The sequence below is a fragment of the Methylobacterium currus genome, assembly GCF_003058325.1.
Classification (GTDB): Bacteria; Pseudomonadota; Alphaproteobacteria; order Rhizobiales; family Beijerinckiaceae; genus Methylobacterium; species Methylobacterium currus.
In genome coordinates this window covers 4,762,672-4,816,940 of sequence record NZ_CP028843.1, presented here as the reverse complement: position 1 = coordinate 4,816,940, position 54,269 = coordinate 4,762,672, and the positions used below count along the sequence as shown (strand labels likewise).

The window sequence follows — 54,269 nt, the reverse complement described above, 5'->3', positions numbered from 1 at the left end:
CCCAGACGTTCGGATGGCCTTCGGTCTTCCTGGTGAACCTGCCGCTCGGCCTGCTGGCGATGGTGCTGTTGGTGCGGCTACCCGGCCGCGAGGGCAGCGGCGAGCGCGGGACATTCGACTGGCCGGGCCTGTTCCTGTTCGCCGGATCGGTGGTGCCGCTCCTGTTGGCGCTGGAGCAACTGCGCAGCGTCGAACCTGCGATGCTGCTCGGGATCGGGATGTCCCTGGTCTGCGTCGTGCTGCTGGGGCGGCAGGAGCGGCGAGCGGCGCAACCGCTGTTTCCGCTGGACTTGCTGCGTCGCCCGGCCATGTGGCGAGCGAACGCCATGGCCGCCTGCTCCGGCGCGTTGCTCGTGAGCGAAGCGACGATCCTGCCGATCCACCTGCGAGCGGTCGACGGCGCATCGGCCGGAGAGATCGGGCTGATGACGCTGCCGCTGACGGCGACAGTCGGGGTGGGGTCGCTCATCACGGGGCGACTGGTCTCGCGTACTGGGCGTGTCGCCATCTTCCCCGCAGTGGGTCAGACCGCAGCGGCGTTAGGCTTGCTGCTCGTGGCGTTCGGGATGGGGCCAGTCGGGGCGGTGCTCGGCCCCTGGGGTCTACCGGCGATGCTGGCGGTCGTGGCGGTGTTCCAGGGCTCGGCCATGCCGGTGGCTCAGATCACGATGCAGTCCCAGGCTCCGCCCGCCACGCTTGGGGCTGCGTCGGCGTCCGTCCAACTGTCGCGCTCGGTCGGCTCGGCCATCGGCGTGACCGTCGCGATGGGGGTGCTGTTTGTGACACTGGGCCGGAACGCTGCAATTGCTGATGTCTTCGCCGACGCCGTTCGACACGGTCCCGCCGCTCTGGCGAGTTTGCCAGAAGCGACGCGCGTTCCAGCGGTGACACACATCCAGAACGCCTTCGCTGCTGCCTTCTCGACCATCGCGCTCTTCGCTATGGCAAATGCCGTGCTGGCCTGGACCCTGCCAGTGCGGCGGCTGTAGGCTTGGTAGGAGCAAGGGCCGTCGCCCTCGCGCTACAGCAAGGTCGGGTTGGTCATCACGGATCTCGTGCCGATAGACGACGCACCGCGCCCGCTGTTCGGTGCGCTTGATCGGGAGAAGTCCAGCAAGCTCATGGCTGCGATGGATGCCTGCAACAGCCGGTTCGGCCGTGGTGCCGGCGCGGGCGGGGCTGGTCGAGACGCGCACGTGGTCGACGAAGTTCGAGATGCGATCGCCGCGATTCACGACGCGGTTGGACGAGGTGCCGACGGTTGGCGCAGCCGTTCAGTGAGATCGCCTGCACCTTGGTGGCTCAACCGCTGCTTTTAGGGAGCAGGCGAACGATCCCGAGTGTCAGTTTTCACCAATGTGCTGAGAGTTGCCAGTCAGAGGTCGCGTGCACTCCCGTCTCAACGACGCCGCCGAGCCTCAGACGCGCCGCTTCCTGGCCAATCGCCGCGTGTCGACCTGGAATGGCGTCGGCGCCGCGGCCAGGATCGGCTTCCAGGTCGCGCTCCAGTCTTCGAGGGGAACAGGATCGGACTTGTGGACAAGATCGAGGAAAGCGAGCCCTACCTCGGTGGTGGCCCGCTTCACCAAGGGGTTCAGCGGCCCGCCGTTCCGAAGGGAGCGGTCAGTGAAGACGCTGTGCGGACCGCCCTGGAACACGACCAGGGCCTTCTGGGGGGTTGGAATAGCTGCGTAGACGTCGATGCGGTCCTGAACGGGGGAATAGCGGCCCGGGATGCGGATCGTGTCCTCCGTCGTGGTGACATGGAGCGTGGGGACGTCAACCGACGCGAGGACCGCCTGTGAGGTCGGTCTCGCCGTAGAAGGGCGGCGCCGAGATCACGATGCTCGCTGTGAAACGCGGGTCCCGGAAGCCCAAGGGCTTCCCGTCGCGGATCACCTGGGCGCCGGTGAGGATCAGGGTCGTGTTCGCCCCGAAGGAGTGCCCGGCCGCGACGATGCGCTTGCGGTCGATGGCGGTATGGAAGGGGCTGTCACGCTGCAGCAGGCGGTCGAGGCCGAAGCTCACGTCCCGCGTCCGTTCGATGGCCTCGCGCTCGTCGGCCGCGCCGCCGAGGCGGTCGAGGAGCATGATGGGGTTGCCCTGCCACAGCGTCTCGTCGCTGCCGACGTGCTGGATGCGCAGGCTGGCGACACCACGTGCCGACCATCCCTCGCCGAGGTAGCTGTAGCCCTTCCGGGAGCCGCCGAGCCCGTGGGAGAAGACGATCAACGGAACCGGACCATTCTGGGTCGCGGCGGCCGGCCAATAGAGCCGAGTTGGCACCACACGGTCGCGGGTCGTGTCGACCCATTCGAAGTCGAGGAACCGGGCTTCATCGGACGCTGGCAGCGCCATGGCCGGCCGGCATTGGACTAGGCTCCCGACACTAGCTGCCAGCACCATGGCGCCGAAGCGGCGGCGGTCGAGGCCACGCGAGGCTGCCCCGGTGGAAGTGCCCGGCTGGGATGGAATGGCGTCGAAGATGGCCATGGATGTCTCGTAAGAGCCCGGCAGTCGGATCGTACCGGCCAAAACCTTGTGGCTTCGGTTTGACGCTGGTCGGCCCGGTCGGATGTGCTCCCTCGCACGATCACGAGCTTATATCACGGCCCGTTGATGAAGATCGTTTCAGGGTCCAAAGCCGCGGCTCGGAGCACCATGGGCGATCAGCGCCGCTTCACGGAACCAGTAGGGACCGATCGGCTACGATCCCGGCGATGTGCAACCTCTACAGCTCCGCCCGCTCCCAGGACGAGATCCGGCGCACCTTCGCGATCGATCGCGACGAGGCCGGCAACCTGCCGCCGCTGCCCGGCATCTTCCCCGACCAGATGGCGCCGGTGGTCCACTCGGTCGACGGCGCGCGGGTGCTGACGATGATGCGCTGGGGCTTCTCGCCGCCGCCGAGGGTTGGCACCCAGCCGGTCACCAACGTGCGCAACGTCGCCTCACCCTACTGGCGGCCCTGGCTCAAGCCTGCGCACCGCTGCCTGGTGCCGGTGACCTCGTTCAGCGAGTACGCCGACACCAAGCCCCGCAAGACGCCGGTGTGGTTCGCCCTCGACGAGAGCCGGCCGCTCTTCGCCTTTGCGGGGATCTGGCGGCCGTGGACGGGCGTGCGCGGGCCGAAGCGGGACGAGCCGGTCGAGGAGGAGCACCGGCTGTTCTCGTTCCTGACGACCGAGGCAAACGGCGTGGTCAGGCCGGTTCACCCGAAGGCGATGCCCGTGCCGCTCACCACCGCGGAGGAGTGGCGTACCTGGCTCGAGGCGCCTGTCGAGGAGGCTCTGCAGCTACAGCGCCCGCTCCCGGAGGAGATGATGGCCGAGGTGGCGCGGGATGGGCGGAAGGACGGGATCTGAGGGCCGCCACCCGCGCGGCCGTAGTCCTCAGCGCGGTGGGGTGCGACTGGCGCAGCATGGGGGAGCAGCTATGGCGCAGAACCTGGCCGATCTCGTCTTCGTTCTGGAGGGAATGGAAGACCGCCTCACCCGGCTCGAGGCTGGTCTGCCGCCTTCATGGCGGCGGGCGACAGCCAGGGCGAGATCACAGCCGATGGCATCACGGTGATGCGGGACGCGATGGACGTCGAGATCGCGGCGCTCCGGACTGTCTGGTGGGAGACCTGGAGCTTTTTCCAGGACCTGGATAGGCAGCCGGCCACCGACGCACCGAAAGAGCCACCTACGAGCTTTCTCGCCATCCTCCTGCACGCCTGCCGCCTGCGGCGCATCCGCCGGGTCATGCGGGAATTCCAGACCGGCGTGAATGCCTATGAGGCGGCCTATGGCGGCCGCCTTTCACCCCGGCCGATCGAGCTTGACGATAGGAGCGTCGACTACCTTCGGGCAGTCGGAGCCTACCCTGGCAGATCGGCTCGGCGCGGGACTTCGAACTCAGGTTTGCTCTCAAGCCTTGATGGCCTCCTTCTGAGTATGTCCCAGCCCATGCTGAGGGCGCGGTTCACCGCCGTGCGTATCCGTGAACGTCGACCGTTCGCCGGACTGCTTGGCCCGATGTACCTGCAGCCGCTGCCAGATGAGGATGGCCAACACGGCGGCGAAGGTTGCGAAAGCCAACCAATAAATCAAATCGCTCATAATTTATCTCGCTTTACATTGCTTCATTATGGCAACGAAGCGAATTTTACATGAGTTTCAACCGCAGAATTTATTTGTTGGATCGCAGGCGGGCAAATTTTGGTGCATTCATTGAGAACGTTGGCAACATGCTGATTGCCGCACTCGCCGCCGTGACCAGCGACCTCGCCCCGCTCCTGCGCCGCATCGTACTCATCAGCGAGCCGGCGCTTGGCGAGCGCCTCTATCTTGACGGCATCCGCCTGGGCCCGGTGAGCGGCGGCGATCAGGCCACGGCCTCCACCATCGTGCGGAACGGCCGGACCTCCATCTTCCAGCCGGTCTCGGCGGTGAGCCACGCGTAGTGCGCCTGCATGTCCATCATCACGCCAACACGCTTGCTGCCACAGGCCGAGCAGCGGAGGCGGAGCGAGATTTCGGGGATCGGCAGATCGGGCGGGAAACGGTCGGTGGAGACGATCGCGTGGTGGCGGCAGTCGTGGCAATGGGCGGCGATCGTGGTCTCGCCCTGCGCGCGGGCGCTGCCGACCGTAGGCGGTGCGATCTCCCGGCCGGTCTCGTCGTAGGCGCGGCGCGGGTTGCGCCTCACCGCCCGATCCTCGCGTCCAGCCGCCGCGCCGCCTGCCTCAGGCCCGCCGCCGCAAATCAGGCGCAGGCCAGCACCAGGGCGGAGGTGAGGTCGAGGTAGGCGACGGTGCTCATCCGACCGGCGCCAGCAGGATCGCCGTCTTGACGGCGTTCCGCTGCTGCGGCGCCGTCACGCCCTTCCGGGCCAGCACCTCGACGCTGTAGGCGTGTGCCAGGACGGCTGCGGCGACATCGATGCTGCCCTTCCCGACCTTGATCACCGCCGGCTTCGACGGATCGGCGAGGTAGGCTGCGATCGCCGCGTCGAGCGGAGCGCCGGTCAGGAGCTTCTGCTTGTAGGCCTCGCCGCCGGTCACTGCTTCGTCTCCCAGATCGGGATCATGCCTGGCATCTTCACCGGCTCGTGCCGGTAGGCTGTGCCCCCCTGCCGATCTGTGCCGAGGTCAAGGCTCACCCCGGCCCCATCGAGCCCGTGACAGATCACGATGGAAGCGAGCTGCCATGGTGGGCATCCTGGAGCGAAGCAGGAGGCTTTGACCATGCCGCGAGCAATACGCTCCGCTCCAACGCAGCCCAGGCAGGAACGCGCCGAGGGCGGCCGCCCGAGCCGCTCGCGTACCAGGAACGCGGCGGCCGCGATCGGCATCAGCCGCTCGAAGGTCTGGGACCTGATCGCCTAAGGCGATATCTTCGCTCGGAAGCTCGGCGGCTCCACGATCATCCTTCGCACCGATCTAGAGCGCTGTGCGATCGGCCTGCAACGGCCAAGTTGGTTAGGGCGTTGGCTGGGTGAAGGAGCCAGCGATGACCTCACCCTTGTCCGTCGATCTGCGTGAGCGTGTGGTGTCCGCTGTCATAGCGGGTGCGTCCTGCCGCCAAGCTGGCGAGCGGTTCGGTGTCAGCGCCGCCAGCGTCAGTCGCTGGCATGCCCGCCATTTCCGGGACGGCCACGTCCGGCCCAAGCCGATGGGCGGCGACCAGCGCTCGCACGTCATCGAGGCTCACGCCTCGCGGATCCTGAGGCTGTGCGAGAAGCGCGGCAACATCGTGCTGTCGGAACTGCGCGACGCCTTGGCCGAGCAGGGCGTCACCTCCAGCACCAGCAGCCTGTCGCGCTTCCTGGCCCGCCATCGCATCACCCGTAAAAAGGGGCGCTCCACGCCGCCGAGCAGGACCGTCCGGACGTAGCGGAGGCCCGCCAGGCGTGGTTCGAGGGCCAACTCGATCTCGATCCGGACCATCTGGTGTTCATCGACGAGACGGCGGCCTCAACCCGGATGGCGCGCCGCTATGGCTGGGCCCCGCGCGGCCAGCGCTGCCGCCTGCCGATGCCGTGCGGGCACTACACGACCACCACTATCACGGCGGCTCTGCGCACGAGCGGCCTGACGGCGACGGCGATCTTCGAGGGGGCCACCAACGGCCGGCGCTTCCTGGACTACGTCACCGACACTCTGGTCCCGGCGCTCCGGCCAGGCGACACGGTGATCCTCGACAACCTCCAGGCCCACAAGGTGGCGGGCGTGCGCGAGGCCATCGCGGCGGCCGGCGCGCGGGTGGTGTACCTGCCGCCCTACAGCCCGGAGTTCAATCCGATCGAGCAGGCCTTCGCCAAGCTCAAGACGTTGCTGCGCACCGCGGCCGCGCGCACGGTAAAAGCGCTGCAGGACGCGATCCAGCAAGCCTTCGCCGCCTTCACCCCGCAGGAGTGCCGCAACTACATCAATGCAGCCGGATACCAGAATGACTGCTACGTTTCAGACTGATCGGGCGACGCTCTAGCAGGCTGCTGAAAAAGGGCTTCGCCTGTCGGCAGAAGCGTGATTCACTCTTCTGGGATCATCGGGAGAGTTTTCAGTGCGTGGTCAGGATCTCCGAAGCAGCTCGCTGTTCTCCTACGTGGATCTCGAGCGCCGCATTCGGCCTGACCATCCCCTGAGAACGATCCGAACTTTGGTCGACGAGGCGCTCACGACGCTCGACGGGCAGTTCTCGGAGATCTACTCGCAGATTGGCCGCCCCTCGATCCCACCCGAGCAACTCCTGCGCGCCATGCTGCTCCAGGCATTCTACTCCGTGCGCTCCGAGCGACAGTTGATGGAGCGCCTCGACTTCGACCTGCTGTTCCGCTGGTTCGTCGGCCTCGGCATCGACGATCCCGTCTGGGATGCCTCCACCTTCTCCAAGAACCGCGATCGGCTGCTGGGCGGCAGCGTGGCCGCCGCCTTCCTGAGCGCCGTGCTGGCGATCCCGCGCGTCAAGCGGCTGCTGTCGCAGGATCATTTCACCGTCGATGGCACCTTGATCCAGGCTTGGGCCTCGATGAAGAGCCTCAAGCCCAAGGACATTGCGCCCTCCGACCCGCCTGATCCCCCGGCAGGCGGGCGCAATCCCGACGTCGACTTTCGCGGCAAGAGCCTGTCCAACGACACTCATCAGAGCAGCACTGACCCCCAGGCGCGGCTCTACCGCAAGGGTCAGGGCAAGGAAGCCAAGCTCTGCTTCATGGGTCATGCGCTCATGGAGAACCGCAATGGGCTGATCGTCGATGGCTGCGTGACCCAGGCGACGGGGCAGGCCGAGCGCGTCGCGGCCCTGGCGATGATCGAGAAACGGGCCAACCGTCCCACCCGCGTCACCCTGGGCGCCGACAAAGGTTACGACGCCGCGGACTTCGTGAACGAACTGCGCGCCATGGCGGTGACGCCGCACGTGGCCTGCAACACGGCGGGACGCCGCTCCGCCATCGACGGACGCACCACACGCCAGCCCGGCTATGCGATCAGCCAGACGATCCGCAAGCGGATCGAGGAAAGCTTCGGCTGGAGCAAGGAGATCGGCCTGATCGGCCGCATCCGGGTCCGCGGGCGGGAGCGGATCGACATGGCCTTCACCTTCACAGCCGCAGCCTTCAACCTCGTGCGGCTGCCAAAACTCCTCGGAGCGTAAGCGACCGCCTGACGACAGAACGGTGCCGCCTCTTGCTCAACGCAGCCGAACCCTGCCCCAGCGCAGCGGTTGAGCCCGGCACGACGAGCCACCGCAACGCCGGTGCAAGGCGAAAACCAGCAAACCAAACGGCGCCAAGCCAGGCATCAAAGCGACAAGCCCCTTTTTCAGCAGCCTGCTAGGAGGCTCAGAACGAGGAGGTCGACACTCAGTCCACCCGCGTCACCGTCTTGACCGCTCCCGGCCCTCTCGCTCGTTCCAGAGCTCCGTCAGGGTCCGGGCCTCCCGCTCGATCACCGTGTAGGCTGCCAATCTCCATCCGGCGTCCCGGTCGAGCACGTCCCAGATGCAGCCGGCGTCGTAGAGGAAGTTGTTGAACTCTTCAACTATATCGAAATCCATTTGGCGTACCCGTCGCTGATGTCTCGTATTAGCCTCGGTTATATTAATTGTCAATAGTAAATATGAGAGCAACTGGAGTATTTATCCAACCGTCCGGCGGTAGACCTCGGCGCTAGTGCATTGACGCATTCAGATGATTCACGTCAGGCGTGAGGCATGCGAGTCTGAGGCATGGCTCAGACTGTCTGCGTGATTCCCAGCGCCGCCGACCTGGCGCACCTGTCCGCCATCGTCGCCGATCGGGCGCAGCCCCTCAAGCACATCCAGCGCGCCCGCATCGTTCTGCTCTCGGCCGAACGCCTCTCCGTCCTCGACGTCGCCCGCCAGGCCGGCGTCAGCCGGCCAGCCGTCTGGCGCTGGCAACAGCGCTACGCCGAAGAAGGCGTCGAGGGACTGCTGCGCGACAAGACCCGTCCGCCTGGCAAGCCGCCCCACTCCACCGACACCGTCGCCGAGGTGCTGGCGCTGACCTGCTCCGAACCGCCCGGTGAGGTCACCCACTGGACCGGCCGCGCCCTGGCGCAGGCCGTCGGGATCTCCTTACGATCGGTCCAGCGCATCTGGGACGCACACCGCCTCCAGCCACATCGGGTCCGCAGCTTCAAGCGCTCGAACGATCCAGCCTTCGCCGAGAAGGTCGAGGACATCGTCGGCCTCTCCATGGATCCGCCGCGCCATGCCGTCGTGCTCTCGCTCGACGAGAAGAGCCAGATCCAGGCCCTGGAACGCACCCGTCCGAGCCGACCCGTCACGCCAGGTCGTCCCGTCACGCCAGGTCGTCCCGTCACGCCAGGTCGTCCCGTCACGCCAGGTCGTCCCGTCACGCCAGGTCGTCCCGTCACGCCAGGTCGTCCCGTCACGCCAGGTCGTCCCGAAACCCAGACCCACGACTACGTCCGTCACGGTACCACGACGCTGTTTGCCGCGCTCGACGTGCTGGAGGGCACCGTGATCGGTCGCTGCATGCAGCGTCATCGCCACGACGAGTTCCTGCGCTTCCTCAACACTATCGAGGCCGCGGTGCCGGCCGGCAAACTGATCCATGTGATCCTGGACAACTACGCCACCCACAAGCACCCGAAAGTGCGAGCCTGGCTGGCCCGGCATCCGCGCTGGATCTTCCACTTCACTCCGACCTCGGCCTCGTGGATGAACGCGGTCGAGGGCTTCTTCTCGGCCTTGACCCGGCGCAGGCTGAAACGTGGCAGCTTCAGCGGGATCGTCGACCTTCAGGCTGCGATCAACCGCTACATCACCGAGCACAACGACAGGCCAAAGCCCTTCGTCTGGACCAAGCCGGCCGCCGCCATCCTCAATGCCGTCAACGGCAACGCTGCACCATCCGAATGAGTCAGTGCACTAGGTAGCCCATCAGGCAGCAGAAGGTGGCCCGGGAGGATGACCCTTGCATGGCTGGGGGTCTACCAGCCGATAGGCACCTCGCGAGCGACCAGCGAGCACCAAAACGGAGGGCGAAGCCCGACCCTCTCCGCCTCTAGTCCGCCTTCCGAGGGCCGGCGCGACCGTGCTACAAACCGTGACACAAAGGGCGGCTACTCCCTTGCTGCGCCTAGAGAAAAGTCGGCTAGGGCCTGTTGTCGCTTGAACTCTCTGCGAGGATGAGCGTTTCCCCGCTTTGAGCGAGGAGACACGATGCTGACGGACGCTCAGTGGGCCGAACTGGAACCGCTGGTGGAAGCCTGCCGGCCCAAAGGCAAGACGCCGCCCCAAGAGCTGCGCCGCACGATCTCAGCCATCCTCTGGCGGCATCACAACGGCGCCTCTTGGAGGGCCATTCCAGCCGAGTTGGGTCCCTGGTGGCAGGCCGCCCAGATCTTCATCCGCTGGGCGCGCGCCGGCGTCTGGGAGCGGCTGCTCGACCTCGTGCAGAGCCGCGGCGTCGCGCTGGGCATGGTGTTTCTCGACGGCACGAACATTCGAGCCCACCAGAAGGCGGCGGGCGCGGCCAAAAGGGGGGATCTGGAGCCGAGCGAGACCATCGTGAAGCTCTTGGCCGCTCGCGTGGCGGCTATGGCACCAAGGCCTGCGTGATCGCCGATGGACGGGGCCGCCCCGTCGGTTTCCGCCTCGCGCCCGGTCAGGCGCATGAACTGCCCCACGCCCTTCCGCTGCTCGATCAACTGCCCGGGGTGCCGAAGTGGGTGGTGGCCGACCGTGGCTTCTCCAGCCACGGCTTTCGCGAGGCGATCTGGACCGCCGGGGCCCGGCCCGCGATCCCGACCAAGAGCAACGAGGCCCCGCTCGCCTGTCCTGACTGGATCTACACCAATCGCAACATCGTCGAGCGACTGTGGGCGCGCCTCAAGGAATGGCGGGCCGTTGCCACACGCTACGAGAAGACTGCCGTCAGCTTCATGGGCGTCCTCTGCCTCGCCGCTACGCTCCTCTGGATCAAGTGACGACAGGCCCTAGGCTTGATCCTCGTCATCGACAATTACGATTCCTTCGTCTTCAACGTGGTGCGCACCTTCGAGGAGCTGGGCGCCACGGTGCGGGTGGCGCGCAACGACGCCCTCGACGTCGCGGGCATCCGGGCGGCGAACCCGGAGGGAGTGGTGATCTCACCGGGGCCGTGCAGCCCGGCGGAGGCCGGGGTGTCGCTGGCGGCGATCCGCGCGCTGTCGGGGGAGGTGCCTCTCCTCGGGGTCTGCCTCGGCCATCAATGCATCGGCGCGGCCTTCGGCGGCCGGGTCGCGCGGGCCCGGCGACCGCTCCACGGCCACGCGACGGCGATCACCCATGACGGGCAGGGGCTCTTTTCCGGCCTGCCGGCTCCGCTCACGGTCGGGCGCTACCACTCGCTGATCGTGGAACCGGCGCCCGGCATGGCCGAGCACCTGAGCGTCGACGCCGTCTCGCCCGAGGGCGAGGTGATGGCGCTCTCCCACCGCCGGCACCCGACCTACGGCGTGCAGTTCCATCCGGAATCGGTGCTGACCGAGCATGGCCACGCCCTGTTCGGCAATTTCTTGGAACTCGCCCGGCGCTGGCGCGAGGCGGGAGGTGCGCGCCATGCTGTGGCGTGACGGGCGCCTGCACGAGGGCACGGTCGCGCCCTTCGACCTCGCCGATCGCGGCCTGCTCCTCGGCGACGGGGTGTTCGACACCGCCATGGCGCTGCGCGGCACGGTGGTGGCGGAGGAGGCGCATCTGGCGCGGCTCGCCGAGGCTGCCGCTGCCCTCGGCTTCCGCTTCGACGAGGAGGAAGCCCGCACGGCGATGCGGGCGGTGGCGGCCACTCTCGAGCGGGCGGCGATCCGCACCACCGTCACCCGCGGGTCCGGGCCGCGGGGCCTGCGCCCGCCGGTCGAGCCCCGCCCGGTCCTGTGGGCGAGCGCCGCACCGTTGCGCTCAGGGCTCGTCTTCTCGGACCTGTCCCTCGGCTGGAGCGTGATCCGCCGCAACGAGACCTCGCCGGGCGCGCGCCACAAGACGCTGGGCTATCTCGACGCGGTGCTCGCCGCCGAGGCGGCCGCGCGGGCGGGGGATGACGAGGCCCTCTTCCTCAACACGGCCGGGCGGGTGGCCTGCGCCGGGACCGGCAACCTGTTCGCGGTGTTCGGGCGGGTGCTCGTCACGCCGTCCTTGAGCGAAGGCGTGCTGGCGGGCATCGTGCGCGCCAGGCTGCTCGCCTTAGGCCCCGGCCTCGGCCTCGGCCTCACGCCCACCGAGCGCCCGGTCGCGCCGGAGGCGCTGGCCGAGGCGGACGCGGTGTTCCTCACCAATTCCCTGCGGCTGATCGCGCCGGTGCAGCGGATCGCGGAGCGTGACTTTGCCAGCGCCGGGCATCCGGTCGTGCGGGCGTTGCAGGCGGCGCTGTCGGCGGAGATCGCGCAGGCCTGCGGAGTGGCGCCGGAGGGGTGAGGCGGGACGCGCGCCTGAACCCTCCCCCACGGAACCCGGGCTTGCCCGAGTTCCGCATCCCTGTGCCCAGTCGGACGAGCCCGACTTGGGACGGGGGAGGGTGGCCCTCGCGTGAGCAGGGGTCGGGAGAGGGGACGCCGCTGCCGGAGAGGTCGCGCGTTCGATGAAGGGCGCCACATCCTGGAAGCGCCGCGCTGCCCCTCTCCCGGCCCATTCCGTGGGCCACCCTCCCCCGCAGAGGGGGGGAGGGTCGGCGTCGGCGCTTCAGCCTTCCGCCGGCTTCGCCTCGGCCTTCGGGCCGCCCTTGGCCACGCCCACCAGGGCCGGGCGCAGGACGCGGTCGCCGATGACGTAGCCCGACTGCACCACCTGCACGACCGTGCCGGAGGTCACGTCGGGGTTGGGCACCTCGAACATCGCCTGGTGCAGGTTGGGGTCGAAGCGCTGACCCTGCGGCTCGACCCGCTTCACGCCATGGCGCTCCAAGGTCTTGAGCAAGTCGCGCTCGGTCAGCTCGATCCCGTCGACGAGGGCCTTGAGCGAGCCCTCGGCCGTCGCGCGGGCATCGGCCGGCACGCTCTCGAGGGCGCGGCGGATGTTGTCGGCGGCGTTGAGCATGTCGCGGGCGAAGTTCGTCACCGCGTAGGTGCGGGCATCCGCCACCTCGCGCTCGGTGCGCCGGCGCAGGTTCTCCATGTCGGCCAGCGTACGCAGCAGCTTGTCCTTGAGGTCGAGCTTCTCGGCCTCGAGCGCGGCGAGCGCGTCGGCTTTCTGGGCGGCCTCCGGCGCGGAGGCGGGAGCGCCCTCGGCAGCTTCGGGCGCATGCCCCCGAGGCTCCTGGGCCCGCGCGGCGTTCTCCGTGTCGTTCGGCGTCATTGTCATTCCGAAAAAGGGGTCTGGGAGTGACCCCGATATCAGGTGGACGGTCCGCGAAATCAAGCTTCGCCAGCGACCGGGGCTGCGGCGCTGGGATCGTCCTTAAGGGCTTGCCTGCCCGCGCCGCGCCGGCCCCGGTCGCCGCGGGGCAGGTCGGCCTCGAACACCGCCATCACGGCCCGCCGGATGGTGGCCTGGCGGTCGGGCTGGGTCACCTTGGTGCCGGTGAGGTCGGTGACGTAGAACACGTCCACCGCCCGCTCGCCGAAGGTCGCGACATGGGCCGAGGTGATGTTGAGGTTGAGCCGGCCGAGCGCCGAGGTGAGATCGAACAGCAGGCCAGGCCGGTCGAGGCCGGAGATTTCCAGCACCGTCTCGCGGGCCGAGAGCGCGTTGTCGATCGACAGGTCGGGGGCGACCTGGAAAGTGCGCGGGCGGTCCTTCAGCGGATGCTTGTCGGCGACGAGGTCGGCGATGCGGATCTCGCCCTTCAGCGCCCGCTCGATCGCGGTGGCGATGCGGCCGGCCCGGCGCAGCTCGTCCTCGTCGCGCTCGAAGGCCCGCGACAGGGTGATGGTGTCGAGCACGAAGCCGTCGGCGGTGGTGAAGATCTGCGCGTCGACGATGTTGCCGCCGGACGCCGCGCAGGCGCCGGTGAGGATCGCGAGCAGGCGCGGATGGTCCGGCGAGTAGACGCAGAGCTCGGTGACGCCGCGCGACAGGTCGGTCTCGAAGATGGTGGCGACGGTGTTGCCGGCCTCGGCCGCCGCCCGGATGAAGCGGGCGTTCTTGAGCTGGCGCCCGGCATCGACCTTGAGCCAGTAATGCGGGTAGTGCCGGCCCGCATAGGCGTCGAACTCCTCGGCCGTCCAGTCGGTCAGCTGCTCGCGCAGGCGCATCTGGATCAGCCGCACCCGGTCGGTGCGCGGGATCTCCGAGCGCCCGCCCGACAGGACCATCTCGGTCTCGTAGTAGAGGGTGCGCAGGAGCGTCGCCTTCCAGGCGGTCCACGTGCCGGGACCGACCGCCTTGATGTCGGCGATGGTGATGACGAGGAGGAGCTTCAGCCGCTCCAGGCTCTGCACCACGCCCGCGAAGGTCTCGATGGTCTTCGGGTCCGAGAGGTCGCGGCTCTGCGCCGTCATCGACATCAGGAGGTGGTGCTCGACCAGCCAGGCGACGGTGCTGGTCTCGGCCGCATCCAGCCCGAAGCGCGGCCCGAGCTTGCGCGCTACCGCCGCGCCGGCGATCGAGTGGTCCTCCTTCCGGCCCTTGGCGATGTCGTGCAGGAACATCGCCACGTAGAGCGCGCGCCGGTTCTGGATCGTGCCGACGATGCGGTGGGCGAGCGGATGCTCGTCCTCCAGCTCCCCGGCCTCGATCTTGGCCAGCACGCCCAAGGACCGGATCAGGTGCTCGTCCACCGTGAAGTGGTGGTACATGTTGAACTGCATCATCGCGACGATGCGGCCGAAATCCGGCACGAAGCGCCCGAGCACCCCGGTCTCGTTCATGTGCCGCAGCACCGTCTCGGGGGCGTTCTGCGAGGTCAGGAGCTCGATGAACAGGCGGTTGGCCTCCGGATCGACCCGCACCATCGGGCCGATCAGGCTCAGGGACCGCGTCGCGAGCCGGCTGGCATCGGGATGGATCGCGAGGTCGTGCCGGTCGGAGAGCCAGAACAGCCGGATCAGGTTGACCGGGTCCCGCTCGAAGGCGGCGTCGTCGCGCACGTCGAGCCGGCCGGTATGGATGCGGAAATCGTCCGCCTCCAGGTCGGGCGCCCGGAAATGCTGCTTGAAGCGGCGCAGCCAGCGGTCGAGGACCGGCGGGCGCTTGGCGTGGCGCGCCTCCATCTCGGCGCAGACGATGGCGGTGAGGTCGCCGACATCCTTGGCGATCAGGAAGTACGACTTCATGAACCGCTCGACCGCGGCAAGGCCGCCGCGGGCGCCGTAATCCAGCCGCTCGGCGATGCGCGGCTGCAGCCCGAAGGACAGCCGCTCCTCGGCCCGCCCGGTGACGAAGTGCATGTGGCAGCGCACCCGCCACAGGAACTCGTCGCAGCGCTGAAACAGCCGGAACTCGTCCGGCGTGAACAGGCCGGCCTCGACCAGGTCCTCGGCCTCCTTCACCCGGAACGTGTACTTGGCGATCCAGAACAGGGTGTTGAGGTCGCGAAGCCCCCCCTTGCCGTCCTTGACGTTGGGCTCGACGAGGTAGCGCGAGGCGCCGCTCTTCTGCACCCGTGCGTCGCGCTCCTTGAGCTTGGCCTCGACGAACTCGGCCGCGGTGCCCTGCACCACCTCGCGGTCGAAGCGGGTCTCGAGTTCCTCGAACAGGGCGCGATCGCCGAACAGGAAGCGCGATTCGAGGAGCGCGGTGCGGATCGTCATGTCGGCGCGGCCCTCGCGCAGGCAATCGGCGACCGAGCGGGTGGCGTGGCCGACCTTCAGCTTGAGGTCCCACAGCACGTAGAGCATCGCCTCGACGACGCTCTCGCTCCAGGCGGTCTGCTTGTAGGGCAGGAGGAACAGGAGATCGATGTCGGAGCCCGGCGCCAGCAGGCCGCGGCCATAGCCGCCGGTCGCCACCACGGCGATCTGCTCGGCCGCGGTCGGGTTGTCGGCCCGGTAGAGCCGCTTGACCACCGCGTCGTAGATCGCCCGGATCACCGCATCCATCTGGGCGCAGATCAGCCCGGCGCAGGCATGGCCGTCGCGGTCGGCCAGCAGCCGCCGCTCGGCCTCGGCGCGGCCGGCCTCGATGATGCGGCGCAGTTCCGGCACCAGCCGCTCGCGCAGGCGCGTCGGGTCGCTGAGGGACTGGTCGATGCCGGCGAGCATGTGCTTGAGGGCGGCATCGGTGTCGGACGGGTCGATGACGGTGGGTTCGGGCATGGCAGCCGAGCTTGAAGAAGGGGAGCGCGGCCGGGTCCCGTCGCGTTCCCGCCTGTTTCGCACCATGGCCGACAGAAAGCCAACGCTTCCGCGCGTCACGCAGGCTCGTGTTCGATCCGAAAGGCTAATCCGCTTCACCGGCCGAATCGTTTGACACTCCGAACGGCGCGCCCTAGCTTTCCGGCCGGCGGCCCGACGAGCGATGGGCCGGCCAACCGGGGAGAGTCGATGCGCATCCACCGCCGCGCGCTGATCGCAGCCGCTCTTGGTGTCGCCCTCGGGGCTGACGGCCTCGCTTCCGCCCGCCCGGCCCTGGCGCAGTCGGCCAAGGAGGTGCGCCTCGACTGGGCGACCTACAATCCGGTGAGCCTCGTCCTGAAGGACAAGGGCCTCCTCGAGAAGGCGCTGGCACCTGAGGGAATCACGGTGCGCTGGGTCCAGTCGCTGGGGTCGAACAAGGCGCTCGAATTCCTCAATGCCGGCTCGATCGACTTCGGCTCGACCGCCGGCGCCGCGGCCCTGCTGGCGCGGATCAACGGCAACCCGATCAAGGCCGTCTACGCCTTCTCGCGGCCGGAATGGACCGCCCTGGTGACCCGGCCGAAGACCGGCATTCAGGCGGTGAAGGACCTGAAGGGCCGCCGCGTCGCCGTCACCCGCGGCACCGACCCGCACATCTTCCTGATCCGGGCGCTCCGCAACGCCGGCCTGACCGAGCGCGACGTGAAGCTGGTGCTGCTCCAGCACCCGGACGGGCGCACGGCGCTCGACCGCGGCGACGTCGATGCCTGGGCCGGTCTCGACCCGATCATGGCCGCGGCCGAGATCGAGAACGGCGACGTGCTCTTCCACCGCGACCCCGCCGCCAATACCTGGGGCGTGCTCAACGTCCGCGAGGATTTCGCCAAGCAGAACCCGGGCCTGACCCGCGCGGTGCTGGCGGCCTACGAGGAGGCCCGCAAGCTCGCCCTCGCCGATCCGCAGGAGCTGAAGCGCATCCTGGTGGCGGCGACGAAGCTGCCTGAGCCGGTGGTGGCGCGCCAGCTCGAGCGCACCGACCTGTCGCAGCCGGTCATCGGCAAGCTCCAGGCCGAGACGATCCTGGATGCCGGCACCGCACTCCTCGATGCCGGGGTGATCCCGGCCGGGACCGATGTCGGCGCCGCGGTCGAGGCCCTGATCGATCCGCGCTTCGGTCCGGCGGCGCCGTGAGACCCGCGGAGGCGACCCCGCTTCCCCTCGGCGCCGCGCCCAAAGTCCCGTCCAAGACCGTCGCCACGGCGCTGCGCCTGCCCGGCGGGCGGGTGCTCGCCGGGCTCGTCCTGCCGCTCTTTCTCGCCCTCGCCTGGGAGGCGGCGGTGCGGGCAGGGTTGGCGCAGGGACGGCTGGTGCCGCCGCCGAGCCGGGTGCTGGCCACCCTCTGGGGCCTCGCGGAGAGCGGCGAATTGTGGACCCACGTGCTCGCCAGCCTGACCCGCGTCGCGGCGGGGTTCGGCTTCGGGGCGCTGGCCGGGATCGTGGTCGGGGCGGTCACCGGCACGCTGCCGCTCGCCCGGCAGCTGGTCGACCCGAGCCTGCAGGCCCTGCGGGCGATTCCTTCGATCGCCTGGGTGCCGCTGTTCATCCTGTGGTTCGGCATCTTCGAGGCCTCGAAGATCACCCTGATCGCGGTCGGCGTGTTCTTCCCGGTCTATCTCGGGGTGGCGGGCGCCATCGCGGGCGTCGACCGCAAGCTGATCGAGGTCGGCCGGGTCTTTCGGCTCTCGCGCCTCGCGCTCGCCCGGCGCATCCTGCTGCCGGCGGTGCTGCCCGCGACCCTGGTGGCCCTGCGCACGGGCCTCGGCCTCGGCTTCATGTTCGTGGCGGCGGCCGAGCTGCTCGGCGCCTCGGAAGGCCTCGGCTACCTCCTCCTCGACGGCCAGCAGCTCGGCAAGCCGGACCAGATCGTCGCGGCGATCCTGGCCTTCGCGGGCTTGGGCAAAGTGTGCGATGCGCTGCTCGTCGGCCTGACCGCGCCGCTCGCGCGCTGGCAGGACACGGCGCGGGACACTCTCTGAGATGCTGGCTCTGACATGCTGATCCTGGACGGGCTGTCGAAGACCTACGCCGACGGCACGCGGGCGCTTGCCGACATCTCGCTCACCGTGCGGGCCGGCGAGATCGTGGCGCTGATCGGCGGGTCGGGCTGCGGCAAGACCACGCTGCTGCGCCTGGTCGCCGGGCTCGACCGGGCGAGCGCCGGGGGCATCAGCCTCGACGGCGAGGCGATCGCGGCGCCGCATCCGGGCGTCGGCATCGTCTTTCAGGAGCCGCGGCTCCTGCCCTGGCTCACCGTCGCCGACAACGTGGCGTTCGGGCTCGCCGACCTGCCACGGCCGGAGCGCCGGGCCCGGGTGGCGCATGCCCTGGATCGCGTCGGCCTCGCCGAGCAGGCCGGGCGCTGGCCCCGCGACCTGTCGGGCGGCCAGCAGCAGCGGGTGGCGATCGCCCGTGCCTTCGTGGCGGCCCCGAAGGTGCTGCTCCTCGACGAGCCGTTCTCGGCCCTCGACGCCCTGACCCGGGCCGGCCTGCACCGCCATCTCCTCTCCTTATGGGAGGAGAGCCGGCCGACCGTGCTCCTCGTCACTCACGACGTCGCCGAGGCGGTGGCGCTCGCCGACCGGGCCGTGGTGCTCCGCCCCAAGCCCGGCCGGATCGACGACGCGATCCCGCTGCCCCTGAGCCGCCCGCGTCTTCCCTCGGCGCCGGGCAGCGAGGCCGCCGCACGCACCATCCTGGCGAGCCTCGACCGCTCGCTGCGTCCGGAGGGCGAGCCCGATCGCCAGAAACCCGACGCCTCCGCCCTGTGGTGGTGAGCGCCCCGTGTAAGGTCCTGCCTGCGAGCCCTGGCGGGGCGGCGGCGCGGGATGCTAAGCCGTTTTCCCATAAACAGGGAGGACCCCCATGGACGCCACCGCGTTGCGCTCGCTCCAGGCCCCGATCAAGGACCGCTATCGCAGCGATCCGGACGCGGCCGTGATCACCCTGAAGGCGCAGGGCTCGCTCGACGACGGCGGCATCGCCTGCAAGGTCGAGACCGGCCGGGCGCTGGCCGTGGCGGGCCTCCATCCGGCGAGCGGCGGATCGGGCGCCGAGCTCTGCTCCGGCGACATGCTGCTCGAGGCGCTGGTCGCCTGTGCCGGCGTGACCCTGAAGGCGGTGGCGACCGCCCTGGAGATCCCTCTGCGCAAGGGCCTGGTCAAGGCCGAGGGCGACCTCGACTTCCGCGGCACCCTCGGCGTCGACAAGGGTGCGCCGGTGGGTTTCCGATCCATTCGCCTCAGCTTCGAGGTCGATACCGACGCGCCGCAGGAGAAGCTGGACCAGCTGCTGAAGCTCACCGAGCGCTACTGCGTGGTATTCCAGACCATCAACCAGAAGCCGCAGCTGGAGGCGACAATTTCACAATATTAATTTAGCCTTGATCATATATCATGAAAATGGAGAGATCGATGCGAATTCTCATTTTATTTTCCATGTGGGCGCCCGATGACTCAGAAAATAGCAGAAAATGGCTTGAATACTATAAATATATATTGCGTAATAATTTTAAAGAAGATGATAAATTTATATCTATAAATGGATGCAAAGATTTGATCGATGCCAGCAATCTCAATGACATCGAAAATCTGATCGGCTCATCTCGCGTGGCAGATGATATGGTGATCGATTCTGATGCAAGCGGCTATCAACATGCCTTGCGGCATTGCAATAACATAATCGCTCAATACGATGCTGTTTGTCTCTTTCACACCAAAGGGATAAGCTATAATTTCGAGGACAGCGCAGGTTTACGCATTGAACTCTCCGAGAACATTTTCGACCGGGAGAGAGTTACGAGCGAACTGGTGCGCCATGACAAATCGATCGTTGCGCTCAAAGGTTACATGGCACCAAGTAGCGGAGCTATCCGCCATTTCATAGATCTCGCAGCAGATGCGAACATTCATCACTCGTGCATTCACTATGCCGCAACACTGACGCTCTATGCGGTATCATCAGCGGCTCTGTGCGATTTAATGGCTTGCCTGCCGGATAGAATCATGAGCCAGAATCTAAAATCCATCGGCGAGAATCGGTATTTTTTTGAAGCCATGTTTCCAAGCTTATTGACTGCCATAGGGGCAAGACCCGTATTTCTGTGCGGAGAGCAGTTTGAGGAAAGCGCGAACTGCAACGTGAGTTATGACGCATTATCGGCGCACAACTCAGCTATAGTTTCGCGAGAGTTTTTTAGATGTCGAGAGCAGGGTTCGCTCTACCAGCACCGCCCATTTCCATATGTGACCGGCACTCAAGAACAAGTCGCCAAAATAAACATCATTTTTGACATCGAATAAATGGCATTCGCGAAAGTACATTGCATGTTCATTATGTTGATCAAAGGACATTTTATTTGTTAGCGGGCGTCGAATTTTTATTATAGCGTCGGCGCGCCGTCTCTTTGATATCAAAATTCAGCTAAAAATTGCTTCTTGTCGTTGATCCGTATAGATATCGCGATGCTAGTATACCAAATGAAGGACATGAAGTTGTGGGCTCTACTCGCCTGATACTGTGAGAGGCGCTCGGCTCCCTGTGCTCCGACACATGGCGATACTTATGAATCTTATCCGCAGCGCTGCGCTTGACATCCTGCGGTTGACGGAGGATACGCACGGTGAATGCACGAAAGCCCGAGAATGAAGGCGCTATTCTCATCAAGCGAGACATTCGGCCAATGACCACCTCAAATTCCGACAAAATTTTGAAGAGTCTCGCCGATGTTGTCAGATCAAAAATTAATCTGAGCAATAAAAAACTACCGATTCAAGATAAATATAAAAAAGAATTAGATCTCATCCGATCGTCAGAATATTTTGACCCAGATTGGTATCTCGTTACATATCCGGATGTTGCCAACGAAGGCTTAGACCCAGCTCTGCATTATTTGCTCCATGGCGGCTTGGAAGGACGCGATCCCAGTCCGCATTTTAGTTCGGCTGCTTATCTATCACGTCATAAAAGCGAATTAGCTGGAAATGTCAACCCGCTCGTGCATTTCATGGAGACCGGGGGGCAATTGCCGCCTGCATCCGAAGCCGTAGAAATAAACAGCACTGATGTGGAATATATCAGGAAATCAAAATATTTTGACGAAATTTGGTATAAAAATTCTTATGGAAATAAAATCAAGAGCAGCATAGACGCAGCTACACACTATTATTTATATGGCTCAAGTGAAAAACTAGATCCAAGCCCACAGTTTAGCACGGAATCGTATTTAGATGCATACGAAACTGTCGCCAGAAGCGGCATGAATGCCCTTGTACATTATGAAAAATATGGAAAAGCTTCGGACCTGCGGGTCGAACCTGCTCGGGATAAATCGGCATCTGCGCAGGTCGAGCGCTTCTATCGCGAGACGCGTGGTTTGCAGGTCTTTGAGGTTGCTCATACTGAGCCCTCCGTCAATCTCGTGACCGATAGCATCAGCAGCGGAAGCTTGTTCGGCGGCGTCGGCACTGCCCTGATCTTTGGCGCATTATTTGCTCAGAAGCTTAACAGACGATTGCGAATCGTCACTCGCCATCAAACACCTGATCGCGTTGCGGTTCGCGCTTTACTTAAACTGCATGGCGTCAAGACCGATATTGATATAAGCTTTGTCTATGTCCCAGTTCATGATCATTTCGCATTTTTGTCGTCGTCGATCAGCGATATTTACATTACAACTTCGTGGTGGACAACTCGATCAACACTCTACGCGGTTAATCCGAAAAACATCATCTATATTCTACAAGAAGACGAACGAATGTTTTATTCTTTTAGCATGAATAGATTGCTTGCTTCGGAAATCATGAAAAACAAGAATATTAATATTGTCGTCAATTCTCAGTTGATGTATCGACACCTTCTGCGCGACGGTGTCATCGATGAAGGGGGGAACGTGCAATATTTCGAACCCGCCTTTCCGGATAAATTGTATTTCTTTGAAAAGAAGGCTGCTGGCAGCAAGCTAAATCTTGGTTTTTATGCACGCCCTCACAACGATCGAAATTTATATATCAGAGGGCTCGAAGCACTCGACGAGGCGTGCGCCAGTGGCGTAATCGATGCGAGTCAATTCAACGTCATATTTTTTGGCAAGGATCTCGCGCCGCTTTCCCTAGGCGGCAAGATCTGGCCTCGCTTAGTGCAGAATGTCGCTTGGCAGGAATACGGCACGCTCGTCCGGTCTTTCGATCTCTGCCTGAGTCTTATGTATACACCGCATCCGAGCTATCCCCCTCTGGACGTCGCGGCGAGCGGGGGAGTCGTGGTCACGAACCACTTCGGCTTGAAAGACGGTCCCTCCCTGGCAAGGTACTCCGCAAATATTTTGACAAGCGACCTCGACACGCGCTCGCTCGTCGAGGCCCTACGGCGCGGCGCCGAACTTGCCGGACATCGTGAGAAGCGTCTCGCAAATTACGATAACAACAATATTGAACGAGTTTGGCACCAAACCCTAGATGCGGTGGTCGGCAAACTTGCCCAGAGGGTTCAGTAATGTTTATTCGCATTCCGCAAGATGCCGATACGTCGCACTCGACGATGGCACGAAGCTTCTCCGAGAGGTTTTCAAAACTTCAATCGGGAAAGACCCGAGTGGCTTTTTATTACGACTACCCGGATCGAAGCACGTTTCGGTACCGCGTCGAAAATATTATCAAGGCCCTCGATCTCCATTGCGAAGACATATCGTCTGCGCACTTTCATTTCGAAGAGATTGAGCATCTGAATCAAGTCGTCGACAAATGCGACGTTCTGGTCCTTGCCCGCGCTCGCTACACGTCGCTCCTCGAAATCGCCATCAGACGGGCGCAGCGCGCCGGCAAGCCCGTACTCTTTGATGTCGACGACTTAGTTTTTGATCCTATTTATATTCCAATGATCATGGATACAAGCAATGTTGATATGAAGTCTGCAAACACCTGGGATTACTGGTTTTCTTACGTGGGGCGAGTCGGCCACACCCTAAAGTTATGTGATCGCGCGACCGTGACCAACGATTATCTTGCCGACAAAGTGCGCGCATTTTGCGGCAAAGATGTCCATGTGATCCCCAATACCGTGAGCGACGAAGAGATGGCTCACGCTCATGCCATCATCCAGTCGAAGCGCGCGAACAAATATGCAAGAAATAAATTCATAAATATAGGATATTTTTCAGGACCCCCTTCTCACGACAAAGATTTTCGAATTGCGTCCGATGCACTTCTCACGCATATGAGAAAAAATCTTAACGTAAATCTTACTCTCGTAGGCTATCTCACGTTGGACGAGGAATTTAGTAATCTTGCTGGTCGCGTGCGTCGGCTCGGAATGCAAACCGAGATCGATCTCCTCACACAGATCGCAGGATGTGAGATTAATATTGCCCCGCTGCAAATTAACAATTTCACCAACTGCAAATCGGAGCTGAAGTTTTTCGAAGCTGCGATCGTCGGAACATTTTCCCTCTTGTCGCCCTCATTTACCTTCAAGAAGGCGGCAAAGGAGTCGCAGGGTGCGCACCTCGTTCCCGAGGCCGATTGGTATGATGCGATCGGTAACACCATCGAATTGATCTCGTCGAATCCGAGTAGATACGTCGATATGATTGAGGCGAGCTGCAAATATTCTGAGAAAAATTTTAGCTCGCGCGTCTTGTACCAGGCCGCTCGCGGCGCCTATCTCGCCTGACGCTCGCAGCACCGTGTCGGCATCGACAAGCCTATCGTGGGAATGAACGTTGGGGGTCGGGTTGGACCCGACCGCCAACGACGTCAGGGACACCTCAGAAGAGGGCCGGCGCGCCGTCACAGCCATGCCGAACGGTGCCGTCGACCGGAAATCGCGCGAGGGAACCGCAGCAAGATCGGACCTGCAAAACGTGGTGAGAGGGCGTCCGCGCGAGAGCAGAGCACGGCGCACCCCGGTATCGAGGCGGAACCTCACGATCCCTGTGCGGGGGGCGAGCCTCACTCCCCCCGCGCCAGGAACTGGCGGAACCGCTCCGATTGCGGTGCGGAGAAGACCTGATCCGAGGGCCCGTCCTCCAGGATCCGGCCCTCGTGCAGGAAGACCACCCGGTGGGCGACCTCGCGGGCGAAGGCCATCTCGTGGGTGACGACCAGCATGGTGCGGCCTTCCTCGGCGAGCGCCCGCATCACCCGCAGCACCTCGGCGACGCGCTCGGGGTCCAGGGCGGAGGTCGGCTCGTCGAAGAGCAGCACCCGCGGATGCATGGCGAGCGCCCGGGCGATGGCGGCGCGCTGCTGCTGGCCGCCGGAGAGATGGGCCGGGTAGTGGTCGCGCTTGTCGGCGATGCCGACCTTCGCGAGCAGCCCCTCGGCCTCGGCGACGCATTCCGCCTTTTTCCTGCCCAGTACGTGGACCGGCGCCTCGATCACGTTCTCCAGCACCGTGCGGTGGGACCAGAGGTTGAAGCTCTGGAACACCATTCCGACCCGGGCGCGGATGCGGTCGACCTGGCCGGCATCGGCCGGCACCCGGCCGCCGCGGCGGGCCCGCCAGGCCACCGCCTCGTCGCCGACCACGACCTCGCCCGCTTCCGGGACCTCCAGGAGGTTGATGCAGCGGAGCAGCGTCGACTTGCCGGAGCCGGAGGAGCCGAGGATCGCCACCACCTCGCCCTCGCGGGCCGAGAGCGAGACGCCGCGCAGGACTTCGAGGCGGCCGAAATGCTTGTGCAGGTCGCGGACCGCGACGGCCTCGGGGCGGGTGGGCGAGGGGGCCAGCATGGCGAGATCCCGTGTCAGGCGGGGCGGATCACCGGGCGCGGGCGCAGGTCCGGCGACAGCCGGGCCTCGGCAAGCCGCAGGACGCCGATGATCACGAAGGTGAGGGCGAGGTAGAACGCGCCGGCGCAGACGAAGACCTCCAGCGCCCGGAAGCTCTGGGCGATCAGCTTCTGGGCGAGGCCGGTGATCTCCATGAGGGTGATGGTGGAGGCGAGCGAGGTCGCCTTGACCACCGAGATCACCTCGTTGCCGTAGGCCGGCAGGGCTTGGCGGGTGGCGAGCGGCAGGGTGATGCGGCGAAACAGGAGCAGCCGCGGCATGCCGCAGGCCCGTCCCGCCACCAGGGCGCCATGCGGCACCGAGAGGACCGCACCCCGGAAGATCTCCGCCGTATAGGCGCCGGTATTGAGGGCGAGCGCCAGCAACGCGCACCAGTACGGCTCGCGGAAGAACGTCCACAGGCCCCAGGCCTGCAAGGCCGGCCGGAACTGGCCGAGGCCGTAATAGATCAGGAAGATCTGCACCAGGAGCGGCGTGCCGCGAAACACGAAGATGTAGAGGCGGGCGAGCCAGTCCGCCGGGACGACGCCGGAGAGCCGGCCCCAGGCCGCGAGCGCCGCCAGCACGCCGCCCAGCGCCACCGAGCCGGCGGTGAGGCTCAGGGTGAGCGGCAGGCCGCCGAGCAGCGTCCGGATCGTGGTGCCGAGGAAATCGAGATCGATCATGGTCTTGCCTCGCTCATCGGGTGCCCCGGCGGGCATGGGCCTCGGCCCTGGCGAAGCCCCAGGTCGAGAGCGAGGTGATGGCGAGGTAGAGGGCGCCAGCGGCGAGATAGAAGGTGAAGGGCTGGCGGGTCGAGCCGGCGCCGACCTGGGCCTGGCGTAGCAGCTCGACGAGGCCCGTGACCGAGACCAGCGCCGAATCCTTGAGCAGGATCTGCCAGACATTGCCGAGGCCGGGCAGGGCGTCGCGGGCGACGAGCGGCGCCACGACCCGGCGCAGGATCAGCCCGCGATGCATGCCCACGGCGCGGGCGGCCTCGATCTGCCCGCGGTCGAGGGCGAGATAGGCGCCACGGAACACCTCGGCCTGATAGGCGCCCGAAATGATCCCGAGCGCCGCGACGCCGACCCCGAAGGCTGGCACCCCGACGAAGCCGGTGACGCCGAACAAACCCGCGACCTGGCCGAGGGCCGCGCTGCCGCCGAAATACAGGAGGTAGATCACGAGTAGGTCCGGCACGCCGCGCAGGAGCGTGGTGTAGCCGTCGGCCAGGACCCGCAGCGGCAGGAGACCGGAGAGCTTGGCGCCCGCCGCCAGGCCGCCGAGCACGGCCCCGAGCAGGAATCCGCACAGGGCGAGCGCGAGGGTGGTGCCGGCGGCCAGCAGCAGCGCGCCGCCCCAGCCGCCGGGCCCGAAGCCGAGAAGGGTGAAGGCGCTCACGCGTCTCTCTTTTCCGTTCTCTTGCCGTTCATCTGTTCGTGCCGTGTCCGTCAGCCCTGTGGGGTCAGGTCGGCCTTGAACCACTTGAGCGAGAGCTTCTTCAGGGTGCCGTCGGCGATCACCGCGTCGATGCCCTCGTCGAGCCGCGCCTTCAGCTTCGCCTCGCCCTTGCGCAGGCCCATCGCCACGCCGCGGCCGAGGATGCCGCCGCGGAAGCGGGGCCCTGCCAGCATCACCGTGTCGGCGAATTCCGGCTTCTCGGCGGTCGCCCGCAGGGGGGCGTCATTGGCGAAGATCGCGTCGATGCGGCCGGCCGCGAGGTCGAGGTCGTGCTGCTCGGTGGTCTTGTACTCGCGCACCTCGATCGTGCCCTTCAGGTACTTGTCCATGAAGGCGGCGTGGATGGTCGAGACCTGGACGCCGACGGTCTTGCCCTTGAGAAGCGGCTTGATCGTGTCGAGGGCCTTCTGCGCCTCGGCCTCGTCCATCAGGCTGAACTTCTGGCCACCCAGCGGGAGCTTCGCCAGCGGCCCGTTGCGGTCGACCGCGAAGCCCGAGGAATCGCCGCTATAGGGCTTGGTGAAGTCCACCACCTTCAGGCGCGCATCGGTGATGGTCATGCCCGACATGATCGCGTCGAACTTCTTGGCGTTGAGCCCCGGCACCACGCCGTCCCAGTCCTGGGCGACGAACTCGCATGTGAGCTTGGCGCGGGCGCAGATCTCGCGGCCGAGCTCGATCTCGTAGCCGTCGAGGGTGCCGTCGGGCTTGGTGAAGTTGTAGGGCGCGTAGGCGCCCTCGGTGGCGATCCTCACCGTCGCCGGCACCGTGTCGTCGGCCCGGGCCGCCCCGGCGGAGCCGAACGCGAGGGAGAGGACGAGGGCGAGAGCAGACCTGATTCTCATTGTGGCGTCGTTCCCGGACCTTTGAGGCGTTCCACGCTCAGCTAACCCGCAAGGCATACCCGAAGGCAAGCGCCAGCAGGCGGTGATGATGCGAGCGGCATGCCACCGGCGGTTTGCACTCACAGACAAGCGCTGCTATGGCGCCCCCGCGGGCGATGGTGCCGAGGCAGCGGGCGAGGAGCCCGCCGGGAGACGAGCGATGGCCCCGAGGGCAGAGGCGCGACGACGGATCGGCTGACCGATCCGCCCTTGAGATTTGACGCCCGCCCCCGAAGCGCCCGCCCCGAGTGTGCCCGTGACCACGCTTCCCCTCGTCATCCGGCCCGAGACCCCGCGCGACAACGACGCCATCGAGCGCCTGCACGAGCGCGCCTTCGGCCCCGGCCGCTACGCCCGCACCGCCTTCCGGCTGCGCGAAGGCGTGCCGCACCTCGCCGACCTCTCGTTCACGGCGCTGGTCGGCACGCTGCTGGTCGGCTCGGTGCGGGTCTCGCCGGCCCGGGCGGGATCGAGCCCGCTCCTGGTGCTCGGGCCGCTGACCGTCGATCCGGCCTTCGGCAGCCGCGGCATCGGCGGCGCCCTGATGCGTGCCTCCCTCGACGCTGCCCGGACCGGCGGCCACGGCCTCGTCATCCTGGTCGGCGACGCGCCGTACTATGCCCGGTTCGGCTTCCGGGTGCTGCCGCTGCGCCAGCTCACCCTGCCGGGCCCGGTCGATCCGGGGCGGTTCTTAGGCCTGGAACTGCGCGAGGGAGCCCTGGCGGAGGCCGGGGGAAACGTCGTCGGCGGCGGGCGCTGAGGCGCCTCAGCCGGGATCGGCCTCGCCCGGATAGGCCTCGAGCGGGATCGTGCCGCCCCGGCGCGCCACCTCCCGCGCATCGTCCTCGGGCAGGGCGCCCTCGAAGATGTCCAGGCGCTTCCAGGCCGGGAAGGGCTGGTGCCCGGCCGGGTCGGGCAGGTGCGGCGAGAGCGTCGCACCGGCGCTCCGGTGGACGTAGCGGCCGCAATTCACGAAGATCCGGTCGGCCGTGACCCGCACGACGTGATCCGCCCCCGGATAGAGGGCGAGCAGTCCCGCGTCGTCGACGAGGGCCGCGGTGCCGTGTACCCGCAGCCGGTGCGGATGCTCGAAATCGATGAAGAGCAGGCCGATGCGGGGATTCTCCGCCAGATTGCCGAGCGTCAGGAACATGCCGTTCCCGTCGTAGCTCGGAACGATCAGCTCGTTCGGGCCGGTGATCCGGACGAAGCCGGGGGCGCCGCCCTTGTAGGACACGGTGGGCTGGCCGCTCCCGTCCACCGTGCTGAGGAAGACCATCGTCGCCCTCTCGATGAAGTCGCGCTCGGGCGGCTCGAAGCAGGGATGCGCGTGCGCCTCCAGCCGGTCGGCGAGGGCGCGCGTGCCGTGCCCGTCCTGCAGGCGCCGATGGCTCGCGCTGAAGAAGACGCTCATGGTTCCTCCCGATGCCGGTCGCGGCCTCGGCCCACGGCGAGGCGGGCCTCGTTCTGCCGACCGTTGGCGTCGTCCTAGCACGGCGGCGGGGGAGGGCCGCATCCGGCCTTATGGCGAACGGCGCCAGGGAGGCTTGGCTGGGGTGAGCGGGGGCGTGGCTCCAGCCACCACCGCCATGGGAAGAAGTGCGGCATCCCCTCTTCCGGCGATCCCGGGCTTGCCCGGGATCGCTGCAAGGTTTGGGAGAGGGGACCTGGGCTTAATCTTTCGACATCAATCCTTCATCACCTGGCCGTCCGGCCCGACCTTCACTTCCTGCTCCTTGTCGGCGAGCGCCACCTTGATCTCGTAGGCGACGGCCGAGCCCTCGCGCTCCACCTCGGCCTCGTAGGCCTTGCCGCCGCCGGCCTGCTTCTCGGCGATCGCCAGGGCGTCCTTCAGCGAGACCTTGGCGTTGTTGAAGTCGGCGACCTTCAGGCGGGTGAAGTAGCGCTCGATCGGCTGGTTCTCGCTCTTGTAGAGCGCGCCGGTCTCGGCGTTGATGCCGTGCTCGACCAGCTTGCCGTCCGGATAGACGACCTTGATCGCCCAATGGGTCGGGTTCTTGCCGTCGGCCTTCTCGAAATCGGCGTCGATGGCGCGGCCGTTGCCGTCCTTCTGCTCGGCCGTGGCGATGGCCTGCGCCAGGCTGATCTTGGCGAGCTTGGCGGCCTGCCACTCCTTCATGTCCTTCATGTCGCTCGTCGAGGTCGCGGCCGGCGCGGTGGCCGGCGCCGTGCCCGGAGCGGTCGGCGCCGTCGGCGCGGTGGTCTGGGCGAGGGCGAGGCCGGTGGTGAGGGCGAGGGCACCGGCGGTGGCGAGGAAGCGCGTCAGCATCGTGGTCTCCGAAGAGCTGTCGTTGAGGTGACCGGAAACGCCGCTCGGCCGAGTTGGTTGCCCGCTGGGCAACCTGCTTCGCGGCGAGGCAGCGCACCCGACCCGGAACACCGATACTCCCAGCCAGCCGGTCCGGCTTCGCGGCCCGCCCGTTGCGGTGGTCCTTGACCTCTCCGGAGATCACCCGTGCCGCCTCGCCGCGCCCTCGCGGCGCTCGCTCCCCTGATCCCGCCGCCCCCACCCTGGCGCAGGGCGGGCCTTTCGGCGGGTCCGCCCCCAGGCCACCGTGCAGTCGATCGAGGGGATGAGCGAGGTCTCGGGCGCCACCGGGGCGGCACGCCGATGATCCGATGGCCGGTCCGGTCGCGCCCTGGTCGACTTGACAGACTTGCGCGCACCGGCACCGCCCGGAGCCCGTGCGATCTCAGGGGATGCTACGATGGACCGCGACGAAGCCCTCGCCCATCTGAAGGCGATCGAGCCGGATTTGCGTGCGCTCGGCGTCGGCGGCCTTTCCCTCTACGGCTCCGTCGCCCGCGACGAGGCGCAGCCGGATTCGGACCTCGACATCCTGGTCGAGCCCGGCAGCGATGCCGTCTACGATCTGCGCAACTCAATGCGCGCCTACGAGAGGCTGGCGGCGGCCTTCCCGGGCCTCGCGATCGGCTATTCCACGCGCGCCGGGCTCTCGGCGCATATTCGCGCGCGGGTGGAGCGCGAAGCGGTTCAGATGTTCTGATGGCCGCCAGTCGGAACCCGCGGCTTCGCGTGGAGCATGTCCGCGCCGCAATTCGTGCGCTCACCACGGCGACCGCCGGCGTGAGCCGTGATGCTTTCCTGGAATCCGACATCCTGCGGCGCACCGCCGAACATGCGATGCTGATCATCTCCGAAGCCGTCAAGGACGTTCCGGTCGAGTTGACGGATCGTTATCCGGGACCGCCTTGGTCGGACATCCGCGGGATCGGCAATGTTTTGCGGCACGAATATTACGCCGTCGCCCCCCTCGTCCTATGAGATAGTCTGACGGTGCACCTGCCGATCCTGGCACCCATGATCGACAGGATGATCGCCGATATCCCCGGCCAGGAGTGATGGTCCGCCCATCACTCCTGCTTTCACCTCACTGCGCCGCCAACGACACCCGGAACACCGTCCGCCCGGTCTCGTCGCGGACGTTCATGGCGAGGATCGCGCCGGCGCTCCGGGCCGGGTCGAGGGCGCAGGAGCGCAGGGCCTGGACGGCCTCCGCATGGGCAGCGCCGGCATCCATGAGGACGACGCCGATCGTATCGCGGGCATCCCAGGTTCCGGCATCGAGGTCGAAGAAGTAGCGGTGCACGGCGTATCCTCCCTGCTCGCCCCGGTCTTGCCGGGCCCGGCGACAAGTGGCCTTAACGCAGGCTAAGCCTTGTGAAGCAAAGTCCGGGCCGCCCCAGGGCGGCCCGCGATGCCCGCCGATTCGGCGCGGCTCTTGCGTCAGCCTACCCCGTCAGCGGGAAGGGGCTCAAGCCGTGCGTTACACTGTAGGTTGCCATCTCGCCTACGAGGTCGAGGCCGAGACCGTGTTCATCTTCAACCTCGAGATCGCGCAGCTCACGCGGCACCGCGACCTGCGGGAGACGTTCCGCCTGACGCCGGATCTGCCCGTCCGCCGGCACGTCGCGCCGGAGACCGGCAACCGCTACGTCGCCGTCACCGTGCCGCCCGGCCGGTTCAGCCTCGACTACGCGGCGGAGGTGACCCTCGATCCCCACCGGGCCGATCCCGCCGGCATCCAGGAGACGCCGGTGAAGGACCTGCCCCTCGACATCCTGCCCTACCTGCTGCCGAGTCGCTTCGTCTCCTCCGACCGGCTCACCCCCTTCGCGCAGGCCGAGTTCGGCGACTCAGCCCCCGGTTTCGAGCGGGTGACCCGGATCTGCAACTGGATCCACGACCACATCGCCTATGTCCGCGGCGCCAGCGACGAGGAGACCACCGCCGACGAGACGCTCCTGAAGCGGGCAGGGGTGTGCCGCGATTTCGCGCATCTCGGCGCCGCCTTCTGCCGGGCGCTGGGTATCCCGGCCCGCTTCGTCAGCTGCTACGCCTACGGGCTGGTGCCGTGCGACTTCCACGCCGTGTTCGAGGCCTATCTCGACGGCCGCTGGTGGCTGTTCGACGCCACCCGGCAGGCCCATCTCGACGGACTGGTGCGGATCGGCGTCGGGCGCGACGCTGCCGAGATCGCCTTCTCGACCCCGTTCGGCGAAATGACACCCACCGGCATGCAGATCCGCATCGACCGGGCCGACGGCGCGCCGGAACCGGGCGAGCGCACGGCCGCGGCGATCGCGACGGCGGAAGATCCTGACGCGGCGGACGGGCTGGGTTAGGCTTCCCTCTGGAGGCCCCGCATGAGCTACCGTCACGTCGTCGGATCCCGGACCTTCGTCTTCGCCGACCTCGCCGAGCTGATGGCGAAGGCGAGCCCGCCCCGCTCCGGCGACCGGCTCGCCGGCCTCGCGGCGGGAAGCGCCGAGGAATGCGTGGCGGCGCGCTGGTGCCTCGCCGAGGTGCCGCTCGCCGACATCCTGGCCCGGCCGCTGATCCCGTACGAATCCGACGACGTCACCCGGCTGATCCTCGACGGCCACGACGCGGCGTCCTTCGCGCGCGTCAGGCACCTGACCGTCGGCGATTTCCGCGAGTTCCTGCTCACCGCCTCGTCCGGGACCCTGGCGGCGGTCGCCCCCGGCGTGACGCCGGAGATCGCCGCCGCGGTGTCGAAGATCATGCGCAACCAGGACCTGATCCTGATCGCCCGCAAGGCCCGGGTGGTCACGCGCCTGCGAAACACGATCGGGCTGCCCGGCACGCTCGCGGTGCGGCTCCAGCCCAATCACCCGAGCGACGATCCCGCCGGCATCACCGCCTCGATCCTCGACGGCCTGGCCTATGGCTGCGGCGACGCCTGCATCGGCATCAACCCGGCCTCGGATTCGGTGCAGGGGCTGACCGGCCTGCTGCATCTCCTCGCCGAGATGATCGACCGCTTCGCAATCCCGACCCAAGCCTGCGTCCTCACCCACGTCACCACGACGCTGGAGGCGATGAACCGCGGCGTGCCGGTCGACCTCGTGTTCCAGTCGATCGCCGGGACCGAGGCCGCCAACGCCTCGTTCGGCGTCACCCTGCCGCTCCTGCGCGAGGCGCATGAGGCGGCCCTGGCGTTGAAGCGCGGGCCCCTCGGCGACAACGTGATGTATTTCGAGACCGGACAGGGCTCGGCCCTCTCGGCGGATGCCCATCACGGCATCGACCAGCAGACCCTGGAGGCCCGGGCCTACGCGGTGGCCCGCGCCTTCCGGCCGCTCCTCGTCAACACGGTGGTGGGCTTCATCGGCCCGGAATACCTCTACGACGGCAAGGAGATCATCCGGGCCGGGCTGGAAGACCATTTCTGCGGCAAGCTGATGGGCGTGCCGCTCGGAGTCGATGTCTGCTACACCAACCACGCCGAGGCCGACCAGGACGACATGGATACGCTGCTGACGCTGCTGGGTGCTGCCGGCGTGACCTATGTCATGGGGGTTCCGGGGGCCGACGACGTGATGCTGAACTATCAGTCGACCTCGTTCCACGACCAGCTCTACCTGCGCGAGGTGATGGGCCTGAAGCGGGCCCCGGAATTCGCGGAGTGGCTCGCCCGCATGGGGCTGACCGACGCCGACGGGGCGCTGCTGCCGGGCGGGGGCGCCCCGCTCCTGGCGGGGCTGGCCGCGTGAGCCGGGACGACGATCCCGCCGCGTCCTGGCGCCGCCTCGCCGCCCTGACGCCGGCCCGCATCGCGCTCGGCCGGGCCGGGGCCGGCCTGCCGACCCGCGAGGTTTTGCGCTTCGGCCTCGCCCACGCCCAGGCCCGCGACGCAGTCCATACCCCTCTCGACGCCGACGCCGTGCGGGCCGATATCGCGGCGCTCGGCTTCGAAACCCTGAAAGCTGCCTCCGCGGCGCCGGACCGGGCGACCTACCTGCGCCGGCCCGATCTCGGCCGCCGGCTCGACGAGGCCTCCGCTGTCGCGCTCGCGGCCGCCGCCGGCGACCCGGTCGACCTCGCCCTGATCGTGGCGGACGGCCTCTCGGCCCGCGCCGTCCACGAGGGCGCGGTGCCGCTGCTGACGGCGCTCAAGCCGGCGCTCGCCGGGTCCGGCTGGCGCCTCGCGCCGGTGGTGGTGGCGACGCAAGCGCGGGTGGCCCTCGGCGACGCGGTCGGGGCCCTGCTCAAGGCCCGCGCCGTCGCGGTGCTGATCGGCGAGCGGCCCGGCCTGTCCTCGCCCGACAGCCTCGGGATCTACCTCACCTTCGATCCGCGCCCGGGGCGGACGGATGCCGAGCGCAACTGCCTGTCGAACGTGCGCGCGGCGGGTCTCAAGCCGGATTTCGCGGCGTTCAAGCTGCACTGGCTGATCGACCAGGCGCTGAGCCGGCGGCTCACCGGCGTGGCGCTGAAGGACGAGAGCGACCGGCAGCTGGCAGGGCCGGAGGGGCGGGGGGTGCTGGAGCCGTAGGACCGGCCGTCACGGGCCGCGCGAGCGATCGTCCTCGCCATCTCCCTGCACTGATCGCGCCCAAGGCGCCCCGCTTTACCGGAAACAGACACGCTCCTCCTCGGCCTCACCCCCCGGAGACGGGCACTTGTGCGTCCAATTCGCCGAGGCCTTGCGGACATGAGCGGAAAACCGCCAAAACTGGCGCGAGGCCGGGTCATGGGCCCGCGACGAGTGGAGAGCAGAGATGAAGCGCGCGTCCCTGGCGGTGGTTCTCGGTGCCGCGACCGCCCTGGCGGCAAGCCTGCCGGCCGGCGCCAAGACGCTGGTCTACTGCTCCGAGGGCAGCCCGGAGAATTTCTATCCCGCCGTCAACACCACCGGCACCTCGTTCGACGCCAGCGCCCAGATCTACTCCAACCTCGTCAATTTCGAGCGCGGCACCACCAACGTGCGGCCCGACCTCGCCGAGACGTGGGATATCTCCGAGGACGGCAAGACCTACACCTTCCACCTGCGAAAAGGCGTGAAGTGGCATTCGAACAAGACCTTCAAGCCGACGCGCGACTTCAACGCCGATGACGTGATGTTCTCGTTCGAGCGGCAGTGGAAGGAGAGCCACCCGTTCTTCCGAGTGACCAGCGCCAACCATACCTACTTCAACGACATGGGGCTGCCGAAGCTGCTCGCGTCGATCGAGAAGGTGGACGACGCGACGGTCCGCTTCACCCTGACCCAGCCCGAGGCGCCGTTCCTCTCCGACCTCGCGATGTCCTTCGCGGCGATCCAGTCCAAGGAATACGCCGACGCGATGATGAAGGCCGGCACGCCGGACAAGCTCGACCAGGAGCCGATCGGCACCGGACCGTTCTACCTGCTGCAATATCAGAAGGACGCGATCATCCGCTACCGCGCCTTCCCACAATACTATGCCGGCAAGGCCGCCCTCGACGACCTCGTCTTCGCGATCACGCCGGATTCCGCAGTGCGCTGGGCCAAGCTCCAGAAGGGCGAGTGCCACGTCATGCCGTATCCGAACCCGGCCGACGTCGACGCGATGCGCAAGGATCCGAACGTCCAGGTGCTGGAGCAGCCCGGTCTCAACATCGGGTATCTCGCCTACAACACCAAGAAGAAGCCGTTCGACGACGTGCGCGTGCGCAAGGCGATGAACATGGCCATCAACAAGAAGGCCATCATCGACGCGGTCTATCTCTCGACCGGCATCGCCGCCAAGAACCCGATCCCGCCGACGCTGTGGTCCTACAACGACGCGATCAAGGACGATCCGTACGATCCGGAGGGCGCCAAGAAGCTGCTGGCCGAGGCCGGCCTCGGCAACGGCTTCGCGACCGACCTGTGGGCGATGCCGGTGCAGCGGCCCTACAACCCGAATGCCCACCGCATCGCCGAGTTGATGCAGGCCGACCTCGCGAAGGTCGGGGTGAAGGCCGAGATCAAGACCTACGAGTGGGGCGAGTACCGCAAGCGCGTCCAGGACGGGGAGCACCAGACCGCGATGCTGGGCTGGACCGGCGACAACGGCGATCCGGACAACTTCCTGCACACCCTGCTCGGCTGCGCCGCGGCGCAGCCCGGCGGCGGCAACACCGCCAAGTGGTGCGATAAGACCTACGACGACCTCGTCAACAAGGCGAAGACCATCAGCGACAAGGCCGAGCGCACCAAGCTCTACGAGCAGGCTCAAGGAGTGTTCAAGGAGCAGGCGCCCTGGTTCACCATCGCGCACGCGGTGCAGCTCAAGCCCGTGCGCAAGGAGGTGGTGGACTTCAAGCTCTCGCCGCTCGGCCGCCACACCTTCTACGGCGTCAGCCTCAAGTAAGGGCGCGTTCGTGCTCCGCTTCCTCCTGACCCGCGCGTCCCTGGTGATCCCGACCTTTCTCGGGATCACCCTGGTGGCGTTCTTCCTGATCCGCCTGGTGCCCGGCGACCCGATCGAGACGATGGCGGGGGAGCGGGGCATCGACCCGGCGCGGCACGCGGCCCTTCGGGCCGAGTACGGCTTCGACAAGCCCTTGCTGGTGCAGTACGGCATCTACCTCGAACGCCTCGCCCACGGCGATCTCGGCCGCTCGATCAGCACCAAGGAACCGGTCATCGCGGAATTCGCGAGCCTGTTCCCGGCCACCGTCGAGCTCGGGGTATGCGCGATCCTGTTCGCGCTGCTGATCGGCCTGCCGGCCGGCATCCTGGCGGCGCTCAAGCGCAACTCGGTCTTCGACCACGGGGTGATGGGGCTCTCGCTCACCGGCTACTCGATGCCGATCTTCTGGTGGGGCCTGCTGCTGATCCTGCTGTTCTCGGTCCAGCTCGGCTGGACGCCGGTCTCCGGCCGCATCGACGTGCAGTACTTCGTCGAGCCGGTGACCGGCTTCCTGTTGATCGACACTCTCTTGTCCGACGAATCCGGCGCCTTCGCCTCGGCCCTGGGCCACCTGGTCCTGCCGGCGGTGGTGCTCGGCACGGTGCCGCTCGCGGTCATCGCCCGCATGACCCGCTCGGCGATGCTCGAAGTGCTCGGCGAGGATTACATGCGCACCGCCCGCGCCAAGGGGCTGCCGGGCTGGCGCATCGTCGGGCTGCATGCCCTGCGCAACGCCCTGATCCCGGTCGTCACGGTGATCGGCCTCCAGGTCGGCGTGCTGTTCACCGGCGCGATCCTGACCGAGACGATCTTTTCCTGGCCCGGCATCGGCAAGTGGCTGATCGAGGCGATCGGCCGGCGCGACTATCCCGTCCTCCAGGGCGGCATCCTCCTGATCGGCGCGGTGGTGATGGCGGTCAACCTCATCGTCGACCTCGCCTACGGCCTCGTGAACCCTCGCATCCGGCACGCCCGATGAGCGCCGAACAGCCATGAGCGCCGAACAGCCATGAGCGCCGAACAGCCATGAGCGCCGAACTCTTGGACACTCCCGCCGCCGCCGCCTCTCCCGCCGGCCCGCCGCACCCGCTCGCCGAGTTCTGGACGAGCTTTCGCGCCAATACAGGCGCGGTGATCGGACTCGCGCTGATCGTGCTGGTGCTGCTGATGGCGGTCTTCGCCGACGTCATCGCCCCGCACCCGCCGAACCTGACCAACAACGCCGCCTTCCTCAGGCCGCCGTTCTGGCAGGAGGGCGGCTCGCTCACCTATCCGCTCGGCACCGACGCGATCGGCCGCGACATCCTCTCGCGCCTGATCCACGGCGCCCGGCTGTCGCTGTCGATCGGCCTCGCGGTGGTGGCGGTGTCGATCCTCGTCGGCACGATGCTGGGGCTGGTCGCGGGCTTCGTCGGCGGCGCCACCGGCATCGTCATCATGCGGGTGATGGACATCATCCTGACCCTGCCGTCGCTGCTGCTCGCCATCGTCATCGTGGCGATCCTCGGCCCCGGGCTGATGAACGCGATGCTGGCGGTCGCCGTGGTGGTGCTGCCGCATTACGTCCGCATCGCCCGCGCGGCGGTGATCGGCGAGAAGTCGAAGGACTACGTCACCGCGGCGCGGGTCGGCGGGGCAGGGCCGCTGCGCCTGATGCTCGGCGAGGTGCTGCCGAACTGCGCCGCGCCTCTGATCGTCCAGGCCTCGCTCGGCGTCTCGACCGCGATCCTCGACGCGGCGGCCCTCGGCTTCCTGGGCCTCGGCGCCCAGCCGCCCTCGCCGGAATGGGGCACGATGCTGGCCGATGCCCGCGAGTTCGTGCTCCGGGCCTGGTGGGTGGTGACCTTCCCGGGGCTCATCATCCTGGTCACGGTCCTGGCCTTCAACCTCGTCGGGGACGGCCTGCGCGACGCCCTCGACCCCAAGCTGAAGCGGTGAGGCGACCCGTGCCGCTCCTCGAGATCAACAACCTCTCCGTCGAGTTCCCGTCCGCCGGCGGCACGCTCCGGGCCGTCGACGGCGTCAGCCTGACCCTGGAGGAGGGGGAGGTGCTCGGCGTCGTCGGCGAGTCGGGGTCGGGCAAGAGCGTGACCATGATGGCGCTGATGGGCCTCGTCGCCTATCCGGGCCGGGTCCGGGCCGACCGCCTCGCCTTCGCGGGCCGCGACCTCCTCACCATGCCGACCCGCGAGCGCCGCCGCCTGACCGGCCGCGACGTGGCGATGATTTTTCAGGAGCCGACCACCAGCCTCAATCCCTGCTTCACGGTCGGCTTCCAGATCACCGAGTCCTTGCGCCAGCATCTCGGCCTCGACCGCAAGGCGGCGAGGAGGCGGGCGATCGAGCTCCTGGAGCAGGTCGGCATCCCGGCGGCCGAGAGCCGGCTCTCGGCCTATCCGCACCAGCTCTCGGGCGGCATGAACCAGCGGGTGATGATCGCCATGGCGATCGCCTGCAACCCGCGCCTCCTCATCGCCGACGAGCCGACGACCGCCCTCGACGTCACCATCCAGGCCCAGATCCTCGACCTCCTGGTGTCGCTCCAGCGCGAGCGCGGCATGGCTCTGGTGCTCATCACCCACAACATGGGCGTCGTCGCCGAGACCGCCGACCGGATGATGGTGATGTATGCCGGCCAGGTGATGGAGGAGCAGCGCGCCGACGCCCTGTTCGCCGCGCCCCAGCACCCCTACACCGCGGCCCTGCTGGCGGCCCTGCCGGAGCGCAGCGAGGGCGGACGGCTCGCCACCATCCCGGGCGTGGTGCCGGGCCTCTACGACCGCCCGCGCGGCTGCCTGTTCGCGCCGCGCTGCGCCTACGCCACCGCGCAGTCCCGTGAGCAGCGGCCCGCCTTGCGGCCCTGGCGGGACGGCTTCGTGCGCTGCCACTACCCCTTGGGCGATCCCTCCCGCGACGCCCGCATCCGCCAGGACCACCCTGTCGGCGCAAGCGCCGATGCCGGCGCAAGCGCCGATGCCGGCGCAAGCGCCGATGCGACCGCCCCCGTGGAGGCGAGGCCGTGAGCGCCCCCGTCGTCGTCGCCGAGAACCTCCGCCAGACCTACGAGATCCGCCGCGGCCTCTTCCGCGCGCCGGCCCGGCTCCAGGCCGTCGGCGGCATCTCGTTCGCCATCGAGCCCGGCCGGACGCTCGCCGTGGTCGGCGAATCCGGCTGCGGCAAGTCGACCCTCGCCCGCATGGTGACGCTGATCGAGCCGCCGAGCGACGGCGACCTGATCCTCGACGGGATCGACGCCGTCGACCCGCCGGCCTCCGAGCGCCGCCGCCTGCGCCGCACCGTGCAGCTGGTGTTCCAGAATCCTTACGGCTCGCTCAACCCGCGCAAGCGCATCGGGGCGATCCTGGAGCAGCCGCTCGCCATCAATACCGACCTGCCGGGCCATGAGCGGCGCGAGCGGGTGCGGGCGATGATGGCCAAGGTCGGCCTGCGCCCGGAGCACGACGCGCGCTACCCCCACATGTTCTCCGGCGGCCAGCGCCAGCGCATCGCCATCGCCCGCGCCCTGATGCTGTCGCCCAAGCTCGTGGTCGCCGACGAGCCGGTCTCGGCCCTCGACGTGTCGATCCAGGCCCAGGTGCTCAACCTCCTCGCCGACCTGCAACAGGAGCTCGGCCTCGCCTACCTGTTCATCTCCCACGATCTCGGCGTCGTCCGCCACATCGCCCACGACGTGCTGGTGATGTATCTCGGCCTCGCGATGGAGCAGGGGCCGAAGGACGCGATCTATGCTCGCCCCCTTCATCCCTACACCCAGGCCCTGATGGCGGCGACGCCGGGCGTCGGCCCGCGCAAGCACGAGCGGATCGTGCTGCGGGGCGAATTGCCCTCGCCGCTCGATCCCCCGCAAGGCTGCGTGTTCTCGACCCGCTGCCCCCACGCCACCGACCGCTGCCGCGCGGAGCGTCCGCAGCCGCGGCCCTTGGCGGGCCGGGCGGTGGCCTGCCACTACGCCGAGGATTTTCTGGAAGGGGCGCCGGGCCAGGGGCGCGAGGTCCCGGCAGGGTAGGGCAGACCGACCGGCCTCGACCGGCGCGCTGTCGTCAGCGCGGCCCCGATGATCCGGGAGCCGCCGTGCCCGTGGGCTCCGCTTCGGCCACCGCCTGCGCGAGGGCCGTCCCGGCCAGGGCGGCAATGCCGCGAAGGCGGTCCGGGCCGTGGCCTTGGCGGGCCAGGGTGGACAGGCCGATCATGACCGTGACGACGTAGTCGGTCAGCCGCTCGGCGCGCTCCGGATGGGTCGTGGCGACGAAGCGGCGGATCCTGTCCTCGGCGGCTTGCGTCAGGGCGCGGGCGGCGTCGCGCGCGTCGCGGTCGTTGCAGCGCGTTCCCTCGATGGCGAGGCAGCCGGGAGCCTCGGGGTCGGCGGCGTAGCGAGTGGCCGCATCCTCCAGCACGGCGGCGAGCGCCTCCGCCACGGGGCGCCCGGGACGAAGGATCTCGGCCAGGGGGACGCCCTCGGTCGCGGTGTAGTGGCCGAGGGTCCGCGCGTAGAGCCCGGCCTTGCTGCCGAAGGCGGCATAGAAGCTCGGCGGGTTGATGCCCAGCACCTCCGTGAGATCGGCGACGCCGACGGCGTCGTAGCCGCGCTCGTGGAAGAGGCGCCGGGCGGTGGCGACCGCCTGCTCGGGGTCGAAGCGACGGGGCCGGCCGCGGGGCCGCGATGATTTTGTACTCATGACTACAAAAAATCTTGACGGTCTGGATTCCCAGTTTATGTAGTGCTTACTACGATAATCCTCAAGGAGAGCGAGATGGCCGGTTTCCAGGGCAAGTCCGTGCTCGTGCTCGGCGGCAGCCGGGGTATCGGGGCCGCGATCGTGCGGCGTTTCGCGGCCGAGGGCGCGACGGTGACCTTCACCTATGCGGGATCGCGCGAGGCCGCGGAGCGGCTGGCGCACGAGACGGGCAGCACGGCCTTCCAGACGGACAGCGCCGACCGGGACGCGGTGATCGCGCGGGTGCGCGACAGCGGACCCCTGGACGTGCTGGTGGTGAATGCCGGCTTCGCGCTTTTCGGCGACGCGCTAGAGCAGGATCCGGACGCGGTGGACCGGCTGTTCCGGGTCAACGTCCACGCCCCCTATCACGCCTCCGTCGAGGCCGCGCGGCGGATGCCGCCGGGCGGGCGGATCATCGTGATCGGCTCGGTGAACGGCGACCGGATGCCGGTTCCCGGCATGGCCTCCTACGCCCTGAGCAAGTCGGCCCTGCAGGGTCTCGCCCGCGGCCTGGCGCGGGATTTCGGGCCGCGCGGGATCACCATCAACGTCGTGCAGCCCGGACCGATCGACACGGACGCCAACCCGGAGAGCGGGCCGATGCGGGACCTGATGCACAGCTTCATGGCCATCAAGCGCCACGGACGGTCCGAGGAGGTCGCCGGCCTGGTAGCCTGGCTGGCGGGACCCGAGGCGAGCTTCGTCACCGGGGCGATGCACACGATCGACGGCGGCTTCGGCGCCTGAACGGGCCGCCGCACCGGCTCGACGACCCGGTCCGCCAGGACACCCGATCGGAGCGCAACCCGCCCATCGCCGGGGACGGCGCTCACGGCCTGTTTAACCCCGGAGGGCTTCGCCGTGCCGCAGAGCGCCCTACCATAGAGGGGAGCAGGAGGCCGACGACCGGATCCGTGACAGAGCACGCTGCGACGGCACAGCCGAGAGCCCTGACCCTCGCCCGCGCGCTCGCCTTCCGCGCCAGCCTGCGGGCCGCGCGCCTGCGCCACTGGCTCGCCGGCCGGCTGCCGCCCCGGGCCCGCGGCCGCCTGGCCGAGAACGTGCGTGCGGCCGAGCTCGCCGGCCTCGCCTTCGCGTTCCGGGCCCGGGCCGTCGCCATCGTGGTGGTGTCGCTGTGGCTCCTCGTGCTGGTGCCCTGGCCGCGCGACCTCTACTACCTCTTCGTCGCCGGCCTGTTCTTCCTGCTCGGCTACGTTCCGTACCGGTTGCGGCACCACGCCCGGGCGGGGTGGATCAAGCTCGCCTTCACGGTGCTCGACGTCACGCTGATGACGGCAGCGATCATCGTGCCGCCGCCGGCCGGGCTCGGGGTCGACTGGCCGATCCAGACCCGGCTGCGCACCCCGGAATTCCTCTACGTGCTCCTCCTCCTCGGCGAGGCGGCGTTGACCTACTGGCCGGTCGCGGTGCTGTGGACCGGGACCTGGATCGCGGCGATCTGGTCGCTCGGCGTCTGGCTGGTCTATGGCCGCGCCGACACCGTGCGCTTCGCCGACGTCGCCCGCGACGGGCGCCTGAGCGCGGAGGCCGCCCTCCGGGTCTTCCTCGATCCGACCTATGTCGGCCTGACCCCGCTCTGGACGCAAGGGATCGTCACCGGCCTCTTCACCCTGCTGCTCGCCATCGCGGTGTGGCGGGGCCGGGGCACGATGCTGGCGCAGGTGCGGTCCGAGGTGGTGCGGGCCGATCTTGCCCGCTACGTCTCGCCCGACGTGGCCGACGCGCTCGCCGCCCGGGCCCATGCGGGGTTCGGGGCGCCGCAGACGCGGGTGGTGGCGGTTTTGTTCGCCGACGTCGTCGGCTTCACCGGCCTGAGCGAGGGCCTGGGGCCCGAGCGCGCCTTCGCGCTCCTGCGCGCCTTTCGCGAGCGCAGCTGCAAGGTGGTGTTCCGCCACGCCGGCACCCTCGACAAGTTCCTGGGCGACGGCTTCATGGCGACCTTCGGCGGCCTCGACGGGCGCGGCGACGGCGCCGCCCGGGCGGTGGCCTGCGCCCTCGCTCTCCAGGACGAGATCGACGCCTGGAACGCCAAGCGGCAGGCCCGCGGCGCGGCGCCGGTGCGGGTCGCGGTCGGCGTGCATTGCGGGCCGGTGGTGATCGGCAATATCGGCACCGACCAGCGGGTCGAGTTCACGGTGATCGGCGACGTCGTCAACGTCGCGAGCCGGCTGCAGGCCGCCACCCGCGAGATCGGCGGCCGCATCATCGTCTCCGAGGGCTGCCTGTCGGCCGCCGGGCCGGAGGCGGCGGGCCGCTTCGCCCGCGCGCTCCCCCTGACCCTGCGCGGCCGCCTCCAGCCGATCACGGTCCATATCGCCGAGTGACGATCCGCGGAGCGACTATCCGCGCTGCAGGATCTCGATGCGCACGCCGTCCGGCCCCTCGAAGAAGGCGATCCGCAGCCCCGGCTTCACGTCGGTGATCCCTGAGACCAGCGGGATGCCGCGGGCGGCGAGGTCCGCCACCGTCGCCTCGATGTCCTCGACCCGCAGGCCGATATGCTCGATGCCGCGATGCGGCGGCACCGCGGCCGGCCCGGTGCCCTCCGGCGCCTGCTCGATGAACATCCGCATCCCGCCGAGATCGAGGACGATGCGGCTCGGCGTCTCGCCACCCTCGCGCCCGGTCTCCCGCGCCTCCAGCACGTCGACATAGAACCGAGCCGCCGCCACCGCGTCCCGGCTGCGCAGGTGGAGGTGGTCGTACACGTAGCTCATGCGGATCTCCCACCGGAGCGTCCCGTCGCGCTCCGTCGTCACGGCGCAGGTTACGTCGCCCGCTCCCCCGGCGATAGGCGCCGCGCCCCGCGCGCAGCGAGCCCGACGGCCGCGGTTGACGCACCGCCGCGGCGCGCCCTAGAGAAGAGGCGCCCGGATCCCGCGCCTTCGCGGCCGGTTCGGAAGGGTGGCCGAGTGGTTTAAGGCAGCGGTCTTGAAAACCGCCGTGGGGGCAACTCCACCGTGGGTTCGAATCCCACCCCTTCCGCCAAGCCATTTTGACATTTTCTCAATTAAATCAAACACTTATCGCGATTGCTTGACGGATGCCCTTGCGGCAGGGCACGATTTCGTCCAACGCAACGTCCAACATCGCCGCCCGCCGATGCCCGAGTTTCTGACGCGACGCCAGGGCTTCTGGCACTTCGTCCGGCGCGTCCCGGAGACGTTCGCCGCCCTCGACCGGCGCGGCATCGTCAAGCGCACGACCCACATCCGGATCGCCGACGACCCGCGGGGCGTGCGCGCCGCTCGCGCCGCGGCGCAGATGAACGGCGAGCTGGAGGCGTACTGGCAGGGCCTGGCCGGTGGCCAGAGCGCAGAGGCGAAGGCCCGCTACGAGGCTGCCCGCAAGCGCGCCCGGCAGCTCGGCTTCAGCTACATGCCGGCCGCGGAGGTGGCAGCGCAGCCGCTCGCCGAGATCCTGGCGCGAATCGAGGCCCTGATCGTGACGCCGGCGTGGGCGAGCGCGTGCCGGAGCGCCCGCACCGACTTCTCGAGCGCCTTCGGCGAGCGGTCCAGGGTGGCGGCGAGGCTGGCGTAGTGTGGGGCTCGCCGGAGCGCGCGAGCGCGCGCAGGACGCGGCGTAGGGCCGGGGTGAGGCACGGGACTGCCGGGCTCATCGCCCGTCCCCCCGGGCGGGAGCCTCCGCGTTCCGCGCGGCCTCGGCCGCCTCGGCGCGGATGCGCTCGCAGGCCGCGTCGACCGCCTCGTGGCCGACCGGGCCGCGGGTGGCGCGCGCCTCGGCCAAGCGACGGTTGCGTTCCGCGACGCGTCACTTGTGCCGGTCCGAGAACCATTCGAGGGGCGGACGCCGCGACGACCGGCCGGCGGCCTTGGCGGCCTCGTACTGGTCGTAGGCTCCCGTGCTCGCAGGATCGATACCGGACATCACGCGGCCCCACGGATCAGCAGGCCGGCCAACGTCCCGAGGAGGAGGCCGAGGACGGTGGCGAGGATCAGCACGACGGCGTGGGCGATGCCCTCGTGGAGGGTCGGACGGCGAGCCGCCGTGGCCGGGGAGAGCGTCGCGGGGGCGCCTTCGTCGGTGGGCTGCGGAAACTCGGCGAGCCGCGCCCGCAGAGCGGGCAGCCAGTTCGGGCCGTCCAGGCGGAGACCGGGGGGATTCGGCATGGGGCCATCCGTGAGGGAACGGCGACAACCTAAAACTTCGGCTGTTGGTTGTCAAAAACCGTCGAGCCATCCGTGCCAATGGTTGTTGCCCCACAGCTTCCATCCGGATGCCCCACTTGACGCAAATGGAACGGATAGAGAACATTTCCACCGCGGGTTCAGTACGGGGAGCAGCCGGTGGTGACGGTGCAGAGCGGACGCCATACCTATTACGTGGTGCAGTCGTTCTCTCTGGCCGATGGGGGCTACGTCATGGACAAGCCGATCGAAGCGCGGTCCGAGGAGGCAGCCCTCGCAGCCGCCCGTCGGCTGGCCGTGACCAAAGCCGTGACCCTCGCGTTCTCGCGTGCCGGCGATCCCGCGACCGGCGAGTTTGACGGCGCGGTTCTGATTTTCAGCAACGGGGAATTGCCTGAGGAGCTTGCCGGGGCGCTCGGCGTCTGAGCCCGGAGCTTGATCGGCTTGGCACCGCGAGCAGCTGCTTTTCACCCCATCCGGACCTTCGAGTTGCGTTCACTGAAGGTCCGGATGGGGTGGGGAGCAGATGTTTGCTGCCTCCGCTCCAAATGTCCGGACCTGGTGCCGAGACGGTCCCCGCGGCCACTCAGTCCCATACCTCGACGATCAAGACCTTCGCGATGTTGCTGGTGCGGGCGCACGTGGGGCCAGCCTGAGCACCAGCGCGCCGGCTGCCATGCAGAGCAGCGAGCCGACGAGCACGCCGATCTTGGTCTCCGCCTCCAGCTCGGGGCTGCTGGCGAACGCCAGAAGACCGATGAACAGGCTCATCGTGAACCCCACCCCGCAGAGCAGTGCCACGCCGTAGACCTGCAGCCAGGTCGCGCGGGCCGGTCGCTGCGCCCAGCCGAGCCTGACCAGCGCCAGCACGAACCCGAACACGCCAAGCTGCTTGCCGACGAACAGGCCGAGCGCGACCCCGAGCGTGACCGGATCGAGCAGCATGCCCGGCTTGAAGCCAGCCAGCGACACGCCCGCGTTGGCGAACCCAAAGACCGGCAGGATCAGGAAGGCCGACCACGGGTGGATGGCATGTTCCAGGATGTGCAACGGCGAGGTCGGATCGTCCGGCTTGCCGACGCTGAGGCGCAGCGGGATCGTCAGCGCCAGCAGCACGCCGGCGATCGTCGCATGCACGCCGGACTTGAGCACGAATACCCACAGCACGACGCCGAGCAGCAGGTAGGGCCACAGGCGCGCGACGCCGGCCTTGTTCAGGCCGTAGAGCGCGGCGAGCGTCAGGCCCGCGCCGCCGAGCATCGGTAGCGACAGGTCGGCCGTGTAGAACGCGGCGATGATGAGGACCGCGCCCAGGTCGTCGATGATTGCCAGTGCGGTCAGGAAGACCTTGAGCGAGACTGGCACGCGCGAGCCGAGCAGCGCGAGCACCCCGAGCGCGAAGGCGATATCGGTGGCGGCCGGGATCGCCCAGCCGCGTAGGGTTTCCGGCGAGTGCCAGTTGACTGCCACGTAGACCAGCGCGGGCATCAACATGCCGCCGAGGGCGGCCACGCCCGGCAGGATGCGGTCGGGCCAAGTGCGCAGCCGACCGTCCAGCATCTCGCGCTTGATCTCCAGACCGACCAGCAGGAAGAATACCGCCATCAGGGCGTCGTTGATCCAGTGCAGCACCGAAAGCGGGCCGAGATAGGCCTTCAGGACCGAGAAGTAGGTCTCCGCCCAATGCGAGTTCGCGACCACCAGCGCCAGCGCGGCGCTCGCCATCAGCACCAAGCCGCCGCTGGCCTCGTTGTGCAGCATGTTGCGCAGGGCCGAGAGCGGCCGGCGAACCGGCAGGGGTGCCTGGGTATTCATGTCGTCGCTTTGCCGGAATGCGATGGATGCTGGAGCACGATCCGCTCGTTCTCCGGGAGGGCTGGTTCTGGCGCGGCGGTCGAGATGAGACGGACCTGTCACGACGACTGCGCCGAGGTTGGGCCCGTCGCCATGTCGTCGGTGGTGCCGATCAGGCTACCGGCCAGCATCAGGCAGACCACGCCCAGGATGGCGACGACCGTAACCGCCAATACGAGATCAGAGGTGCGGAGATCCGCCCGAGCACGGCGGTGGGCTGCCGGCAGCCGGAAACGGCGCTGATTGACGGGGCGAGGCATGGGCACAGTTCTCCCCCACTGGCGGCCCGACCAGCGGTAGAGATCCTGCAAGCCTCAGGATGAGGCCGCACACCTTGGCGCCCGTATCCCATTGATGGCGGGAGCGTGCAAGCAGGCGCCCAAGCGCCGGATGCGCTATGGGGCACCTCCACCTGCCCGACCGGACCCATGATCCCCCTGAAAGCCCGACTGCAGGCCCTCTACGAGGGCGACACCGACCAAGCGCACCGCTTCCGCTACACCCTGCTCGCGTTCGACATCGCGACGGTTGCCTTCGTGATCGCGACCTCGTTCCTGCCGCTCTCGCCGTGGATCGTCGCTCTGGACGTGGCTCTCGGCCTGGGCGTGCTGGCCGACTTCCTCGGCCGGCTGATGATCAGCCGGGCGCCCGCGCGCGAGTTCCTGCGCTTGAGCACCTGGACGGATGTGGTGGCGATCGTCTCGTTCCTGGCACCGATGTTCGTGCAGGGCGTCGGCTTCTTGCGCATCCTGCGCACGCTCCGCCTCCTGCGGACCTACCAGCTGCTTGAACGCCTGCGCCACGACAGTCCGTTCTTCCGGCGCAACGAGGAGGCGATCCTCGCCGCCACCAACTTGGTGGTGTTCGTGTTCGTGATGACCGGCGTGGTCTACGTCACGCAGGTCGGCAGCAACCCGGCGATCGGCAGCCCGGTCGATGCGCTCTACTTCACAGTCACGTCGCTGACGACCACCGGCTACGGCGATATCACCCTGCCGGGAACGTCCGGGCGACTGATTTCGGTGTTCGTGATGATCTGCGGCGTAACGCTGTTCTTCCGCCTCGCCCAGGTGGTGTTCCGGCCCTACAAGGTGCGCTTTCCTTGCCCAACCTGCGGCCTGCAGCGGCACGAGCCCGATGCCGTGCACTGCAAGGCTTGCGGCACCACACTGAACATCCCTGACGAAGGCGCATACTGAGGCCGCTGTGCCGGGTTGGATCGTGCTCGGCCAGCAGTTCGACCGGTGCAGATTGAGGCGGCGCTTCAGCGGTTTGGGCCCTGTAGGCTGCTGTTCGTCCAATTTCGGTCATTGCAAGAGGCGCGCCCGAACGTCCGAGAGGGGTCGGAAGCGGCGGTTCAGCGCTGGCCGACCCGATGTGGGCTCATGGCGGAATCCGGCCGCTCGGCATCCACCCGCCGAACCGCCGCTCCCAACGCGCATCGGTCGTTTGGCAGGCCAAGCTGATCCGGCCATGACGTCGGCCTACTTCCGAAAATCCTTCGACACGATGCGGTGGCAGGTCGGCCACGCGTCGCGGGACAGCTCGAAGGTCCGTGCCGGGTTGAACTGCTGAACGCGCCACGCCTCCGCACTGGACCCGATGAGCCGCTTGACCATCGCCCGCGGCTCGTCCCCGGCGCCGGAATAGAACACGCAGGGCGTCGCGGACAGGCCGGGCAGGCGCGGGTTGACCATCAGGGTGTCGCCGGGCTCGAACTCCGGCGACATCGATTCGCCGACGAGGTAGATCGCGTAGCCGTCCTTGACGCCCTGCAGGGCGGGCGGGCGCCTCACCGTCCCGATCGGGTCGCGCTCGATGATGAGCGAACCTTCCCCACCTTCCGCCGAGGCGAAGAGCGGCACGTCGCCGACGAGCCCCGCCGCAGCCGCCCAGTAGGCGGGGTCCCTCGCGAAATCCGGAACCGGCATCGGCGCCTGCCTCACGGCCTGCGCCGGCCGGCCGTCCTGCGCGCCTTCCGGAAAGAGCGTCGGGTCGAGACCGAGCACCTCGATGAGCCGGGCGAGATGCGCCGTGCTCTCGACCTGCTTGAGCTCGATCTTGGCGATCGTCGCCTGGGAGGTGCCGACCTCCTTCGCCAGCCGCGCTTGGCTGAGCTTCTTGGCGAGCCGCCCCTCGCGGATGATGTCCTGCCAGTCCATAGGGCGGCAGTCTAAAACCTCGGTTGTGAGCGCGCGCGTATATTCTGGTTTTTGACAACCAACAACCAAGGCGGTTATGTCCACGGTCATGACCGTGCGATCCCTCATTCAGGCCGCGATCACGCTGGCCGGCTCGGAAGCGAAGCTGGGCGACGCCTGCGGCGTCTCCCAGAGCGCGATCTGGAAAGCGAAGAAGGCCGGGCGCGTGTCCGGCGAGCTGGCCGTCCGGATCGACTGGGCGACCGACGGCGCGATCCCGAGGCACCGGCTGCGGCCGGATCTCTGGGAGGCGCCGACCCGCGGCGCAGTCGAATCCCATGGGCACGGGGTGGCCGCATGACGCCCCGCCGCGTCACGGCGCCGTCGCGTCCGGTCCTCCGGGCCGTCCTGCGCGACCGGCGCCTCGCCGCCGTTCTCCTATGCCTGCTCGCCTGGGGCGTCGGCACGGCCGCTGCTGGTCGAAGCGCGCCTCGCAGCCGCCTCCTCACGCGAGATCTGAGGCCGGCTGAAGCCGGTCCTCTCCCCGTGTTCCGGGTCCGGCATCCGCGCGGTGCCGATCCCGGATCACGCCCGGCCGGACCCTTGCGCCCCCATCCGCCCGGCCGGGCGCACCCTCAACCCAACCGGAGGCAGCCATGAGGACGTCCCGTCGCAAGATCCGCTACCGCCTCCGCGCCGACGGCCGCTGCGAGGTCTGCCTGGCCGACGGGTGGGTGACGCTCCTGCGGGTGGCGCGATGAGCGACGGCGGCCTGTCCTCGCTCGCCGCCCGGCTCCGCGCGGCGGCCGCCCATGCCGGCGTGGTCGCTCGCGGCACCGAGATCCTGGCGGCGCGGATGCAGGTCGGCCTGCCGGCGGGCACGCCATGCATGGGCCTCGACGAGGCGGTGCAGCACCATGCCAAGCAGGCCCAGGTCCTGGCGGATGCCCACGCCTTCGTCCTCCGCTGTGCGGCCCAGCCTGCTCTGCTCGAAACCCTCGCCGCGCTGGAGCGCGGCGAGACGGTGACACTGGAAAGCGCTGCCGGACGTCGGCCTGTCAGGGCCGCCGCCGGCGCTCCTTCCCACGCGACCGTCCAGCCGCCCAAGCCCTGGTCGCGCGTCCTCGACTCCATGCGTCCGGGACACCGCAAGTCCTCCGGCCCTGCTGCTCACGCCTCTGCGCTCTCCCCGGCGAGTGCAGAGGACCACAGGAGCAGCCCAAGGTGTCGGGATTCTCACCCAAGCTCTCGGGAGACCGTCCCGAGCGTCACGAAGGTAGCATGACTGCTCAGGCAGAGGCGCGCCAGCTCGTCGAGCTGATCGCCGGGCCGGTCCGGCTCGGCGAGAACGTGAAGGCCGCGCTCGCGCGGGTCGCACGGCTCACCACCCTGATGCGCGGGCTGTACGGCTCCGTACCCGCAACCCACGCCGCCGGTGCGCCCTTCACCCGGCTCGACGAGGCCGTGTTCCGCTACGCCCTGCCGGCTCCTTACGTGGGTGTGCCGCTCAGCCTCAAGTTGCAGTCGTTCAACGTGTTCGGCGGGGCGGTCCAGGACCTCGCCACCTGCGTGGCCTACCCCTACACGCCCGTCGGCTCGGGCCGGATGGGTCCGGTGTCCGAGGCCCTGGCGGCCGGAAACCCGGTCGATCTCGGCCTCGCCTCGCAGGTCGCAGCACAAGCCGACGATTTCGGCCTCGCCTCCGATCCCTATCCGACCGTCATCGATCTCGGGCTCGCCTCCTCATGAGCATCCGTCTGCAGTTCCTGCGCGAGGCGTGGGCGTTCCTGCGCACTTTCACCGGCCGCCCCGGCGAGGTCGCGGTCGACACGACCAACAACCGCCTCGTCGTGCATGACGGCACCACCCCGGGCGGCTTCCCCACCGTGACCGCGGCGGACCTCAAGACGCTCCAGCCCGTGACCCTCCTCGGCCTCGGCACCACCGCCGACGCGCAGAACCCCTTCGCCGCCAAGCTCAACACGGTGCTCTGGACCGCCCTGACGGCGGGCGAAGGCGGGACCGGGGACCTCCGGTACACCCTCAACAAGGAGGCCTCCGACAACACCCTGTCGCTGCTGTTCCAGTCCGGCTATTCCGGCCGGGCGGAGCTGGGCCTGACCGGCGACGATGACCTGCGGGTGAAGGTCTCGGCCGACGGGAGCGCCTGGCGCGAGGCCCTGCGGGTCGACCGCGCCACCGGCGGCCTCGACCTCACGGCGGCTGAGGCCACCATGGCAGTCGCCGCCACGGTCGACCTCGGGGCGCTGCCCGCCCTCAAGGTGGCGCTCACCGGCGCCGGCACCGTCACCAGCTTCGGCACCAGCCCGAACCGGGTGCGGCTCCTGCGCTTCACCGGCGCCGCGACGCTCACCCACAACCCCGCCAGCCTGATCCTGCCGGGGGGCGCGACCCTCGTCACCGCCGCCGGTGATACCGCGCTCGCGACCTCCGACGCCGCCGGCACCTGGACGGTGCGGGACTACGTCCGCGTCTCCGGCAAGCCGGTGACCGGCCCGGCCGCCGCCGACATCACCGACGCCAGCGCGACCGGCCGCAGCGTCCTCACCGGTACGGCGGCGCAGGGCGCGACCGCCTTGGGGCTCGGGACGGGCAACAGCCCGACCCTGGCCGGCGTGATCCTGTCCTCGTCCTCCAGCGCCGACACGGTCCAGATAGCCCGGCTGCTGAGCCCGGCGGCGGCATCGGGCACCTCGTACACGACACTCCGCATCGAGAAGGGCCCGAACTACGGCGGCGAGATCGCCGGCTACCTGACGCAAGGCATCGGCGGCGGCATGAGGCTGTCCGTTCTCAACGGCGCCGGAAACACGGTCGAGGCGCTGCGGTTCGACAGCGCAGGAGCGGCGACGTTCGGCGGCGCACTGAACGGAGGGTCCGCGACCTTCTCCGGCGTGGCGATCGCAGGTTCTGCCGGCACGCAGCGCACGCTCGCGTGGTGGACGGGGGCAAGCCTGCGCTGGGCGCTCCTCGCGACGAATACGGCCGAGACGGGCGGCAACGCCGGATCGGATCTGTTCCTGGCCCGCTACTCGGATGCCGGCGCTTACCTCGACAGCCCGATCGTCGTCAGCCGGGCGACGGGCAGAATGGGACTGGCGTCACTGGCGGTCGCCGGCTCTGTGGCCGTGAGCGGCCCGCTGTCCCTCGGCGTCTACACGGTGGCCACCCTGCCGGCCGGCACCGCAGGCACGATGCTGTACGTCTCCAACGGTCGGAAGGTCGGCGAGGCTGCGGGTGCCGGCACGGGCGTGCTCGCCTGCTACTCCAACGGCGCCTGGCGGCGCCTCTCCGATGAAACCCCTGTGGCGGCATGAGGGTGCGATGAGCGATCCCTATCTGTACGAGTTCCTGTATCGCGGACGTCCGGCGGGGTCAGCCGAGGCGCCGGCCTGGCACGTGGTGCTCGGCCAGTCCGTGACGCCGCCGGGGGCGAGCGAGCCCCAGTTTGTTTCCAGTGGAGCGCTGACCCCAGCTCAGGCTGAAGCCGCGGGCTTCCCGCTGTCGACGGTGCTGACGGGGATCGACGCGGCAGCGCTCGCGGGGCGGGACGCGGCCCTGGCCGAGGCAGCGGCGGCCCGTCAGGAGCGCGACGCCCTGGCGGCCGAGCTGGCGGCGCTCCAGGGCCGGGCCGTTCCGGCCCCGCCCCTGGTCGTCTCCGACCCCCTTGTCGTCTCCGACCGGCAGTTCTTCCAGGCCCTGGCGCAGGCCGGGGCGATCACGCCCGACGAGGCACTGGCGGCGGTAATGACCGGCCGGCTTCCGGCGCGGATCGAGGCGGCGGTGGCGGGCCTGCCGGAGGCGGAGCGCTTCGCCGCCCGGATGCTGCTCTCGGGCGCGACGACGTTCGAGCGCGAGCACCCGATGGTGGCGCGGCTCGGCGCCGCGCTCGGCTACGGCGCGGCGGCGCTGGACGCGCTGTGGCGCCAGGCGGCCGCCCTGTGACGGCCGCCCTCTGCAGACAAAAGCCGACTTCGGCCTGACCCGCGCCCGGGCCGACCGGCCGGCGCCGCCGCACCACCCTGCACAATCCGGAGAGACCCATGGCCGCGACCACGTTCGAGCGGGCGCTTTCGCTCGTCCTGACGCATGAGGGCGGGTGGTCTGACGACCCGGCCGACCCGGGCGGCGCCACCAACCTCGGGGTGACGATCGGCACGTTGAGCCTGTGGCTCGGCCGGCCGGCGACGCGGGCGGAGGTACGGGCGCTGACGCCGGCGAGCGTGGCGCCGCTCTACCGTCGCCGGTTCTGGGATGCGATCCAGGGCGATGCGCTGCCGGCGGGGCTCGACTACGCGCTGTTCGACTTCGCGGTGAACAGCGGGCCGAAGCGGGCCGTGATCGGGCTGCAACGGGCGCTCGGGCTCGCCGATGACGGGCGGCTCGGCCCGGTGACGCTGGCGGCGCTCGAGGGACGGGACGGGCCGGGGCTGATCGACGCCGTGTGCGACGGGCGGCTGACGTTCCTGCGGGCGCTCTCGACCTGGCCGCGCTTCGGCCGCGGCTGGGGCCGGCGGGTCGAGGAAGTGCGCGCCGCGGCCCTCGGCTTCCAGACCGCCCCGGACGGAGCCACCGCGCCGTCCGTGTGCCCCACCTGCGGCAAGCGTATCGCGGCCTGACCCCCTTCATACCCCCGGCTTACCGGCTTTCATAGGAAGATCGCCATGAACCACAGGGCAATCGGGTGAATGCGGGAGGTGACAAGGACCGGAAGCTCTGAATCGGTCGTCCGCCACGACGTGGTTTAGGAGGCGGGCGATGGACGAGGCGAGCGAGCCGGTAGCGGCGGTGTTCGAGGCGACGGTGTTTCTCGATCATTTCGCGGACCTGCCCGATCCGCGCCAGCCCGGCAAAGTCGCCTATCGCCTGGACGAGGTTCTGCTGCTGGCGTTGCTGGCCATCCTGGCGGGGGCTGAAGGCTTCACCGATATCGCCCGGTTCGGTCACACGAAACTCGACCTTCTGCGCCGATTTCTGCCGTTCCGGAACGGCACGCCGAGCCACGATCATCTCGGTGACATCTTCGCGGCGCTCGATCCCGTCGCATTTCGACGCTGCTTTGCGGCCTGGGCCGCGACGCTGACGCAAACGCCGCTCGACGTGATCGCGATCGACGGCAAGACCTCGCGGCGCTCGGGCCGGGCCGGTGCGCGAGATGCCCTTCACGTCGTCTCCGCCTTCGCCGCACGCCAGCGGTTGGTGCTGGCCCAGACCAAGGTGAGCGGAAAGTCCAACGAGATCGCGGTAATCCCGGCCCTGCTCGACCTCCTGTCGATCGAGGGGGCGATCGTCACCATCGATGCGATGGGCTGCCAGCGTGCCATCGCCCACAAGATCCTCGACAAGAAGGCCGACTATGTCCTGGCGCTCAAGGGCAACCAGGGCACGCTGCACGAGGACGTCACGCTCTTCGTCGAGGAACAGAAAGCTCGGGACTTTGCCGATTGCACCGTCAGCACGCACGAGACCGTCGAGGGCGATCACGGGCGGATCGAGACCCGGCGCGTGACTGTCATCCATCAGGTCGCCTGGCTCCAGGCGCGCCACGCCTGGCCGGGGTTGAAGAGCCTCATCGTCGTCGACAGCACCCGTGACTTGAGCACCCGTGACCCGGTAAACAGGATCGAGCGTGAGACGCGCTGCTATCTGACCTCGTCACCGCTCGGCGCCGACCGCCTCGGGCCTGCCGTCCGGCAGCATTGGGCGATCGAGAACGGCCTGCATTGGATCCTCGACGTCACC

General features: G+C 68.2%; 61 protein-coding genes, 1 tRNA gene and 1 pseudogene (2 of these 63 only partly in view). 42 read left to right on the top strand and 21 right to left on the bottom strand.

Annotated features, from left to right (window positions below):
- Both DA075_RS22320 and DA075_RS22315 read left to right on the top strand, forming a co-directional pair.
- On the top strand, positions 1 to 989 hold the 3' portion of the coding sequence (locus tag DA075_RS22320; RefSeq protein WP_164712450.1) for an MFS transporter. 460 nt of this gene lie to the left of the window's left edge; only the last 989 of its 1,449 coding nucleotides appear in the window; its start codon lies off the left edge, out of view; it ends in the stop codon at positions 987 to 989.
- 24 nt (positions 990 to 1,013) lie between these two features.
- A pseudogene (locus DA075_RS22315) lies at positions 1,014 to 1,281 on the top strand (DUF4113 domain-containing protein); the annotation flags it as partial.
- A 137-nt stretch (positions 1,282 to 1,418) separates the two neighbouring features.
- On the opposite strand, the gene DA075_RS37645 reads toward DA075_RS22315, so the two are convergent.
- Both DA075_RS37645 and DA075_RS37640 read right to left on the bottom strand, forming a co-directional pair.
- Positions 1,419 to 1,658: a hypothetical protein gene (locus tag DA075_RS37645; protein WP_244936282.1), complete on the bottom strand. Its 240-nt coding sequence runs from the start codon at positions 1,656 to 1,658 to the stop codon at positions 1,419 to 1,421.
- A 121-nt stretch (positions 1,659 to 1,779) separates the two neighbouring features.
- Positions 1,780 to 2,493: an alpha/beta hydrolase family protein gene (locus DA075_RS37640; protein WP_244936281.1), complete on the bottom strand. Its 714-nt coding sequence runs from the start codon at positions 2,491 to 2,493 to the stop codon at positions 1,780 to 1,782.
- Positions 2,494 to 2,720: 227 nt separating this feature from the next.
- Here DA075_RS37640 and DA075_RS22305 point away from each other — a divergent pair, with 227 nt between their 5' ends.
- From DA075_RS22305 to DA075_RS37175, 3 genes are all read left to right on the top strand, one after another.
- On the top strand, positions 2,721 to 3,365 hold the full coding sequence (locus DA075_RS22305) for an SOS response-associated peptidase (RefSeq protein ID WP_099955091.1): 645 nt from the start codon (positions 2,721 to 2,723) through the stop codon (positions 3,363 to 3,365).
- Between the two features lie 156 nt (positions 3,366 to 3,521).
- Positions 3,522 to 4,157, top strand: coding sequence for a hypothetical protein (locus tag DA075_RS36715; RefSeq protein ID WP_164712448.1), 636 nt, complete (start codon positions 3,522 to 3,524; stop codon positions 4,155 to 4,157).
- Complete coding sequence (locus DA075_RS37175; protein ID WP_210206998.1) at positions 4,154 to 4,447, top strand: hypothetical protein; 294 nt, start codon at positions 4,154 to 4,156, stop codon at positions 4,445 to 4,447. The genes DA075_RS36715 and DA075_RS37175 overlap by 4 nt, the downstream gene beginning before the upstream one ends.
- Here the strand turns inward: DA075_RS37175 and DA075_RS22290 are convergent.
- Positions 4,369 to 4,692, bottom strand: a complete 324-nt coding sequence (locus DA075_RS22290) for a hypothetical protein (protein WP_244936279.1) — start codon at positions 4,690 to 4,692, stop codon at positions 4,369 to 4,371. The two genes, DA075_RS37175 and DA075_RS22290, sit on opposite strands and share 79 nt — an antisense overlap.
- 109 nt (positions 4,693 to 4,801) lie before the next feature.
- On the bottom strand, positions 4,802 to 5,047 hold the full coding sequence (locus DA075_RS22285; protein ID WP_099955088.1) for a hypothetical protein: 246 nt from the start codon (positions 5,045 to 5,047) through the stop codon (positions 4,802 to 4,804).
- A gap of 448 nt (positions 5,048 to 5,495) precedes the next feature.
- Here DA075_RS22285 and DA075_RS22280 point away from each other — a divergent pair.
- Positions 5,496 to 6,457 (top strand): IS630 family transposase gene (locus tag DA075_RS22280; protein WP_099955087.1). Its coding sequence is split into 2 segments (ribosomal slippage): positions 5,496 to 5,841 and positions 5,841 to 6,457, totalling 963 coding nucleotides; the frame shifts between segments, so codons are not numbered across the junction.
- A gap of 91 nt (positions 6,458 to 6,548) precedes the next feature.
- Positions 6,549 to 7,640, top strand: a complete 1,092-nt coding sequence (locus DA075_RS22275; RefSeq protein WP_099951685.1) for an IS5 family transposase — start codon at positions 6,549 to 6,551, stop codon at positions 7,638 to 7,640.
- A gap of 222 nt (positions 7,641 to 7,862) precedes the next feature.
- Here the strand turns inward: DA075_RS22275 and DA075_RS22270 are convergent, their stop codons facing one another.
- The gene (locus DA075_RS22270) at positions 7,863 to 8,042 is read right to left on the bottom strand and encodes a hypothetical protein (RefSeq protein ID WP_099955086.1); all 180 of its coding nucleotides are present in this window, start codon (positions 8,040 to 8,042) and stop codon (positions 7,863 to 7,865) included.
- Positions 8,043 to 8,213: 171 nt separating this feature from the next.
- Between DA075_RS22270 and DA075_RS37635 the strand changes: the two genes are divergently transcribed.
- From DA075_RS37635 to DA075_RS22240, 4 genes are all read left to right on the top strand, one after another.
- Entirely contained in the window at positions 8,214 to 9,392 is a 1,179-nt protein-coding gene (locus tag DA075_RS37635) for an IS630 family transposase (protein ID WP_244936277.1), read from the top strand.
- Between the two features lie 303 nt (positions 9,393 to 9,695).
- Positions 9,696 to 10,462, top strand: a protein-coding gene (locus DA075_RS22250; protein ID WP_099952440.1) for an IS5 family transposase whose coding sequence is annotated in 2 segments (ribosomal slippage) — positions 9,696 to 10,011 and positions 10,011 to 10,462 — 768 coding nt in all. Because the reading frame shifts where the segments join, the coding sequence is not laid out codon by codon here.
- Between the two features lie 15 nt (positions 10,463 to 10,477).
- Entirely contained in the window at positions 10,478 to 11,089 is a 612-nt protein-coding gene (locus DA075_RS22245) for an anthranilate synthase component II (protein WP_099955085.1), read from the top strand.
- Positions 11,076 to 11,927 (top strand): aminotransferase class IV, encoded by an 852-nt coding sequence (locus tag DA075_RS22240; RefSeq protein WP_099955084.1) that lies wholly within the window; start codon positions 11,076 to 11,078, stop codon positions 11,925 to 11,927. Before DA075_RS22245 ends, DA075_RS22240 begins: the two co-directional genes overlap by 14 nt.
- Before the next feature lie 264 nt (positions 11,928 to 12,191).
- Here the strand turns inward: DA075_RS22240 and grpE are convergent, their stop codons facing one another.
- Both grpE and DA075_RS22230 read right to left on the bottom strand, forming a co-directional pair.
- Positions 12,192 to 12,803: a nucleotide exchange factor GrpE gene (grpE, locus tag DA075_RS22235; protein ID WP_099955083.1), complete on the bottom strand. Its 612-nt coding sequence runs from the start codon at positions 12,801 to 12,803 to the stop codon at positions 12,192 to 12,194.
- Between the two features lie 59 nt (positions 12,804 to 12,862).
- Positions 12,863 to 15,649, bottom strand: coding sequence for a [protein-PII] uridylyltransferase (locus DA075_RS22230; protein WP_414468157.1), 2,787 nt, complete (start codon positions 15,647 to 15,649; stop codon positions 12,863 to 12,865).
- Positions 15,650 to 15,931: 282 nt separating this feature from the next.
- On the opposite strand from DA075_RS22230, the gene DA075_RS22225 reads away from it, so the two are divergent.
- The 7 genes from DA075_RS22225 to DA075_RS36075 all read left to right on the top strand — a co-directional run bounded on the left by DA075_RS22225 (position 15,932) and on the right by DA075_RS36075 (position 23,449).
- Positions 15,932 to 16,915, top strand: a complete 984-nt coding sequence (locus tag DA075_RS22225) for an aliphatic sulfonate ABC transporter substrate-binding protein (RefSeq protein WP_099955081.1) — start codon at positions 15,932 to 15,934, stop codon at positions 16,913 to 16,915.
- A complete protein-coding gene (locus DA075_RS22220; RefSeq protein ID WP_099955080.1) occupies positions 16,912 to 17,760 on the top strand; it encodes an ABC transporter permease in 849 nt (282 codons plus the stop codon). Before DA075_RS22225 ends, DA075_RS22220 begins: the two co-directional genes overlap by 4 nt.
- A 15-nt stretch (positions 17,761 to 17,775) precedes the next feature.
- Entirely contained in the window at positions 17,776 to 18,558 is a 783-nt protein-coding gene (locus DA075_RS22215) for an ABC transporter ATP-binding protein (RefSeq protein ID WP_099955079.1), read from the top strand.
- A gap of 88 nt (positions 18,559 to 18,646) precedes the next feature.
- Entirely contained in the window at positions 18,647 to 19,156 is a 510-nt protein-coding gene (locus tag DA075_RS22210) for an OsmC family protein (RefSeq protein ID WP_099955078.1), read from the top strand.
- Between the two features lie 38 nt (positions 19,157 to 19,194).
- Complete coding sequence (locus tag DA075_RS36085; protein WP_123834395.1) at positions 19,195 to 20,082, top strand: hypothetical protein; 888 nt, start codon at positions 19,195 to 19,197, stop codon at positions 20,080 to 20,082.
- 320 nt (positions 20,083 to 20,402) lie between these two features.
- A complete protein-coding gene (locus DA075_RS36080) occupies positions 20,403 to 22,274 on the top strand; it encodes a rhamnosyltransferase WsaF family glycosyltransferase (RefSeq protein ID WP_123834393.1) in 1,872 nt (623 codons plus the stop codon).
- On the top strand, positions 22,274 to 23,449 hold the full coding sequence (locus DA075_RS36075; RefSeq protein ID WP_123834391.1) for a glycosyltransferase family protein: 1,176 nt from the start codon (positions 22,274 to 22,276) through the stop codon (positions 23,447 to 23,449). Before DA075_RS36080 ends, DA075_RS36075 begins: the two co-directional genes overlap by 1 nt.
- 278 nt (positions 23,450 to 23,727) lie before the next feature.
- Here DA075_RS36075 and DA075_RS22205 read toward each other — a convergent pair whose 3' ends face one another.
- Genes DA075_RS22205 through DA075_RS22190 form a run of 4 tightly spaced genes read right to left on the bottom strand, consistent with a single transcriptional unit; the run spans position 23,728 to position 26,858 of the window.
- On the bottom strand, positions 23,728 to 24,510 hold the full coding sequence (locus DA075_RS22205; RefSeq protein ID WP_099955077.1) for an ABC transporter ATP-binding protein: 783 nt from the start codon (positions 24,508 to 24,510) through the stop codon (positions 23,728 to 23,730).
- 14 nt (positions 24,511 to 24,524) lie between these two features.
- The gene (locus tag DA075_RS22200) at positions 24,525 to 25,235 is read right to left on the bottom strand and encodes an ABC transporter permease (protein WP_099956731.1); all 711 of its coding nucleotides are present in this window, start codon (positions 25,233 to 25,235) and stop codon (positions 24,525 to 24,527) included.
- 13 nt (positions 25,236 to 25,248) lie between these two features.
- Positions 25,249 to 25,953, bottom strand: a complete 705-nt coding sequence (locus DA075_RS22195) for an ABC transporter permease (RefSeq protein WP_099955076.1) — start codon at positions 25,951 to 25,953, stop codon at positions 25,249 to 25,251.
- Between the two features lie 50 nt (positions 25,954 to 26,003).
- Positions 26,004 to 26,858 carry a transporter substrate-binding domain-containing protein gene (locus DA075_RS22190; RefSeq protein ID WP_099955075.1) on the bottom strand — a complete coding sequence of 285 codons (855 nt, stop codon included), beginning with the start codon at positions 26,856 to 26,858 and terminating at the stop codon, positions 26,004 to 26,006.
- A 295-nt stretch (positions 26,859 to 27,153) separates the two neighbouring features.
- Here DA075_RS22190 and DA075_RS22185 point away from each other — a divergent pair, with 295 nt between their 5' ends.
- Complete coding sequence (locus DA075_RS22185; protein ID WP_099955074.1) at positions 27,154 to 27,657, top strand: GNAT family N-acetyltransferase; 504 nt, start codon at positions 27,154 to 27,156, stop codon at positions 27,655 to 27,657.
- A gap of 6 nt (positions 27,658 to 27,663) precedes the next feature.
- Here DA075_RS22185 and DA075_RS22180 read toward each other — a convergent pair whose 3' ends face one another.
- Positions 27,664 to 28,311, bottom strand: coding sequence for a pyridoxamine 5'-phosphate oxidase family protein (locus DA075_RS22180; protein WP_164712446.1), 648 nt, complete (start codon positions 28,309 to 28,311; stop codon positions 27,664 to 27,666).
- 273 nt (positions 28,312 to 28,584) lie between these two features.
- Entirely contained in the window at positions 28,585 to 29,187 is a 603-nt protein-coding gene (locus DA075_RS22175) for a PepSY domain-containing protein (protein ID WP_099955072.1), read from the bottom strand.
- Between the two features lie 439 nt (positions 29,188 to 29,626).
- Here DA075_RS22175 and DA075_RS22170 point away from each other — a divergent pair, with 439 nt between their 5' ends.
- Entirely contained in the window at positions 29,627 to 29,926 is a 300-nt protein-coding gene (locus tag DA075_RS22170) for a nucleotidyltransferase family protein (protein ID WP_099955071.1), read from the top strand.
- On the top strand, positions 29,926 to 30,204 hold the full coding sequence (locus tag DA075_RS22165; protein ID WP_099955070.1) for a HepT-like ribonuclease domain-containing protein: 279 nt from the start codon (positions 29,926 to 29,928) through the stop codon (positions 30,202 to 30,204). Before DA075_RS22170 ends, DA075_RS22165 begins: the two co-directional genes overlap by 1 nt.
- Positions 30,205 to 30,310: 106 nt before the next feature.
- On the opposite strand, the gene DA075_RS22160 is transcribed toward DA075_RS22165, so the two are convergent.
- Entirely contained in the window at positions 30,311 to 30,529 is a 219-nt protein-coding gene (locus DA075_RS22160) for a DUF6894 family protein (RefSeq protein ID WP_099955069.1), read from the bottom strand.
- A 172-nt stretch (positions 30,530 to 30,701) separates the two neighbouring features.
- Here DA075_RS22160 and DA075_RS22155 point away from each other — a divergent pair, with 172 nt between their 5' ends.
- From DA075_RS22155 to DA075_RS22120, 8 genes are all read left to right on the top strand, one after another.
- Complete coding sequence (locus DA075_RS22155) at positions 30,702 to 31,565, top strand: transglutaminase-like domain-containing protein (protein WP_099955068.1); 864 nt, start codon at positions 30,702 to 30,704, stop codon at positions 31,563 to 31,565.
- 21 nt (positions 31,566 to 31,586) lie between these two features.
- Positions 31,587 to 32,957 (top strand): ethanolamine ammonia-lyase subunit EutB, encoded by a 1,371-nt coding sequence (locus DA075_RS22150; RefSeq protein WP_099955067.1) that lies wholly within the window; start codon positions 31,587 to 31,589, stop codon positions 32,955 to 32,957.
- Complete coding sequence (eutC, locus tag DA075_RS22145) at positions 32,954 to 33,739, top strand: ethanolamine ammonia-lyase subunit EutC (protein WP_099955066.1); 786 nt, start codon at positions 32,954 to 32,956, stop codon at positions 33,737 to 33,739. The genes DA075_RS22150 and eutC overlap by 4 nt, the downstream gene beginning before the upstream one ends.
- A gap of 226 nt (positions 33,740 to 33,965) precedes the next feature.
- Positions 33,966 to 35,561 carry an ABC transporter substrate-binding protein gene (locus tag DA075_RS22140; RefSeq protein ID WP_099955065.1) on the top strand — a complete coding sequence of 532 codons (1,596 nt, stop codon included), beginning with the start codon at positions 33,966 to 33,968 and terminating at the stop codon, positions 35,559 to 35,561.
- A 10-nt stretch (positions 35,562 to 35,571) separates the two neighbouring features.
- Positions 35,572 to 36,582, top strand: coding sequence for an ABC transporter permease subunit (locus tag DA075_RS22135; protein WP_099955064.1), 1,011 nt, complete (start codon positions 35,572 to 35,574; stop codon positions 36,580 to 36,582).
- Between the two features lie 47 nt (positions 36,583 to 36,629).
- On the top strand, positions 36,630 to 37,541 hold the full coding sequence (locus tag DA075_RS22130) for an ABC transporter permease subunit (RefSeq protein ID WP_099955063.1): 912 nt from the start codon (positions 36,630 to 36,632) through the stop codon (positions 37,539 to 37,541).
- An 8-nt stretch (positions 37,542 to 37,549) separates the two neighbouring features.
- Positions 37,550 to 38,626 carry an ABC transporter ATP-binding protein gene (locus tag DA075_RS22125; RefSeq protein ID WP_099955062.1) on the top strand — a complete coding sequence of 359 codons (1,077 nt, stop codon included), beginning with the start codon at positions 37,550 to 37,552 and terminating at the stop codon, positions 38,624 to 38,626.
- The gene (locus DA075_RS22120) at positions 38,623 to 39,630 is read left to right on the top strand and encodes a peptide ABC transporter ATP-binding protein (protein ID WP_099955061.1); all 1,008 of its coding nucleotides are present in this window, start codon (positions 38,623 to 38,625) and stop codon (positions 39,628 to 39,630) included. Before DA075_RS22125 ends, DA075_RS22120 begins: the two co-directional genes overlap by 4 nt.
- 34 nt (positions 39,631 to 39,664) lie before the next feature.
- Here the strand turns inward: DA075_RS22120 and DA075_RS22115 are convergent, their stop codons facing one another.
- Complete coding sequence (locus tag DA075_RS22115; protein WP_099955060.1) at positions 39,665 to 40,300, bottom strand: TetR/AcrR family transcriptional regulator; 636 nt, start codon at positions 40,298 to 40,300, stop codon at positions 39,665 to 39,667.
- A gap of 75 nt (positions 40,301 to 40,375) precedes the next feature.
- On the opposite strand from DA075_RS22115, the gene bdcA reads away from it, so the two are divergent.
- Both bdcA and DA075_RS22105 read left to right on the top strand, forming a co-directional pair.
- Positions 40,376 to 41,089, top strand: a complete 714-nt coding sequence (bdcA, locus tag DA075_RS22110) for an SDR family oxidoreductase (RefSeq protein WP_099955059.1) — start codon at positions 40,376 to 40,378, stop codon at positions 41,087 to 41,089.
- Between the two features lie 167 nt (positions 41,090 to 41,256).
- A complete protein-coding gene (locus tag DA075_RS22105; RefSeq protein ID WP_099955058.1) occupies positions 41,257 to 42,687 on the top strand; it encodes an adenylate/guanylate cyclase domain-containing protein in 1,431 nt (476 codons plus the stop codon).
- A gap of 15 nt (positions 42,688 to 42,702) precedes the next feature.
- Here DA075_RS22105 and DA075_RS22100 read toward each other — a convergent pair whose 3' ends face one another.
- On the bottom strand, positions 42,703 to 43,080 hold the full coding sequence (locus tag DA075_RS22100; protein ID WP_099955057.1) for a VOC family protein: 378 nt from the start codon (positions 43,078 to 43,080) through the stop codon (positions 42,703 to 42,705).
- Between the two features lie 181 nt (positions 43,081 to 43,261).
- Between DA075_RS22100 and DA075_RS22095 the strand changes: the two genes are divergently transcribed.
- Both DA075_RS22095 and DA075_RS22090 read left to right on the top strand, forming a co-directional pair.
- Positions 43,262 to 43,351, top strand: a tRNA-Ser gene (locus DA075_RS22095).
- A gap of 114 nt (positions 43,352 to 43,465) precedes the next feature.
- Entirely contained in the window at positions 43,466 to 43,903 is a 438-nt protein-coding gene (locus DA075_RS22090; RefSeq protein WP_099955056.1) for a hypothetical protein, read from the top strand.
- 75 nt (positions 43,904 to 43,978) lie between these two features.
- Here the strand turns inward: DA075_RS22090 and DA075_RS38190 are convergent, their stop codons facing one another.
- A complete protein-coding gene (locus DA075_RS38190; protein ID WP_269153942.1) occupies positions 43,979 to 44,110 on the bottom strand; it encodes a hypothetical protein in 132 nt (43 codons plus the stop codon).
- Between the two features lie 140 nt (positions 44,111 to 44,250).
- On the bottom strand, positions 44,251 to 44,493 hold the full coding sequence (locus tag DA075_RS22085; protein WP_099955055.1) for a hypothetical protein: 243 nt from the start codon (positions 44,491 to 44,493) through the stop codon (positions 44,251 to 44,253).
- 180 nt (positions 44,494 to 44,673) lie between these two features.
- On the opposite strand from DA075_RS22085, the gene DA075_RS22080 reads away from it, so the two are divergent.
- Positions 44,674 to 44,937, top strand: a complete 264-nt coding sequence (locus tag DA075_RS22080) for a hypothetical protein (protein WP_123834389.1) — start codon at positions 44,674 to 44,676, stop codon at positions 44,935 to 44,937.
- Positions 44,938 to 45,117: 180 nt separating this feature from the next.
- On the opposite strand, the gene nhaA is transcribed toward DA075_RS22080, so the two are convergent.
- Both nhaA and DA075_RS22070 read right to left on the bottom strand, forming a co-directional pair.
- On the bottom strand, positions 45,118 to 46,326 hold the full coding sequence (gene nhaA, locus DA075_RS22075) for a Na+/H+ antiporter NhaA (RefSeq protein WP_099955053.1): 1,209 nt from the start codon (positions 46,324 to 46,326) through the stop codon (positions 45,118 to 45,120).
- A 98-nt stretch (positions 46,327 to 46,424) separates the two neighbouring features.
- Complete coding sequence (locus DA075_RS22070; protein ID WP_099955052.1) at positions 46,425 to 46,625, bottom strand: hypothetical protein; 201 nt, start codon at positions 46,623 to 46,625, stop codon at positions 46,425 to 46,427.
- A gap of 168 nt (positions 46,626 to 46,793) precedes the next feature.
- On the opposite strand from DA075_RS22070, the gene DA075_RS22065 reads away from it, so the two are divergent.
- Positions 46,794 to 47,564, top strand: a complete 771-nt coding sequence (locus tag DA075_RS22065; protein WP_099955051.1) for a potassium channel family protein — start codon at positions 46,794 to 46,796, stop codon at positions 47,562 to 47,564.
- A gap of 285 nt (positions 47,565 to 47,849) precedes the next feature.
- Here DA075_RS22065 and DA075_RS22060 read toward each other — a convergent pair whose 3' ends face one another.
- Positions 47,850 to 48,527 carry an XRE family transcriptional regulator gene (locus DA075_RS22060; RefSeq protein ID WP_164712444.1) on the bottom strand — a complete coding sequence of 226 codons (678 nt, stop codon included), beginning with the start codon at positions 48,525 to 48,527 and terminating at the stop codon, positions 47,850 to 47,852.
- Between the two features lie 76 nt (positions 48,528 to 48,603).
- Here DA075_RS22060 and DA075_RS22055 point away from each other — a divergent pair, with 76 nt between their 5' ends.
- From DA075_RS22055 to DA075_RS22025, 7 genes are all read left to right on the top strand, one after another.
- A complete protein-coding gene (locus tag DA075_RS22055) occupies positions 48,604 to 48,867 on the top strand; it encodes a transcriptional regulator (RefSeq protein WP_210206997.1) in 264 nt (87 codons plus the stop codon).
- A gap of 396 nt (positions 48,868 to 49,263) precedes the next feature.
- The gene (locus DA075_RS36070; protein WP_123834387.1) at positions 49,264 to 49,791 is read left to right on the top strand and encodes a hypothetical protein; all 528 of its coding nucleotides are present in this window, start codon (positions 49,264 to 49,266) and stop codon (positions 49,789 to 49,791) included.
- On the top strand, positions 49,788 to 50,255 hold the full coding sequence (locus tag DA075_RS22045) for a hypothetical protein (RefSeq protein WP_099955047.1): 468 nt from the start codon (positions 49,788 to 49,790) through the stop codon (positions 50,253 to 50,255). The genes DA075_RS36070 and DA075_RS22045 overlap by 4 nt, the downstream gene beginning before the upstream one ends.
- The gene (locus DA075_RS36705; protein ID WP_164712442.1) at positions 50,252 to 51,844 is read left to right on the top strand and encodes a hyaluronate lyase N-terminal domain-containing protein; all 1,593 of its coding nucleotides are present in this window, start codon (positions 50,252 to 50,254) and stop codon (positions 51,842 to 51,844) included. Before DA075_RS22045 ends, DA075_RS36705 begins: the two co-directional genes overlap by 4 nt.
- 7 nt (positions 51,845 to 51,851) lie before the next feature.
- On the top strand, positions 51,852 to 52,472 hold the full coding sequence (locus DA075_RS36700; protein WP_164712440.1) for a hypothetical protein: 621 nt from the start codon (positions 51,852 to 51,854) through the stop codon (positions 52,470 to 52,472).
- Positions 52,473 to 52,570: 98 nt separating this feature from the next.
- On the top strand, positions 52,571 to 53,146 hold the full coding sequence (locus DA075_RS22030) for a glycoside hydrolase family 108 protein (protein ID WP_099955046.1): 576 nt from the start codon (positions 52,571 to 52,573) through the stop codon (positions 53,144 to 53,146).
- A gap of 139 nt (positions 53,147 to 53,285) precedes the next feature.
- Positions 53,286 to 54,269 carry the 5' portion of an ISAs1 family transposase gene (locus DA075_RS22025; protein WP_167456062.1) on the top strand. It continues 174 nt past the right edge of the window, so 984 of the gene's 1,158 nt are visible here — the first part of the coding sequence; it begins with the start codon at positions 53,286 to 53,288; its stop codon lies beyond the right edge, outside the window.

Excerpts from the sequence above, each read along its gene's own strand:
- DA075_RS37640 (WP_244936281.1), bottom strand. The coding sequence starts at position 2,493 with ATGGCCATCTTCGACGCCATTCCATCCCAGCCGGGCACTTCCACCGGG.
- DA075_RS22305 (WP_099955091.1), top strand. The coding sequence starts at position 2,721 with ATGTGCAACCTCTACAGCTCCGCCCGCTCCCAGGACGAGATCCGGCGC.
- DA075_RS36715 (WP_164712448.1), top strand. The coding sequence starts at position 3,522 with ATGGCGGCGGGCGACAGCCAGGGCGAGATCACAGCCGATGGCATCACG.
- DA075_RS37175 (WP_210206998.1), top strand. The coding sequence starts at position 4,154 with ATGAGTTTCAACCGCAGAATTTATTTGTTGGATCGCAGGCGGGCAAAT.
- DA075_RS22270 (WP_099955086.1), bottom strand. The coding sequence starts at position 8,042 with ATGGATTTCGATATAGTTGAAGAGTTCAACAACTTCCTCTACGACGCC.
- DA075_RS37635 (WP_244936277.1), top strand. The coding sequence starts at position 8,214 with ATGGCTCAGACTGTCTGCGTGATTCCCAGCGCCGCCGACCTGGCGCAC.
- DA075_RS22240 (WP_099955084.1), top strand. The coding sequence starts at position 11,076 with ATGCTGTGGCGTGACGGGCGCCTGCACGAGGGCACGGTCGCGCCCTTC.
- grpE (WP_099955083.1), bottom strand. The coding sequence starts at position 12,803 with ATGACGCCGAACGACACGGAGAACGCCGCGCGGGCCCAGGAGCCTCGG.
- DA075_RS22230 (WP_414468157.1), bottom strand. The coding sequence starts at position 15,649 with ATGCTCGCCGGCATCGACCAGTCCCTCAGCGACCCGACGCGCCTGCGC.
- DA075_RS22225 (WP_099955081.1), top strand. The coding sequence starts at position 15,932 with ATGCGCATCCACCGCCGCGCGCTGATCGCAGCCGCTCTTGGTGTCGCC.
- DA075_RS22215 (WP_099955079.1), top strand. The coding sequence starts at position 17,776 with ATGCTGATCCTGGACGGGCTGTCGAAGACCTACGCCGACGGCACGCGG.
- DA075_RS22210 (WP_099955078.1), top strand. The coding sequence starts at position 18,647 with ATGGACGCCACCGCGTTGCGCTCGCTCCAGGCCCCGATCAAGGACCGC.
- DA075_RS36085 (WP_123834395.1), top strand. The coding sequence starts at position 19,195 with ATGCGAATTCTCATTTTATTTTCCATGTGGGCGCCCGATGACTCAGAA.
- DA075_RS36075 (WP_123834391.1), top strand. The coding sequence starts at position 22,274 with ATGTTTATTCGCATTCCGCAAGATGCCGATACGTCGCACTCGACGATG.
- DA075_RS22205 (WP_099955077.1), bottom strand. The coding sequence starts at position 24,510 with ATGCTGGCCCCCTCGCCCACCCGCCCCGAGGCCGTCGCGGTCCGCGAC.
- DA075_RS22200 (WP_099956731.1), bottom strand. The coding sequence starts at position 25,235 with ATGATCGATCTCGATTTCCTCGGCACCACGATCCGGACGCTGCTCGGC.
- DA075_RS22190 (WP_099955075.1), bottom strand. The coding sequence starts at position 26,858 with ATGAGAATCAGGTCTGCTCTCGCCCTCGTCCTCTCCCTCGCGTTCGGC.
- DA075_RS22180 (WP_164712446.1), bottom strand. The coding sequence starts at position 28,311 with ATGAGCGTCTTCTTCAGCGCGAGCCATCGGCGCCTGCAGGACGGGCAC.
- DA075_RS22175 (WP_099955072.1), bottom strand. The coding sequence starts at position 29,187 with ATGCTGACGCGCTTCCTCGCCACCGCCGGTGCCCTCGCCCTCACCACC.
- DA075_RS22170 (WP_099955071.1), top strand. The coding sequence starts at position 29,627 with ATGGACCGCGACGAAGCCCTCGCCCATCTGAAGGCGATCGAGCCGGAT.
- DA075_RS22165 (WP_099955070.1), top strand. The coding sequence starts at position 29,926 with ATGGCCGCCAGTCGGAACCCGCGGCTTCGCGTGGAGCATGTCCGCGCC.
- DA075_RS22150 (WP_099955067.1), top strand. The coding sequence starts at position 31,587 with ATGAGCTACCGTCACGTCGTCGGATCCCGGACCTTCGTCTTCGCCGAC.
- DA075_RS22140 (WP_099955065.1), top strand. The coding sequence starts at position 33,966 with ATGAAGCGCGCGTCCCTGGCGGTGGTTCTCGGTGCCGCGACCGCCCTG.
- DA075_RS22130 (WP_099955063.1), top strand. The coding sequence starts at position 36,630 with ATGAGCGCCGAACTCTTGGACACTCCCGCCGCCGCCGCCTCTCCCGCC.
- DA075_RS22115 (WP_099955060.1), bottom strand. The coding sequence starts at position 40,300 with ATGAGTACAAAATCATCGCGGCCCCGCGGCCGGCCCCGTCGCTTCGAC.
- bdcA (WP_099955059.1), top strand. The coding sequence starts at position 40,376 with ATGGCCGGTTTCCAGGGCAAGTCCGTGCTCGTGCTCGGCGGCAGCCGG.
- DA075_RS22100 (WP_099955057.1), bottom strand. The coding sequence starts at position 43,080 with ATGAGCTACGTGTACGACCACCTCCACCTGCGCAGCCGGGACGCGGTG.
- DA075_RS22090 (WP_099955056.1), top strand. The coding sequence starts at position 43,466 with ATGCCCGAGTTTCTGACGCGACGCCAGGGCTTCTGGCACTTCGTCCGG.
- DA075_RS22085 (WP_099955055.1), bottom strand. The coding sequence starts at position 44,493 with ATGCCGAATCCCCCCGGTCTCCGCCTGGACGGCCCGAACTGGCTGCCC.
- nhaA (WP_099955053.1), bottom strand. The coding sequence starts at position 46,326 with ATGAATACCCAGGCACCCCTGCCGGTTCGCCGGCCGCTCTCGGCCCTG.
- DA075_RS22070 (WP_099955052.1), bottom strand. The coding sequence starts at position 46,625 with ATGCCTCGCCCCGTCAATCAGCGCCGTTTCCGGCTGCCGGCAGCCCAC.
- DA075_RS22065 (WP_099955051.1), top strand. The coding sequence starts at position 46,794 with ATGATCCCCCTGAAAGCCCGACTGCAGGCCCTCTACGAGGGCGACACC.
- DA075_RS22060 (WP_164712444.1), bottom strand. The coding sequence starts at position 48,527 with ATGGACTGGCAGGACATCATCCGCGAGGGGCGGCTCGCCAAGAAGCTC.
- DA075_RS22055 (WP_210206997.1), top strand. The coding sequence starts at position 48,604 with ATGTCCACGGTCATGACCGTGCGATCCCTCATTCAGGCCGCGATCACG.
- DA075_RS36070 (WP_123834387.1), top strand. The coding sequence starts at position 49,264 with ATGAGCGACGGCGGCCTGTCCTCGCTCGCCGCCCGGCTCCGCGCGGCG.
- DA075_RS22045 (WP_099955047.1), top strand. The coding sequence starts at position 49,788 with ATGACTGCTCAGGCAGAGGCGCGCCAGCTCGTCGAGCTGATCGCCGGG.
- DA075_RS36705 (WP_164712442.1), top strand. The coding sequence starts at position 50,252 with ATGAGCATCCGTCTGCAGTTCCTGCGCGAGGCGTGGGCGTTCCTGCGC.
- DA075_RS36700 (WP_164712440.1), top strand. The coding sequence starts at position 51,852 with ATGAGCGATCCCTATCTGTACGAGTTCCTGTATCGCGGACGTCCGGCG.
- DA075_RS22030 (WP_099955046.1), top strand. The coding sequence starts at position 52,571 with ATGGCCGCGACCACGTTCGAGCGGGCGCTTTCGCTCGTCCTGACGCAT.